Origin of the sequence: Mastigocladopsis repens PCC 10914 (genome assembly GCF_000315565.1) — a bacterium.
In the GTDB taxonomy this organism is placed as follows: domain Bacteria; phylum Cyanobacteriota; class Cyanobacteriia; order Cyanobacteriales; family Nostocaceae; genus Mastigocladopsis; species Mastigocladopsis repens.
The window spans coordinates 403,700-461,370 of the sequence record NZ_JH992901.1 but is presented as its reverse complement, the minus strand read 5'-3'; the positions used below and the strand labels follow the sequence as shown (position 1 = coordinate 461,370).

Here is a 57,671-nt window from a genome sequence, read left to right as displayed (position 1 = left end):
TTTGATTCCCCTATGTCATCCTTTACCGTTGCAAAAAATCGAAGTGCAGGTGAGAGCTGATGCGGAATTACCAGGCTATCAAATTGAAGCGACAGTCAAAACCAAAGCTGAAACTGGGGTGGAAATGGAAGCTTTAACCGCCGTTTCTGTAGCAGCCCTGACCTTGTACGACATGGCGAAAGCCTTGGAAAAGTCGATTCAAATTGAATCGATTAGATTGGTGAGTAAGACTGGCGGGAAATCCGGAGATTATTCCCAGCCAGGTTGAGGTATTATCCTACTCAATGTCGCCTACCGCTGCGCTGACATCAGTTGGAGTTTCGTACTCCTGATCTGGGATTTGTTGCAATACTGAAATGGCATTATCGTCAGCGCCTTGCTTTTGAGCGTGCTGAATCAATTGTTCCTTACTAGCCGGATAGTCAACACCTTTTAAGTGTTTTTGCAGTTGGATTGGATTAACTTTAGACATTTTCATCCACCTCTCAAGAACATTTCCATCTTTACAAGTGGATACTTATGCTACCTCTATCAAAAGAATCAGTGTAATTTCCCTTAATTGGACGAGGGTGAATCCTAAATCAAATATCTACTTCTACTTAATAATTACTATTTCTTAAAAACCAAGAAGCAATAAATGACTAAGAAAACGTGTAATTCCATATACATTCAACTTGAAACAAAAACTCATCCAGTTGGTTGATGAGCCTACTTTTTGCTTTTGATAAGTTGAGGTGGAAGTAAGAGGATTATAACTCTTGCGTTTGATACATATCGGAGGTTAGAAATATGGCAATAGTGCGTTTCGACCCTTTCCGGGGAATGGATCGTTTCGACCCTTTGCGCGAAATTTCTCTATTGCAACGCGAGATGAATCGCATGTTTGATCGCATGATGACTACTGGCGATAGTGAGACTGAAATTGCCGGTTATTCTTTTATGCCTGCAGCAGAAATTCACGAAACACCCGAAGAAATTAAGCTCAGAATCGAAGTTCCTGGCATTGAAGCCAAAGACTTAGACGTGAAAGTTACCGCCGAAGCGGTTGCTATCACTGGTGAACGCAAATCTGAAATTAAGCAAGAAGACAAAGGTATGAGACGTTCGGAATTTCGCTATGGCAGATTCCAACGCGTCATTCCTTTACCAACTAGGGTTCAAAATGATAAGGTTCAAGCTGAATTTCAGAATGGTGTACTGTGCTTGACGATGCCTAAAGCTGAGGAAGAAAGGAACAGAGTTGTCTCAATTAATTTGGGTGAACAAAGCAATCAAGCTATTAGCGGGCAACAAAACGGACAAACTGATCAAAATCAAGCACAAACTACACCTCAAGCAAGTTAACTTTAGTTAACTTTCTTGTTTCTCTCATAGCTTCAGCTTGATACTTTTTCAAGCCATAGTTTAATACATGGCTTAACGTGATAGAAAGCAAAACAATAATCTTAGCAAAAATCCCCCAAGACCTAAATTGTGCAAGGAAATGGGGGATTTGTAGTATGTCTATATCTCTACCCAGGGAGGTTATCAGGTTAAGAAGAACGCAGATCACACTTAGGTATGCTCATAACCTGAGTTCGACGTAAGCGGGTTAGATGATAGCTAGCGCTAAAGGCTCATTAGGGCAAAAATATGCCTCTCTATGTCAATGAGATTTGTCGGACGGACACCAATCACACCTGCAAAAATCTTAAAATTAATGAGAAACTTATCTTATAAAAGTCTGTAATAAATATTTATGCCGCCTCGTTGGTCTCGTAAACCCGATCGCAAAGACCCTGCTTACCGTAAATTAGATGACCGAATGAATTTTGCCGTTCATGTGGCGATATTTGCGCTATGTAATTCTGGTTTGTGGTTTTTCCATCAACTGAATTTGGCTACTTGGGAGTGGCTACCTTGGTTGACAGCAGCTTGGATAGTAGTACTCTTGGTACATTTGATTTATATTTCTGCAATCGCCAACTACTCACAAACACCGCCCACATCCACCTGAAGATGGACACCAGAGACTAGGGCGATTGTAACTTGTGGTGGTATCAGCCTAGATATTTGAGCGATACTATCTTAGTAGGATGAGAGTTTGCGCTCATTATATAGGGTTATTGTTATGGCTAAGACTAACACCACAGAACTACTAGAAGCCCTAGCAGCAGAAATTGGCGAAAACGTTTACATAGATATTGCCAAGTGGCATCTTTACTTATCGGATGCCAAGATGCATACTGTAGTAGCGGAACAGATGTATCCCTTAATTACTGCCAATAAATCTGTGAAGGAGGAAGAAGTTATAAAAGTCCTAGAATCTATTCCAGTTAAGATTGGCGGTGGGAAGAAAGAACTAGCTCTCAGTGATTTATTACCGCTACAATGCCAGGTCAACCTAGTAGATATTTTAGAAAAATATCAGCAGGAGATATAATTTTACTGCTCTGATTCTCTCGTAATTTGCTTTTAATAAATCCTTTTTTAGGAAGAGACAGTTATGACAGAGTATCAGTTTCACGATGAACAGACTCTAGCAGAAGCAGCAGAAAAACTTGGCAAAAAAGCTTTGGAGTTAGGACTGATACCCAGTTTTGTTGTGCGTTATTTTCCCGACAGCAGGCAATACTACATTTCTAACGAAAAAGAATCTGAACCGCTCACACCAGAAGAGGCTTATATGCGGTTTAAGAAATTAGTTGAACAGGCTGGTAAGTAAACATTTACTTATACAAGTTTAGATTTTCAGCCCAAATGGACGTAAAAAACGCAGATATTTGTCTGTTATATCGGCGTATATCCGCGTACACCTCAGGAAGTTGCCCAGAGGGCGTCTACATCGTCTACATCAGCGCTTACACTGTTAGACTTGGGATTGCTCAAAAAGCGATTAATCGCTTTTTGAGCACTAGGAAGTTTCAGCAATCAATCGCCGTATATGCTAAACGGGGATGATTTATGTCGAAACTCGCATTCACTTGTCATGTAAACTTATGGAGGCTATTTCTATGCTTTTACAACTTAAAGATTCCGGCGAATTGGTGAAAGTTCTTGATGTTCAAGAATTGATAGACCCTAATCATGATGTTGTTCGCGCACAAGAACAAGAAGGTCAGGAAGAGCAACAAGCTGATTCCTATAAAAAAGAGAATCTAACTTTTCCTTCTGGTGAAAGTCTACCGCGTTGCTGGATGGATGCCAACTACAGAAACGCCAAGTGATTGTGATAATTTGACGTATTTTTGAATAGTTAGTAACTGGGGAACCTGGACTGTCTTTATAGTAAGATTTGGCGACTATTGGACAGTCCTATGGGTGTTCTTACACATTGTATTTCATACTTTAGAGGACGCTGTTTTTTCTTCGACCCCGACGACTTCGCCATCAGCACCCAGGAAAAATTTCTTTGTTATCCAGTAAGTAAAAATGTGAGAAAGTAATCCTAAAGGACCAGCAAACAAGCTCAGTGCTAACGAGTGAATCGTCCAAACGCCTGTTTTCTGTCCTTCTAAATAAATGTAGCGCCCAACAAACAAATCCATGACCAAGAAATGAATCCAACCAGTTGCAGCCGCTTTCTCATCTGCAAAAAATCTAGCAATATCTGCTAATTGGGGATTGGATAAAGCTTGGGCATTTTCTGGGGTAATACTGGTAACAAACAAATATAAGTATGCTGCTGCTAAGGGCACAAAGGGAAGATAAGATTCCATGACTCTTTGTGTCACCTTCCATTTAGGTAGAAAAATCATTAATGCCCAAAAGGGTAAAACGAAAAGATTAGCAACGTTGAAAATTTGAACGATAGACATAAACAAATCAAAATGCAAAATTAGACCGCTAGAATAATATTTTATTATTTTAAACCACAGATAAACACAGATGGACACAGATGAATTATCTGTGGTTAGATTTCAAAATCTAATTTGGTAAACTTACAAGTTGCGACTCGATTTCAACAGAGTTCAAATCACGACCAATGAAAACTAAGCGGGTTTGCCTTGCTTCTTGTGGTTTCCAAGGGCGATCATAAAATTGATCAAAACGGGTTCCCACGCCTTGCATGACCAAACGCATAGATTTATTCGGCACTGCAACAAAGCCCTTAATGCGGTAAATTTCTTGCTGTTGTGCCACTGTTTGCAACTGATGCCGCAGTTTTTCTGGGTCAAAGGCACGGTCTAAAATGAGGTGAGTTGAGATAATCTCATCATCATGGTCGTGTTCTTCTTCAGAGTCGTGGTGACTGGGACGGGTGTCTAGGTTGTCTTCAACTGCGGCTTGGAATCCTAATAGTACAGATGGGTCGAGTTGACCTTCATAACTCTCTACAATCTTCACCACTCTGGGCAACTCTTGTTTAATGAACTCCTCAACTCTTGCCTTTGTCTCCCCATCAACCAAATCAGTTTTATTCAACACCACCAAGTCTGCACAAGCAAGTTGGTCTTCAAACAGTTCTTGCAAGGGTGTCTCGTGTTCTAGACTATCATCCGCTTGCCGCTGCGCTTCCACAGCCTCTAAATCGCTGGCAAATGTCCCTGCGGCTACCGCTTCACAATCTACCACGGTAATCACCGCATCTACTGTGGCAGCATTGCGAATTTCATGCCAGCGAAAAGCCTTCACCAAAGGTTTTGGCAAGGCTAAACCAGAGGTTTCAATGACAATGCAGTCAATGCTGTCTCGCCGCTTGATAAGCTGTTGCATGGTAGGCAAAAACTCTTCCTGCACAGTGCAGCACAAGCAACCATTGGTTAATTCAAAGATGTTATCACTGCCATCCCCATCTTCTGGGCAAATTTGACATGATTTCAACAATTCGCCATCAATACCAAGTTCGCCAAATTCGTTGACTAAAACAGCAATGCGGCGTTCTTGGTTGTTCTGTAGCAGGTGACGAATGAGGGTCGTTTTACCACTCCCTAAAAATCCGGTGATGATGGTGACGGGAATTTTTGCTGCCATTTTTGAATTAGAGTTTTCTAACTGAACGAGTAGGGGCAACTTCCCGGTGACTCCCTCTTCTACAAGGGTAATCCCAGGGACGCTGCCCCTACAATGAATGAAAAGCTTTTATGAATCGCATTTACTCAGCAGTTGCCAGTTCGGTGCTACCGCGTGTGCGACGCCGTGTGATGCTATTGTACAGCATTTGCCCAATGGCTTTAACGAGATTGCCTTCCAATTCTTGGAACATCTTCATGTTCATGCCAAAGGCAGCATTTGCTTCATTGACAATGCAATCGCCTGTAGCATCATCTATTGGCAGTTCATCCAACGCCTGACGATACTTAGCTTTGAATCCCTTCTCATCAGCAATGTCATCAAATTCATAGAAGGCGAGACCTTGTCCATCGCAAAGGTTCATTGCAGTTTGGGCAATACCTTTGAGAATTTGTCCACCGGATAAGTCTCCGAGGTATCGGGTGTAAGAGTGGGCAATTAACAGTTCGGGTTCTTTTTCAGATATTTCCCGGATGCGCTGCACGTAAGCTTCACCAGCTGGAGATAGTTGGATTTGCTCCCGCCAGTTTCCACCGTAGTAGTAGCTCAAGTCTTCCTCTAGACTATGCTTACGGTGAAGTTGAGGAAAATTTATTTTTGAAACAATCGGATGATTGCGGTGCTTCTCCATCTCCTCTTCCATTGCAGAGTAGATGAAGTAGAAGTTAGCCACCAGCTTCCGATAGGAGTTTTTTTCTACCACTCCTTTTAAAAAACACTTGACAAAACCAACATTTTCTGCCATTGTGTGGGCTTTTTTCGTGCCTACACGCAATTTTGTTGCTAAATTGCTGCTCATGCTAAATTGCTCAACTTTAAAACGTCAACTGCTGGAGTTTTAATTTATGAACGGCTACAAAAGCCACTAAAACGTTACAGTAGAACTATTTGATGAGAATTTCTATTAAAATTTTTTAAGTTGCTCTGACCAAAACAGTTCTGAGTGCCGAGTCTCCAAGGCTGAGGCTTAATTTACACTAAGTTAAATAGAAATACTAAATTTACATAATCTTTACAAAGAGAAGAAAATACTTATAAGTAGTTTTGCTGAAAAAATGGAAGAATCAGAATAAATTTGTAGCAACAAAAAATAGTAAAATGTCCTGATTAAAAGGTATCCAGCAGGAATTGTTGAATAAAGTTCAAAGTGCTATTCTCCAGTTTGACTGTGTGGAGTTTTTCTACTTATGGTTTCGTACATAACTCGGACTCAAGGTGGCATCTCTGGGAGTTCTGCTTCCGAAGTTGATGAATCGGAAAAGAAAGTTAATGAAAGCGGTTTCGGGCTTCACTTAATATCACTTCCAGCAACACCCCTATTTGGTACAGATGGTATTCGGGGAAGAGTGGGAGAATTGCTGAGTGCGCCCTTGGCATTGCAAGTGGGCTTTTGGGCAGGTACTGTTTTACGTAGCCATGCTTCAAACCCAGGACCGATTATCCTCGGACAGGACTCCAGAAACTCCAGCGATATGCTGGCAATGTCCTTGAGTGCAGGGTTGACAGCAGCGGGGTTAGAAGTTTGGCATTTAGGACTATGTCCTACTCCCTGCGTTGCATATCTCACCAGCGTCACCGATGCCATAGGCGGACTCATGATTTCTGCTAGCCACAACCCGCCAGAAGACAACGGCATTAAAATTTTTGGCGCGGATGGTATGAAGCTATCCCAAGGGTTGCAAACAGAAATAGAGGCAGGAGTGCGGGGTATGGCTTCTGCTCATTGTAGTCATTACGGACGGCATTACTCGCGCTTAGACTTAGTAGGAAATTATGTCGAGGCGTTGAAAAAACCGCTGCGTGGTGCCATAAATTTTCAGGGCATGAAAATTGTTTTAGATTTGGCATGGGGAGCAGTCGTTGGTCTAGCACCATCTGTATTTGAGGAGATGGGGGCAGAGGTGATTTGCTTGCATAACCAACCAGATGGCGATCGCATTAATGTCAACTGCGGTTCCACTCACCTAGAAATTCTGCAAGCTGCCGTAAAAGAACACAATGCTGACTTGGGCTTTGCCTTTGATGGCGATGCTGACCGGGTTTTGGCTGTAGACAATACCGGAAGGCAAGTCAATGGCGATTACATCCTCTACCTGTGGGGACGTTGCTTACAGCAAAAGCAAGAACTGCCCCATAACCTGATTGTTTCCACTGTCATGGCAAACTTAGGTTTTGAGAGGGCATGGAACCAAGCTGGAGGTCAGTTCATTCGCACAGCAGTAGGCGACCAGTACGTCCAGGCGGAAATGCTGCGGACTGGAGGAATGCTTGGGGGCGAACAATCCGGTCACATCCTTTGCCGTCACTATGGCATGACTGGAGATGGTTTGTTAACAGCTTTACACTTAGCAGCTTTGGTACAACAAGCTGGCGTTCCCCTATCAGAAATGGTGGATCAAAGCTTTCAAACCTATCCGCAACTGTTGCGGAATGTACGAGTCGAAGACAGATCCAAGCGTTTGGGGTGGAAAGAGAACCAACCTCTGCAACAGGCGATCGCCCGCGCCGAAGCCGCAATGGGTGATTCTGGTAGAGTTTTAGTCCGTGCCTCTGGTACAGAGCCACTCATCCGAGTTATGGTAGAAGCCGAAGCCGCCGAACTTGTTAATTACTGGACAAATGAATTAGTGACACAGGTTCAACAACACATTGCAGTCTAAAAATAATCTTGCTTTAGATATATTTAACTAGTTAATTTTTGCCTGGAGCAAACAAACTCTGCAAGACAATGACTCCAACAAGCCCGCACAGGCGGGCTTTGTTCGTGTTATCGCACACTTGTTCCTATCTAAAAGCGCAAATTTTGCAAGATTTATATAAATATTGTCTAATTTAATTTAAAGCTTTAAGGATAAAATTATACTACTATGCTCATCTCCATTGTACAAACGAGGTATCCACGTCTGTACCTATTTTCAGGTTTTAGAAAACTCTGATATCACTCATCCGCTCCAAAAGTTGTTTATTAGCGTAGCGTTTTGATGCTTGTTTTTGTCATACCACTCAAAAGTCCGCAAGCTTCCAAATCCTGGGAACTTGTAACGAAGTTATTTGAAAGATGCATTAAATCAATTTGCAATCAGACTTCATTAGAATATAGGGTGATTGTTGTTTGCCATGAGCAACCAAGGCTTGAATTTCACCATCCCCACATTACATATATTGAAGTTGATTTTCCACCACCAAACGAGCCTGATGCCTTCTCTGTAGGACATACCGACAAAGGGCGAAAAATTTTGAAGGGATTAATTCATGCTCAAGAATTTTCCCCATCACATACTATGGCTGTTGATGCTGACGATTGTGTCAGTAAGTACTTAGCCGAGTTTGTCAATCAAAATCATAATTGTCATGGTTGGTTTATAAATAAAGGTTATAAATATCAAAACAGCAGTGATTATGTATATATCAAAAGAAGAAATTTTTATAAAATTTGTGGCACTTGCAATATCTTAAGGTACGACCTGAATCAGCTACCTGAAAAACCAGAATATAATCGTGGTTATGGTTACTACAAGTTTTATGTAGACCATGAAAAAGTGAGAGATAATTTAGCTGAAAAAGGGACTCCCATCAAGCCATTGCCATTTCCTGGTGCCGTTTATATTGTCTCCACTGGAGAAAATCTTTATTATGGAACAACTAAATTAACATTTAGCATCTTCAATCGTAAAGCTTTAAATAAATCAATTCGCGAAGAATTTAGTTTGTACCCATTAAGTAAAAATCCAGTTATAACAGAAGCACTATATTCAAGATAAGCAAAACAACCCTAACTACTGAGTTAACGGGCATATTTACAGCACCATCATGCTGACATCAAAATTCAAATCCAATAAATACAAAAAATCAAAAAAGCAGCAGAGTCCGGAAACTCCAACTCTTAGCCTTAAAGAACGTTTAGCCCAAAAGCGCAAAGCTGCACAGACACGAAAAGAATTCACTAGTTTTTTGACCCCCGTCGTTTTTACCAGTATCTTCTTTGGTATTCTTCTAGCTTTTGTAGGTGGAATTAAGGCAGCAGTTCCTGGTGTATTGGGAATCATGACTCTAGCTTTGTCCTACAAATATCCCCGCCAAGCCCTTTTTGCCTTCCTTATTTACGTACCATTCGGGGGTACTATCACTTACTACATTGGTAATAGTCCAGTCCTCCAATTAGCAAAAGACTCCTTCTACATTCCAGCCCTGATTGCACTGTGGCAGATGTGCCGTAAGCAGAGGCTACCCCTAATTATTCCCCAAGCTATTAAAACTCCACTGTTGATTTTGCTGGGCATATGTCTATTAGTATTTTTGTTTGTCAACGGTTTGCAGCAACTTAACCCGCCTTCCGTGGGTCTGTTGGAAAACCCATCTAATGAAAAACCTGTTTTGATGGGAATTTTGGGTTTGAAAGTATTTTTAGGCTATGTACCCCTGATCAGTTGTGCTTACTATCTCATTCGTAACAAGCGGGATTTTCTATTTTTGTCGCGCTTACAAGTTGTCGTCATACTTACTTGCTGTGCGCTGGGATTTATTCAATATTTATTACTAGTAAAGGGGATATGTCAAGGCACTAGAAATTTAGAAGGAGCCGCCTTATTCAAAGCATCAATTGAAGCTCGGTGTTACTTTGGTGGTTCTCTTATTTATAGCCCCGAACAAGGGGTGATTCGTCTACCAGGAACCTTTGTTGCTCCCTGGCAATGGGCATGGTTCTTGATTTCCAGCACCTTTTTTGCCTTTGCCTCTGGCTTTAGTGACCCCTCTCGCATCTGGCGGGTTCTCAGTTTAGGTTCTATGGCAGCAGTCTTTATCAATGCAGTGATCTCTGGGCAGAGAATAGCCCTAGCATTGGTACCTGTGTGCTTCGTAGCTTTGCTATTGTTGACAGGTCAAATTCGCAACCTCAAACGGTTTATCCCCGTAGGAGTTGGACTCGTCATTATTTTAGGAATTGCAATGGTGACTAATCCCGCCGTTGTGGAAGAGAGGACAGCAAGTCTAACTAGTCGCTGGGAAGCTTCACCTCCACAAGAGTTTATCATGCAGCAATTTGAGGACGTTTGGAAGAATTTAGATGGTCCGTTAGGAAGTGGGTTAGGTCGCGCCACTAATTCTGCCCGTGCGCTAGGTGAAACAAAACTGCTAGAAACTTACTATCCTAAAGTACTTTATGAAGTTGGACCTTTGGGACTACTGGCGTTTATAGCTTTAGTCACAAGTTTAACAATCGCTTGCTTCCATACTTATCGTTCAATAAAGAACCGTAATTTCCGCATTTACGCAGCTGCTTTATGGGTGTTTATATTGTTTATTAGCTACAACACCTACTACTATCCTCTGGATGTCGATCCAGTAGCTGTCTATTACTGGTTTTTTGCTGGAGTTTTGTTGAAATTGCCAGAAATAGACAAGCAAGAAAGACTACAAGAGGCACAAGCAAAAGGGGTGCAGGGGAACAAGAGTAGGGGAAGTAGGGGAAGATGAGGGAGTAGTTAGTGAGAATTTTGACTATTGATTGATATGAATTTTCCGTTAATTTCTGTAATTATCCCAACCTACTGTCGTGAGGAACCACTGCGCGATAGCCTCGAAGATGTGCTCAAACAGGACTACCCAAATTATGAAGTTTTGGTTGTAGATCAAACTCCGAAACATCAGCCAGAAATGGAAGCTTATTTAGAGGAATTAGCCGCAGCAAGCAAAATCAGGTGGTTCCGCTTGAATTGGGCAAGTTTGCCAGGAGCGCGTAATTATGCAGTGCGGCGTTCAGCGGGTGAAATCATTTTATTTATTGATGATGATGTGCAGTTAACCCCAGGATTTTTAGCAGCTCATGCAAAAAACTATTTGGAAAAACCAGAGGTGGGATCTGTCGCTGGACGGGTATTTGACAGAATGAAATTAGGTGACTCTGGGGGAAAATTGCAGATTGAATATCTTCCTCCCCAGGCGATGGACCCAGGAATTGCTTGGTATCATATAGATTTAGTGCATACAATTAAACCCCAAGAAGTTCTGACAGCAAGGGGTTGTAATATGTCCTTTCGCCGCGAAATTTTTACCAAATACAGACTGAGATTTGATGAGAGATTTCGCGGTAGTGCGGTGCGAGAAGAATCTGATTTTTGTTTAAGGGTGCGGCAGACCGGATATAAGATTTGGTACGACCCAGAGGCATACTTGGTGCATTTAGGGGAAGAGACGGGCGGTTGCCATGATATTAGTATGCGCTCTCTCCAGTATCAACTCACTTTCTACCACAACCATTTCTTAATGGGGCTGAAAAACCTCACAGCCAACCAAGCTTTACGCCTCTACGCGCGTTTATTTGACTGTCATGTCCTCGGACGCCCCCCTTGTCACAAAAGCGGTTCCCCCATCAAAATTGTGACTCGCGGCATTTTCTACTCTTTAGGTTTTTTGAAAGCTTTAGGTACTGTCATTCAATCAACTTGGAATGATGGTCAAGTTTACACTCGCATGGATGAACAAGTTAAAAGTATTTAAACCACAGATAAACACGAGATTTACACAGATAAATTCCTCATGTATTATCTGTGTGCATCTGGAGGACACTGCGTTGCGGGGGTTCCCCCCGTTGTAGCAAGTGTCCGTTGTGCATCTGTGGTTCTCTACTCCAAATTACCTATCATCAATATCAATGAAAATCTTAGTAGCAAGCCACACTTATATTGTAGACCTAAACTGTGAAAAATTACGCATTTTATCTCAACTAGAACCTAGAATTGAAGTCACAGTTGTCGTTCCAAAAAAGTGGAAACCTGGTGGAGTTCAAAATAAAATTATTGAAACTCAATACCGTGAGGAAGGCAAATTTCGCATAGTCCCGGTTTCTAACTTTAGTCAAAATCATCAAGGGCTTCTGACCTTTGGCGCTGATTTAATATCTTTATTGCGGAAATTTCGCCCCCACATTATCCAGGTAGAACAAGGCTCTAGGGGACTGGCTTATGCTGAGATGATTACCTTAAATCAGCTATTAGGACTCAAGGCAAAAAACTTATTTTTTACCTGGTGGAATCTACCTTATGAACTGAAATTTCCAGTTTCTTTGTTAGAAAAATATAACTTAACCCACAGCCACGGCATCATTTCAGGAAATCAAGATGGTGCAGAAATTTTACGACAACGTGGATATAAAGGTTCAATCAAAGTTATGCCTCAACTGGGTGTAGATGAAACTCTGTTTACTCCCACGCCACAACCAGAGTTAGCAACTCAGTTGGGAATTAAACCCGGTGATTTTGTTGTGGGATTTGTCGGACGTTTTGTTCAAGAAAAGGGTTTACTGACTCTTTTAAATGCCCTAGTTACTCTGAAAGATAAATCTTGGAAGTTTTTGCTTTTAGGGCGTGGTCCGTTGCAGTCAGAATTCATGAACAAAGCAGCAGAAAATAATATTCAAGACAGAATCATTTTGGTAGAAAGTGTCCCACATAATGAAGTACCAAAGTACATTAATTTAATGAGTACTTTAGTCCTACCATCAGAAACAAACGACAAGCTGAAAAATCTAACTTCTGTTGGCTGGAAAGAACAATTTGGTCATGTACTCATTGAAGCAATGGCTTGCAAAGTAGCTGTCATTGGTTCTAATTCCGGTGAAATTCCCTATGTTATTGGTGATGCTGGATTAATATTTCCTGAAGGGGATGTCCAATCGCTATCTCATTGCATAGTTCAACTTATGGAAAAACCAGAATTTGCTAAAAATTTAGGCGAAATGGGTTATCAAAAAGCAATGACTCAGTACACCAATAAAGCCTTGGCAAAAAAGCAATTGGAGTTTTATCAAGAACTTGTTAGTCAGTAGTGGGTAGTGGATAGTGGGTAGTAGGTAGTGGATAGTGGGTAGTGGGTAGTAGACTGCTTGCATTCATTTTAAAAAAAAGAATAATTAACCACAGATGGACACAGATGGACACAGATGGAATCAAACAGATGCAAGAGGTCTAGTGGATAGTGGGTAGTGGGTAGTGGATAGTGGAGAGCAGTAAACAACTACCAACTACCAACTAACAACTACCAACTAAACAAATTATGCGAGTTCTACAAATTGTCCCCTCAATTTCCCTAATTTACGGTGGTCCTAGTCAAATGGTACTAGGACTAGCTCCCGCATTGGCAAGGCAAGGAGTAGAAGTTACAGTTCTGACAACCGATAGTAATGGTGATACTGGTCAAAAACCGTTGGATGTTCCCTTAAATTGCCCAGTCGAGCAAGATGGCTATCAAATAATTTACTTCCGTTGCTCTCCCTTTCGGCGCTACAAATTCTCTATAGACTTACTTAGGTGGTTAAATCTTCACGCCCATGAGTTTGACTTAGCCCATATTCATGCTCTATTTTCCCCTGTTAGCAGTTTTGCTGCAACTGTGTGTCGCAGGCAAAAGCTACCATACATTTTGCGTCCTTTGGGAACTCTAGATCCCGCTGATTTACGTAAAAAAAGGCAACTAAAACAGCTTTATGCTGCAATTTTAGAACGTACAAATTTAGCTGGTGCAGCCGCCATTCACTTTACCAGTGTTCAGGAAGCCAAAGTATCAGAAAGATTTGGGGTATCGACACGAGATTTGGTGATTCCTTTAGGTGTGAACCCCATTCAGACAGGGGGAGAAGAGGTTTGTAGTAAGTTGGGAATACCAGAGGATGCACCTTTGGTACTGTTTATGTCTCGTATTGACCCGAAAAAGGGGTTGAATCTGCTGCTTCCAGCCTTAGAGGTGCTTTTAGCTGAAGGCTTAAATTTTCACTTCGTCCTAGCTGGAACTAATCCCCAAGACCCGAATTACGAAGAAAAGATTAAATCGCAGATCGAAACTTCAGCACTGCGATCGCACACTACTATCACTGGCTTTGTCACAGGTGAATTGAAATCTGCGCTTCTGCAAGCTGCTGATGTATTCGTTTTGCCGTCGTATTATGAAAATTTCGGTATTGCTGTAGCTGAAGCAATGGCGGCAGGAATTTCAGTTATAATATCAGACCAAGTGCATATTTGTCAAGAAGTGCGTGATAGTGAGTCGGGATGGGTAGGTACAACAGATGTATCAGACCTCAGCGAATTACTTCGTATAGCTTTACAAAATCCCTCAGAACGCCAACGGCGGGGGTTACATGCCAAAGAGTATGCATTGAAAAATTACAGTTGGGATGCGATCGCTCGTCAGACCATTGAGGCGTATAATCAAATCTTGTCCCACTTAGACGTACAATAATAAATCTATTTGTGCGAGTTTGGACAACCTCAAATTTTGTTTCATGGCGCTAAACCCCAATCGGCAAACCGGGGTTTTATGTCATGATGGCAAGATAGAATACATATGCCTTTCTGAACTACAGGGAATCTCACATGGCTCTCCATCTAGGCGACACAGTACCAAACTTTACCCAAGCCTCCTCACATGGCGAAGTAGACTTTTACCAATGGGCTGGCGACAGCTGGGTTGTGCTTTTCTCTCACCCCGCAGACTACACACCTGTTTGCACAACAGAGTTAGGGCAAGTTGCTAAACTCAAGCCAGAATTTGACAAGCGCAACGTCAAAGTCATAGCCCTCAGCGTTGACGATGTTGAATCCCACAAAGGATGGATTGGGGACATTGAGGAAACTCAAAACGCCACCCTCAACTATCCTATTTTGGCTGACGCGGATCGTAAGGTTTCTGACCTTTACGACATGATTCACCCGAACGCCAATGCATTGTTGACTGTGCGTACTGTCTTCATTATCGACCCCAACAAGAAACTGCGTCTGAGCTTAACCTATCCCCCTAGCACCGGACGCAACTTTGATGAAATTCTGCGGGTGATTGATTCGCTACAGTTGACTGACAACTACAGCGTAGCAACACCAGCCGATTGGAAAGACGGCGATGACTGCGTCATTGTTCCTTCACTCAAAGATCCAGAAGTGCTGAAGCAGAAATTCCCCAAAGGGTATGAAGAAGTTAAGCCTTACTTGCGGATGACTCCTCAACCTAATAAGTAAATCCTGAAATGACATAAGAAAAGGGCAGGTTTAAAACCTGCCCGGATGCTGAACCAGAAAACTTAAAATTTTTTAAACCAGAACCTTCGCTAAAATCGGTTCAACACCAGCGGCGATTTCTGGAACGTAAACCTGCGACACGTAGTCCGCAATCATCCTATCTGTGTTGAACAGGGGTGCATTCGTCTTAATTGATGCCTTCATCATCTGCACCCAACGGTGAGGAGTGCCGTTAGCATCTTGGTCATAGTACAGAGGAACTATTTGCTCTTCCAAAAGTTTATAAAGTGATTCCGAATCTATACTATCTTGCAAATCCTGATCACTGGTGTGAGCGTCCTCACCAATTGCCCAACCATTTATCCCTTGACCATTGGCATCTGTTCTGTATCCTTCGCACCACCAGCCATCCAGCACGCTGCAATTAATGCCGCCATTAAAGCAAACTTTTTGCCCGCTCGTCCCAGACGCCTCTAAGGGGCGACGAGGATTGTTCAACCAGACATCGACGCCCTGCACCAGTTTTTGACCAACGTAAATATCGTAGTCTTCAATAAATGCGACCCGATGCTGGATTGCTTGATGGCGACACCACTCCATCAAACGTTGAATAATTCGTTTACCTTCTTCATCCGCCGGGTGAGCTTTACCTGCAAAGATAATTTGTACCGGACGTTCCGCATTGCCAAAAATTCTCAGTGCCCGTTCTGCATCACGCAACAGCAGATGACCCCGCTTGTATGGGCTGAAGCGTCTGGCAAATCCAATAGTTAGCACTTTGGGATCAAGCAGCGTTTCTGTTGCCTGAATTCTTTCGTACTCTTCACCGCGCTGTTCTCGTGCTTTCTTAATTCTATAGCGGGTGTGAGCAATGAGTCGCTCTTTGAGAACTTGATGCCGCCACCACAGTTCCTCATCTGGAATTTCGTCAACCTTCTCCCACATCTTCGGGTCAGCGAGATGAGTTTTCCAGTCTGCGCCTAAGTATTGAGCGTATAAGTCTGCCATCAAGGGAGCAGTCCAAGTGGGCGCATGGACACCATTGGTAATATAACCGATAGGGACTTTGTCTTCAGAGCGTTGTGGATACAAAATCGTCCACATTTTACGCGAAACTTGACCGTGCAATTCACTCACGCCATTGGCAGCACGACACATCCGCAGTGCTAAAACCGTCATGCCAAAAGGTTCCCAAGGGTCGCCCAGTCGTCGTGCGCCCAATGCCAAGAATTGCTCGCGGGAAAGGCGTAGCTGAGTCCAGTAGTGGGCAAAGAAGGAGTCCATCAAATCGGGCGAAAAGACATCGTGACCTGCGGGAACGGGTGTATGGGTGGTGAACACGCAACGATTTCGCACATCGGCTTCGATGTCGTAGAAGGATTTGCCAGTGCGCTCAATTTCTTCCCTGGCAATTTCTAGGGTACAGAATGCCGCATGACCTTCGTTGAGGTGATGGACAGAAGGTTGAATTCCCAAGGCAGTCAGCGCCTTCACACCGCCAATTCCCAAGACGACTTCTTGGGCAATGCGAGTTTCCTGGTTCCCGCCGTAGAGGTGTCCCGTGAGCCAGCGGTCTATGGGATCATTGTCATGGCGATCGCTATCCAATAAATAAAGACTCACTCGCCCTACTTGCACTCGCCAAATTTGCACTTTCACGAGTCGTTGACGAACTTCTATCTCTATCGTGAGTGGTTCCCCTTGCTCATTTTTTATTAACTCCAAAGGCATCCGGTGGAAGGGGTTGTCAACGTAGTAATCTTCTTGCCAACCGCTGCGGTTCAACCGCTGTCGGAAGTAACCTTGGCGATACAGCAAGCCCAAACCGACCATTGGGACTCCCAAATCTGATGCTGACTTCAGGTGATCCCCTGCGAGAATGCCCAAACCGCCAGAGTAAACAGGGAGAGATTCATGAATACCAAATTCAGCACAAAAGTAGGCAATGGGGTGTTCTTGGGTAATTTGAGGGGCAACCCGACTCATCCAAGTCTCTTTTGTAGTCATGTATTCGTCGAACTCACGCACCAACGCCCCGATCTGCTTCAAGTAAAACGGGTCTTCAGCAAGCTGTGTTAGACGTTCGTGTGTTGCTGAATTTAAAATTTCTACTGGATTGTGCCCGCAGCGTTCCCATTCTTGGGGAGCAATCGTTTGGAACAGCGCAATGCGATCGCTCGTCCAACTACCAATAGTTATAAGCTAAATCCGCCAAGCGCTTCAGGGGAAAAGGTAATTTCTCACCCAGCACTTGCACTGCGGTGTTTGCACTGCTGATATTCATAAAATTCTAGGTTCTCTCTTAGTTTTTCTCTGTTGCCGTCAAAATCTGCTTCCTTGCCATTGCTCCTACTTGGTTCTTGCGCTTAAGTCTTCTTCTGGGAATCCTCCTCTTAAGCGTGGAGCAGTTTTTTAACGGTTTTTATTTTTCCAGACTTATTCCAAATCATCCTTCTTTTTTGGCAATTTTGACAGCTTTTCGATATCAAATTAATTCACATTATTTTAAATTAGGTTTTTTCTTGTTAAGAAACTCTTAATAATTTCTCACCATCTACCACAACTACAACGATAATCCAGGAATTTTGACTTCCTATGCTTTGCGCGTATCGTAGGCAATTGAGAAGCGCTATAGGTATCGATTGCACCTAGCGCAGTGTCCCAAGGGCAATTGCCCACCATCAATCATGGAACTAGGTAGCGGATAGTGGTGACTTCCTTATAGTTTTTTTTTTACACAGATTTTATGTTTTTCTAATTATTACTGGAATCAATTACTACATTCTTTACAGAATTCTTACTGCTTTTTTATAAGTTTTTAACAAAATTGAAACTCACTATATATTGTATTTAAATTTTTACCAGGCTTCATCATATCTAAATACAAAAAACATGAAATTATTACATTTATATCCAACATGACAAACCAAATAATATTTTTTACTAAAAAAATATTATTTTTATTATAAAAAGAGCTTTTACCTTCTTCAGAGGATTGATTTCTATATTAAAATTTCACAGATTTAATAATTAGTTACTTATAAACTTTACATTTTATCTGATATTAATAATAATCATGTGGTCAAGCAAGAATTAGTATGAGCGTTCAGTAAACAACTCTTATCCTTTTATAAGGAAAAGTAGTTAAGACACAGCCTGATGAGTGTGTTCAACACCCCTACTCGGCAAAAACCAGGGATTTACGTATCAGTGAACTCACACTTGGAGATTTGCTTGAATTAAACTGCATTGAACTAAGAATAATTGTTGCAGCCTCGTTTTCAGTCTTCTGTATAGACACAAGCTTAGAAGGAACTTTCCTATCAGAAAAGGATGCAATTTTTGTGTACTTTGTTCTGATTATCTTCATTCTGCCTAGGTTAGATTTCTACCCAAGAAAAACTTGATAATTACCCTCTAACAATGTAAGCTCAATGCTACTCTATACACCTATTGAGATTGACCAGATCCAAAAAGACCTTCCCTACTTAATCGAGATTCAGCAATGGGTTCACAGTTTTTTGGCAAAACCTCATCATGATTTGGGTAGATCTGGTCCTGTTTGCCCTTTTGTACCTCACTCACTAAAATCAAACAACATCCAGATGGGAGTTATTCATGCTAAAAACTTGGAGCCCCAGCAAGTTGAAGAGATTGTTTTGCGCTACCGAGATATCTTCCTTGAAATAGAACCACGAGACAGAGAAATCGGCATAAATAAAGCCATATTACTTATCTTTCCTGAGCTTGATATAGAAGAGACTTCCAAACTCATTGATGGTGTTCAACAAAAACTCAAGCTTTTCTTTGTTGATGTAGGACTCATGCTAGGGGAATTTCACAAGCGTAATGAAACCCCTGGTCTACACAACCCAAACTTTCGTCCACTGCGTAGCCCCATTCCCCTCTTAGCTATCCGCTTTATGGTTGAATCCGATCTGCCTTTTCTGATAAATGCAGATGATCCTGCCTTACGTATTAAGTATCTCGAAGCTTATTTACAGCGTTTTGGTAATGAAGTGAGAGATAACAAAAATTTAAACAATGCTCGTCAGGCATTGGCGTTAGCACAAGAGCAAATTAAACAAGAAAAGCTATTGCATTCATGTTGTGAATATGCAGTAGCAAAGTAGTTCTTCTAAGAAGGAGAGCAAGAGAAACGTAGCTTGCTTATTGAGCCATTCAATTTTTTTTGCTGAGTTCAACCATAATGTGCATTTCCAGCAATCACCTATGCATCTAAAAAGATTTTAGTAATTTTATTTACACTATGTCCAAGCGCTTAACAGAGCAAAATTTATACCTTCAGCCAGATATTCAGATACAAAGCTTGACCGAGGTCGTAGACCTTCTACTACAAACAGATGACCCTCGGGATCTGTGCATCCATCAGATGTTTGAGGCTCAGGTAGAGAGGACACCTGACGCCGTAGCGGTGATATTTGAAAACAAGCAACTCACTTATCGACAGTTGAACCAGCGGGCAAATCAGCTGGCGCACCACCTCCGAGCCTTGGGCGTTGGTTCAGAGGTCCTGGTTGGTATTTGTGTGGAGCGCTCCCTAGAGATGGTGGTGGGAATTCTGGGGATTCTTAAAGCAGGTGGAGCATATGTACCTTTAGACCCCAAGTATCCCAAAGAGCGCTTGGCTTTCATGTTATCGGATACTCAGGTGTCGGTGCTGTTGACTCAGAAACACTTGGTCAATGAGCTTTTTGAGCAGCAGCCATGGGTGGTTTGCCTTGACACGGATGAGGAGGCTATTGCTAGAGAGAGTCAAGAAAACCCACTCACTCAGCCAGCATCGCAGCATCTTGCCTACGTGATGTATACTTCGGGATCGACTGGAAAACCCAAAGGCGTGCAAATTACTCACGCCAATGTCTCGCATTATCTTCAGTCAATCAACAAGGTGTTGCAAGTTCAGGCAGATGATGTCTATCTCCACACGGCATCTTTCTCATTTTCCTCCTCAGTCAGACAGTTGATGGTGCCTCTGTCTCAAGGAAGCCAAATTATCCTTGCCAATTATGAACAAACTAGAAATCCGCTGTCGCTTTTTGAGCTGATTCAGAAACAAGGTGTCACAGTCTTTGACACAGTGCAGTCAGTTTGGCGTCATGGACTCCAGGCTCTAGAAAATTTAGACCAAGCATCTGCAAAGGAACTTTTGAAGTCTAACTTGCGGCTGATTGTGTTTTCTGGCGGTTTACTGCCGTGTCAATTGCTTAAAAAGCTCCGCAGTCAACTAGAAAATCAACCACGCATTGTTAATGTTTATGGTCAAACAGAAACTGTTGGGGTCTGTGCTTATCCCATCCCGCCTGAATTTGACCAGGAGCAAGGATACGTACCAGTGGGATATCCCCTTGAACATACTCAGGTTTGTATACTCGACTCCAATCTTCAGCCAGTTTCAAAAGGGGAGAAAGGTGAACTGCATGTTGCTGGTGCGGGTTTAGCTCGTGGCTATCTCAATCGCGCTGATCTCACTTATGAGCAGTTTATCATCAACCCGTTCAGTCACGGCTCAACTTCCCGACTCTACAAAACAGGTGACGTGGCTCGCTACTTAAGCGATGGCACCGTCGAAATTGTAGGTCGCCTTAACGATCAAGTCAAGATTCGCGAGATGCGAGTTGAACTCGGAGAAATTGAGTGGGTGCTGGAACAACACCCCATGATCAGAGAAACTGTGGTTATCGCTACAGAGGATGTCTCCGGCGACAAGCGCCTCGTTGCTTATGTCGTTCCTGAGTTACTTTCAGATGAAACCAGTCAAACGGTTTTTACTAGGGAACTACGCAGTTTCCTCAAGCAGAAGCTGCCTGAATACATGGTACCTTCTTCCTTCGTGGTGCTCACGGCTCTTCCCCTGACGCCGAATGGCAAAATAGACCGTCGCGCCCTTCCAGCACCAAACTTAGCAAGCCAAGAGGTGGAAGCAACCTTTGTTTCTCCCCGCAATGATTTAGAATGGTCAATGACGCAGATTTGGGAAGAAATTTTAGGCATCCAACCTATTGGCGTCAGGGACAACTTCTTTGAATTGGGGGGGCATTCACTGTTAGCGACACAAGTTATATCTCGGTGTCGCCAAGCCTTAGGTGTAGAAATTCCGTTGCAGTTGCTGTTTGAGACACCGACGATCGCACAATTAGCAAGTACAATTACCACCAGTCAAAACCAAGGGACTCAGGAACACCAAAACATCTCCCGACAAACCAACCGACAATCAGCCCCTCTCTCCTTTGCACAAGCAAGACTGTGGTTTTTGGCACAACTAGGGCCAGACAGTGCAGCATATAATGTTGTTGATGCAATGCAGTTGCAAGGCAACCTGAACATAAGTGTATTGCAACAGTCATTGGATGCGATCGCTGCCCATCATGAAGTTTTGCGAACCAACTTTATTGTAGACGATGGCAACCCGGTACAGGTGATTCGTGAACTTCAGTCAGTGGAACTGAAGGTGATTGACTTGAAGGATTGTCTGCATGAACACACAACCATTGTACAACGACTGTTACAACAGGAAGCGCAACGTCCCTTCAACCTCTCATCAGATTTGATGCTGCGTGCGTGCTTGTTGCAGATATCACCACAAGAGCACATTCTGCAATTGGTCATGCACCACATCGCCACTGATGGCTGGTCAACGAGCATTTTATTTGAGCAGTTGACAACATTGTACCAAGCCTTCCTGACAGGAAGCCTCAATCCTTTGCCAGAACTGCCCATCCAGTACGCCGATTATGCTGTTTGGCAGCGCCAATGGCTTGAGGGTGAGGTGATAGAAAACCAACTCAAGTATTGGAAACAGCAGTTAGCAGGTGCAACCCCAGTTTTGGAATTGCCCACTGATAGACCACGCCCTTTAGTACAAACTCGCCAAGGTGCAAAACAATCTTTCGTACTCCCCAAAAATTTATCCTCATCATTAAATGTACTGTCACGGCAAGAGGGGGTAACGCTGTTCATGACATTGTTGGCGGCGTTCCAAACCCTGCTGTATCGCTATAGCGGACAACAAGATATCTTAGTTGGTTCTCCTACCGCCGGACGCAATCGAGAAGAGATAGAAGGGTTAATTGGCTTTTTTGTCAATACCTTGGTACTTCGCACAGATTTGTCAGGCAACCCCAGTTTTCGGGAACTGTTGCAAAGAGTGCGATCGCAAGCATTGTCAGCTTATGCTAACCAAGACCTGCCTTTTGAAAAGCTGGTCGAAGAACTGCAACCAGAGCGCTCCTTGAGCTATCACCCCCTGTTCCAAGTTATGTTTGTCTTGCAGAATGTACCCAGACAAACTTTGGAGTTGCCAGGACTGAGCATCTGTGATATTGAAGTGGATAATTTCGCATCGCAGTTTGATTTAACCTTGTCAATCGAAGAAACAGAACAAGGACTGCGAGGATTGTGGGAATACAGCACTGACTTGTTTGATGCTTGCACTATACGCCGAATGAGCGGGCATTTTCAGACACTTCTAGAAGAGGTTGCGGCTAACCCACAGCAGCACATTAGCGAATTACCACTGCTAACGGTAACTGAGAGACAACAGTTACTCGTAGAGTGGAACGATACCCAAGCAGATTATCAACAGCAGTGTATTCATCAGTTGTTTGAGCAGCAGGTGGAAAAGACGCCTAACGCCGTGGCGGTGGTGTTTGAAGATGTAGAGACGCGCCATGGCGCGTCTCTACATATGACCTACCAACAACTGAACACTCGCGCTAACCAATTGGCACATTACCTAAAAACTCTGGGTGTCGGTCCGGATGTCCTAGTGGGCATTTGCCTGGAACGTTCCTTAGAGATGGTGGTAGGACTACTGGGAATTCTCAAAGCAGGTGGGGCTTATGTACCCATAGACCCAGCGTATCCAAAAGAACGTTTAGCGTTCATTTTGGAAGACACCCAAACACCAGTGATCCTAACTCAAGAGAAATTGGTCAACAACTTACATCTTGGGTCGCAAGTGATATGTTTAGATTCTGACTGGAAACTAATTGCCCAGCACAGCCAAGAAAACCCTGTGTGTGAGGCAACAGTTGATAACCTAGTTTACGTCATCTATACCTCTGGTTCTACAGGCAAACCTAAAGGTGTGATGGTTCCGCACCGGGGAATTTGCAATCAGCTCCACTGGCGACAAGCAACGTTTAAATTAACTGAACAAGACAAAGTCTTGCAGACCATTTCTTTAAGCTTTGACCCCTCAGTATGGCAAATATTCTGGACGTTGTTATTTGGGGGACAATTGATTATGGCTCGCCCAGGTGGACATCAAGACCCTGCTTACCTGGTTAAGGTCATGACCGAACAGCAGATTACTGTAGCTGCCTTTGTACCATCCCTGATCCGCGTTTTACTTGAGGAAAAGGGAATTGAGAATTGTACTAGCCTGAGACACGTCACGAGTGGTGGTGAAGCTTTAGGGGTTGAACTTATAGAGCGGTTCGTTGAGCGTTTAAATTTGCACAATGTTCTGATTAATTGCTATGGTCCCACAGAAGCTTCGATTGATACCACCTACTGGATTTGCCAGCGTGGGACTGATCACACCATTGCTCCTATTGGTCGGGCGATCGCCAATGTACAAGTTTATATATTAGATGAAAATTTACAGCCTGTGCCTGTTGGTCAATCGGGTGAGCTGCACATTGGTGGGACTGGTTTAGCGCGAGGCTATCTCAACCGTCCCGAACTCACACAAGAAAAGTTTATTCCCAACCCCTTCAGTCACGAACCAGGCGCACGTCTCTACAAAACTGGCGACTTGGCGCGTTACTTGAGCGACGGTAACATAGAGTTCCTCGGTCGTATTGACTACCAAGTTAAGCTGCGTGGCTTCCGCATTGAGTTGGGAGAAATTGAAGCCACCATAGGTGAACATCCTGCCGTGCAACAAATTTTAGTTATGGTAAAAGAGGACGTTCCCGGTAATAAGCGGCTCGTGGCATATGTCGTAGTCCACCCGGAACAAATTCCCCCTAGCCCAAGTGAATTGCGCGACTTTTTGCAAGGTCAGCTACCCGAGTACATGGTGCCAAAAGCCTTTGTCTTCTTGGACGTGATGCCATTAAATCCCAATGGTAAGGTAGACCGGCGCGCCTTGGATGCGCTTGACTTAACTTTGCAAGAACCAGAAGCCACCTTTGTTGCCCCCCGCAATAAGTTAGAACAAGATCTGACACAGATTTGGGAAGACATTTTAGGTGTACAATCCATTGGTATCAGAAATAATTTCTTTGACTTGGGCGGACATTCCTTGCTAGCAGTGAAGTTATTCGCGCAAATTGAAAAGAAATTCGGCTTCAAGCTGCCTCTGGCAACTCTGTTCTCTGCAAATACAATAGAATCTCTTGCCAAGATAATCTGCCATCAACAAGAAAAAGCAGTTGGTCATCAAGTTTTGAGCACGGCACATAAGGAAGGTCATTCTACTACTCCTTGGTCATGCTTGGTACCAATTCAACCCAAAGGTTCCAAGCCACCTTTCTTCTGCATCCATCCTTTAGGTGGAGAAATTTTGTGTTACCGACCTTTGGCACTGCATCTGGGACAGGATCAACCATTTTATGGCATACAACCACAAGGACTAGATGGAATGCCTCCCTTGACCCGGATTGAAGATATGGCAGCGCTTTATATTAAAGAAATTAAGATCATTCAACCCACTGGTCCTTATTTTCTTGGCGGCTACTCCTTGGGTGGTATGATAGCTTACGAAATGGCTCGGCAACTTGACACTCAAGGGGAAAAAGTAGGTATTCTAGCGATGCTTGATACCTGTCGTCCGGGTTCTAGCAAGCGATCGCCATTCCTTAAACGAATACAAGTACATTTTGATAATCTGTTACAACAAGGACCTTCCTACCTTAGTAAAAAGCTGATGGGCTGGAGAGAGTGGGGCACGCACAATCTCAAACACAAATATATGCATATGTTGGGAATTTCCGAGCCTTTACCTGAGGATGACAAGCACATAGAAATCATGGGTGCTAACTTGCAGGCTCTCAACACATATATCTACCAACCTTACCACGGTCGAATGACCCTTTTGCGAACTGACGATAAAAGTCGGACTGACGCCGTAGGCATACAATACGATCCCCAATTCGGTTGGGGCGATATAGTCACAGGCGGAGTAGATATCCATCACCTTCCCGGCTCTCACCTGACCTTTCTCGACGAACCCAATGTACGGGTGCTAGCAGAGAAATTGAAGCTTTCCTTGGAGAAGGCTTATAGCATTATGCACTCAATCCATTGACAGCGCATGGTGGCGGATGTGATCCTCAATAAAACTGGCTATGAAATAATAACTATGGTCATAGCCTTCCTGGTAACGCAAATTTAGCGGCTGATTCACTGCCGCGCAAGCTTGCTCAAACACCTCAGGTAACAACTGCTCTTGGAGAAATTTATCAGCTGTACCTTGGTCGATAAGAATGGAACTGTGGTATCCTACTTGCTTGACCAATTCACTAGCATCGTAGGCACGCCAACTTTCTTTATCCTTACCAAGGTAGCGGCTAAACGCCTTTTGACCCCAAGGACAGCGCATAGGTGCGGCGATGGGTGCAAAAGCTGAGACTGATTTGTATTGCTGAGGATTTCTCATCGCGCAAACAAGCGCACCATGTCCCCCCATTGAATGACCGAAAATACCTTGTTTATCCGGTTGTACAGGAAAATGCTCGGCAATCAACGCAGGCAATTCTTGAACAACATAGCTGTACATTTTGTAGTGAGATGCCCAAGGTTCAGCGATCGCATCCACAAAAAAGCCAGCACCCGTGCCAAAGTCCCAGTCATCATCCTCACCAGGAATGCCAGTATTGCGGGGACTAGTATCCGGTGCTACGAGTATTAAACCATATTTTGCTGCAAAATATTGTGCTCCGGATTTTACCATAAAGTTCTCTTGCGTGCAAGTCAAACCGGAGAGGAAATAGAGAACTGGCACAGGTTTCTCAAGCGCTTGCGGTGGCTGGTAAACGGCAAAGCGCATTTCCCCGTTACAAGTGGAGGAGGGATGAGAGTAAAAGCCGAGTTTGCCACCGAAGGATTTGTATTCTGATGTGAGGTTGAGATGAGTCATTATAGCGGTTTGCAATTGGGTAAGGTACACAAAGAAATAATGAACCGCAGATAGACGCAGATGCACACAGATAAATTATCTGCGTCTATCTGCGTCCATCTGCGGTTCCTTAACTAATCAAACGTCACCACACTCCGAATTGACTCACCCTTGTGCATCAAATCAAAAGCATCGTTGATTTGCTCAATAGGCATCACATGGGTAATCAAATCATCAATATTAATCTTCCCCTGCATATACCAATCAACAATTTTCGGAACATCGGTACGTCCTCTAGCCCCACCGAACGCCGAACCTTTCCAAACGCGTCCAGTCACAAGTTGGAAAGGACGGGTACGAATCTCTTCGCCAGCACCAGCAACACCGATAATTACGCTGACTCCCCAACCTTTGTGACAGCACTCTAAAGCTTGGCGCATAATATTCACATTGCCGATGCATTCAAAACTGTAATCAGCACCGCCTTTGGTTAAGTCAACCAAATAAGCAACCAAATCTCCTTGAACTTCCTTGGGGTTGACGAAGTGAGTCATGCCAAATTTTTCTGCCAAAGCTTTCTTATTGGGATTGATATCTACCCCCACAATCATATTAGCTCCCACCATCCGCGCTCCTTGGATGACATTCAAGCCAATACCGCCCAAACCAAAAACCACCACATTTGCTCCCGGTTCGACTTTGGCTGTGTTGATGACTGCACCAATGCCTGTTGTCACACCGCAGCCAATGTAACAAACTTTGTCAAACGGTGCATCCTCCCGAATTTTTGCCACGGCTATTTCCGGCAATACGGTATAGTTTGAAAAGGTGGATGTCCCCATGTAATGATGGATCATCTGCCCATCAACGGAGAACCGACTGCTGCCATCGGGCATGACACCGCGCCCTTGAGTAGCGCGAATTGCCTGACAGAGATTGGTTTTGAAGCTTAAACAATATTCGCACTGGCGGCATTCTGGGGTGTAGAGGGGAATCACATGATCCCCAGGCTTCACACTGGTGACACCTGCCCCCACCTCGACAACGACACCAGCACCTTCATGTCCTAAAATTGCAGGGAATAAACCTTCGGGATCAGCACCAGAAAGAGTGTAAGCATCAGTATGACAAACTCCGCTGGCTTTTATCTCGACCATCACTTCCCCAGTACGTGGTCCCTCAAGTTGAACTGTTTCAATACTTAACGGTTGACCGGAACCATAAGCTACTGCTGCTTTTACTTTCAAGCTCAGTCCTCCTCTCTAGGTTTCGTCAATGGGCTGATTTGAGTTTACAGTGGAGTGCCGTTGAACCAATTTTTTTTAATAATTCCTCAATTGTTATTGAGGTATGAATTAATACGATAAACCTCTTGCAAAAGTCAATTTTATAAAAAAAACCACAGATGGACACAGATGGACACAGAGAATTTATCTGCGTTTATCTGCACGGCAGTTGCTAACTCCTAGGTCGCCGCTACGCGTAAGTCCTGCGGACAGGCTGCGCCAACACGTTCGCGTAGCGTGCGCCTTTGGCGCTCAGTGCGCCCGTAAGCGCAAGCGCACACTACGTGAACGCGCAGCGTGTCCGTAAGGACTCAGGGCTTACAAGTCGGGCATTGCCGACGACAGTCGCTTCAAGTCGGGAAACCCGCCCACAGCGCTGTCTCCCCAACGCACGCAAGAGTCCATCTGCGGTTCCTAAATATCCATTAATCATACTTTTGTAATGAAGTCTAATAAATTCTGGATCATAGTTAGCCCTAGTACTCGAATAACCCAATATTGCTGGTTAGGCAAAGTTGGGTAAGCAGCGAAAGCACAGAGCAGCAGAGAAAACTTTTTATCGTTCACTTTTGCAACGCTGAGGGCAGAGGAGCCAGCACTGTTGGCGCAGCCTGCCCGTAGGGCATAGCAGGGCAGCCCTTTCAACGCGAACAAATGAACTAATGAGTCATTTGAATGACACAAGTTGCAGATAACCAGGAATAGAGGTATTTTCGAGCGATTTTAGCGTGTGTTAAGTCTGGCAGTTGTGAGTGGAGTTGAGAGTAAAAATCGGCGATCGCCATCGACAGTAAAAACTCCGCTTAGCGGTGATCAAAAGTGTGATGAGCGAGCAACCGGAAATGCTTGAGTTGTCTCCAAGAGGCACGAGGGGGGCTGCGCCCTCCCTCAGGACTCCCCCCGTTGCCTATCGCTGAGTGACCGCCAGTATCAAAATAGCGAGTGAAGCGGCATCGGCGGTCGCAGCGGTCACTCACCGCTTCGCTGCGACAGGCTCAAAAAAGAGTCACAAAGAGGTAATTATTTAAAAATAGGTATTCTTCTAGCGGTTCGGGAGTAATACCAATTCTCTATAAACTTGCACTTAATAAATATTTCTCTGTTCTTGGCGTTGTTGGCTTCTTGGCGGTAGCCTGCGGCACGCCGCTGCGCGTCTACGTTTTCTAATATTAAGTGCATCTTCATGGGGAATCGGTATAAGTAACTCTGAGGGTTACTTATCTCAATAGGTAAGTAGAAAGGCACAAATAAACCGAAGTATGTAACAAAAAGTAAAGTTAGCTAAAACCCTCTTCCTTTGTGCCTTGCCTCAACGATAAATATTCACGGCGACCTACTTATCTAAAAGGCGTGCAGTCGAAACATGACGATGTTTATGATCAACAATTAAAGGTTCGCGTTTTTTCTTCGGACTTCTTATGGCTTTGAGAAAACGTTTGAGATTCACGCTAGTCGCCAGCTGTTGTAAAAGTTGTCCCATTTGGTCTAAAGAATATGTCCTGAATATTTCCCACTGCTGAGATGGAATAGCAATCATCATCCCGCGATATGTGCCTTGAATTTCATCAACTAAGTAGAAATCAGACAAACCTGCATCAATTTTGCCGATGCCATGTATACTTCCTAAGGCGGCTTTTAGAGTGGCGAGAATGTTGTATGTTACTAACGCCATCGAAAACGAGAACAGGGCTGCTTTAGGATAGGCTAACGTTTGAATTTCTCCGTTAAAATTTTCAGTTACGGTTTGAAAAAGGGTTTCTAGACTCCAACGATTACGGTATAACTCGGCTATTTTTGCCGCGTCAGCCTGGCTAGGGGGTAAGTTTGTCAAAATCGCTATTTCCCATTGTTTGTCTCGTGTTGGCACAAACAACTTCAGCACAACTCGTCGGCATTTTAGACGATTTCCCTCGTAACAAATTTCGACGCACTGCTCAAAAAGATTTCCTGTATCGGTTTGACCCAAAGTCTTTAATTCGCTCAGTTGTGTCCAACCTAAAGACCCATGTTGCCGAATCACAAAGAAAGCTTTTTGCTGTGCAATCGTCCACAGAAACTTGGCTGTGCAAAAATTCCGGTCTCCAGTCCAAACATCGTTTGCTTGTACACCAGACAGCACATGATCAAATAAACTCCGCTCCTGAGCATGACCATCTTGACAAAGAATAATATCTATTACCAGTTTTGATAGTGGGTCTAATACAACTATTGCTTTACCTGGCAGAGCTTTAGCTGCAAATAAACGAATTGCATCTAATCGATGGTCTGTAGCAGCCAAACAAGTCCCATCTACAATTTTATGCTGATATCCTGGTAGTGGATTTGGCTGTTCTCCACCCATGATTTCAATTAGCACTCGCAAATCGCTCGCTGTTTCTCTTACCAATGCTTGACTCACACTCAGTTCTACACCGCAGAGCTTTTTATATAGTGCTGTGGTGCTCACAATCAGGTTTGTTGCTCTAGCTTTATAGGCGGCATGAACCGATTTTTGAATTCCACACACCACCAAACTCATCAAATCTACTTGGCTGGAAAATAGTAATTCTTGCGCTTTGCTGTACTTTCGCGTGAGTTTCAAATAATTTATCCATCCGTTCCCGGGCAAATACACGCTCCATTAATCCTCGTGCCATTACACTTACTGGACTTTCTTGGACAAATTGTTCAAAAATGGAGCATAGCATCTTGACACCCAAACTCGCCCTTATATCTTGAGGATACATCGAAGTTGTATCTCACATTCCTAACTGGCACAGCGTTTCAGATTTCAAAATCCTAGTTCATTTGTTCGCGTTGAAAGGGCTGGGCATAGCAGGGTTAGCCTGCTCTCGGGCGTGACTGGCGTTCCCAGAAGGTAAGAAGCCTTATACAGTAAGCTTTTTTTCTATTTTGAATACGTTACGTACTAGTGAAGATCCGCGCTTGCAAAGAAGCCCTACTTGAACAGCACATTCTTACTCAGCCAGTCAGAAATGCTTGGTATCACGAGATGGCTAAAGTCTCCCTCAACTCTAGTATCATTGGGGACTGGCTCGTAAAAATTGTTTCGTTCATCTTCAGACTTTGGCTCCGAAGAGCGCTGGAGCCGGAAGCCGATCAGTAGCAACAAGGAATCCACCAGTTCGGGCGAAAGCCGCTGCAGCGCATCTAGCGCCCTAGCCGCATCCCCAACAAGGAAGTCACGAGTTGGATGTTCAGCAACGTAGAGGATCGCATCAGCTACTAGCTTAGGGTCATAGTAGGGCGGTATCCCTGCTGGCTTCACGCCTAACTTGGTGCGAGCATTGTTCCAAAAAGGTGTGTTGATGACCGCTGGCTTCACACTCGTCACACTGATGGGTACTTTCTCATGTTGCAACTCGACACGCAGCGCTTCGACAAAGCCTTCTATGCCGTGCTTCGCTGCTGAGTACGCACTCTGATATGGGAAACTTCGCCTACCCTCAATTGAAGATATGTGGATCAGTGCCCCCCGCCCCTCACGCTTGAGATGGGGTAGCGCCGCCATCGCACCGTATACCTGCCCCATCAAGTTAATATTAACGACGCGCTGAAACTCTTCTGGTGTGGTGTTGTCGAATGTGGCAAAGACGGCGATCGCCGGGCAATGCACCCACGTATCGAGTCGCCCGTACACTTCGACGGTACGGTCTGCGATCGCCTTGACCTGATCAAATGCCTCTACATCAGCGACGATAGCAGTTGCTTCACCACCAGACGCTCGAATCTCGTCCACCAACGAATTTAACTTCGGCTCACTGCGAGCAGAGACAACCACCTTTGCCCCACGCCGTGCAAACTGGAGCGCTGTCTCACGCCCGATACCACTCGATGCTCCTACGACCGAAACAACCTGCTGATTTATTGGCTTTAGCTGCATTAATGCTACTCCTTAAAGTTCTTACTAAAAATCAACGCCCGCCAGAAACTGGCTCAACGCCTCCGTAAACTGTTCGGGACGCTCAATGTGGGGTATGTGACCGCAGTCAGGTATCAAGGCGAGTTGTCCTTTCTGTAAACGGCTGACTGCATCTTGAGCCTGTTCTTTTGGGAAAATTAAGTCTTCAGTACCCCACACAACAAGGGTTGGCATCTGCAACTGCCCTAAAGAGTCAAGCAACACCTGGCGCTGTCCAAACAAATCCAGCTGGTCACGCAGCGAGGACAGGGTGGCTTCAAGAAAGTTGGGAAGAAGCGACATTCGCTCTTGCTCTGCGATCCACGCTTCCGGAACGAGTGAGGGATGAGCAAAAAACAGCGATGCCCGTGCCCAAGCTCGCAGCTTATTGTTAGGAGGCACTTTGCACATCAGTGTGGCAGCTTCTCCGTACAACGGCACGGTCAAAAGGGACAGGATTGGGTTGACCACCTGACCCAGTCCAGAACTATCTACCAGCACCAAGGCGGCAACTTTTTCTGAATGTGACAGTGCAAAGCGCAGGGCAACCAGACCACCTAGCGAGTTGCCCACGAGTATCGCCCGCTCAATTCCTAAGGCGTCGAGAAAATCACCCACGAACTGCTTAAGAAATGCCACCGAGTATTCGCGGTTGGGTTTAGCAGCATCGCCAAAACCTGGAAAGTCCAATGCCAAGACCCGATGACGATTAGCCAGCTTGGGCATCACCCAAGACCAATCAAGAGCGCTGTCAGCATCTCCATGTAGGAGCACTAACGGTGGGTCATAGTCGCCCGCCGTAAAGTAGCGAGTGGTTAAGCCATTTATATTTATTCGCTGCTCTTCAACCGCTGTTTTCACACTTTGCTCCATCATGTTTAAAGCATCAGCCATTGTCGTTACAAATCCCTCAAGTGTGATGGGCACCGTTGACTCTCAGAACCTCACCAGTGACGTAGCTGCTAGCTATGGGCGACAGCAGGAACGCCACTGCCCAGGCAACTTCCTCAGGCTTGCCAAAGCGACGGAAAGGAATTTCAGACAGAATACGCTCTTTGACTTTGTCTGGAACCGACTTGACCATATCAGTCTCAATAAATCCCGGTGCCACAGCGTTAGCTCGTACCCCGTAGCGAGCCGCCTCTAAAGCTAGGGACTTTGTTAAACCAATCACAGCCGCTTTGGATGCTGCGTAGTTGGTCTGACCGATGTTTCCTCGCTCACCAGAGATTGAGCTGATACAGACAACCGAACCTTCCCGACGCTCGTACATCTTGGGGATAACGGGCATCAGCGTGTTGTATACTCCCTTCAAATTTGTATCTATTACCTCATCCCAATCATCTACCTTAAGTTTGGGAAAAAAGTTATCTCGGGTAATTCCAGCGTTAGCCACAATTCCGTAAATCGGTCCTAGTTTCTGTTCAACCTGTTCTGCGGCTTTTTCCATTGCTGCGGAGTCGGTCACATCGGCTTGAATTGCCAAAGCTTTATTCTGACCATTCCTATCGCTGCGGTATGTGTAAGCAACCTTGGTTCCCAACTCCTCCAGCAGACTGACTATTGCCGCTCCTATCCCTCTATTACCGCCAGTTACCAAAACGACTTTATTTTCCAGTCCCAAAGAGACCATGAATCACTTCTACCCCTATTTTTATTTCACCCATGCTACCTCAACGGCAAAGCGCCAATGTTTGCAGCTTTGTTTGGCACAGATGTAGGCGTAAGCCGTGCCGTAGGCTACACAGATAATTCTGTACTTCATTCAATTGAGTTGTGCTATAGGAGAATGATTAGAACTCTTGCACTCATTCAATTTTTTTGAAATTCAACCACAGATGGACACAGATAAACACAGATAAATATCGGTGTTTATCTGTGTTCATCTGTGGTTCAAAAATTCATAAATCGTATTTTTGCAAGAAGTCTATTTTACACAATCACCTAAAAAGCCATTCTTTTGTTGCTCCCCTCAGCTTCATTCCTAATAAAGAGTCATGCTCGCTGCTTAACTGGCAATGCCTTTCCCTGTAATCAGTACAGCAAGATGCTGACTCTTATTGCATAGAAGCTGCCATTTCTTGCTGAATTTTGCTCTTGGCAGTTTTAAATTCAGTAGCCATTTGCTCTTTCTGCTCGTTGCTACAATTTTTGTCGATCGCCGGGAACATCGTAAATTCTTCTTGGCGAATGTGGTCGCCAAGCACATCCATCAGGTGTTTAACTTTTGATCTGAACTCGTCGGCTGAAGCGGGGTTAATAGACTTAATTTCATCTAGCATCCGCTTCATTTGAGATTGCTCATCGTACAGCTCTTGAGTGTTGTCATTACCGTAGAACGAGCGAACTTTTGGATACACTACTTCTTCTTCAGCTTGAGCGTGTGCTAATAAATCTTTGTAGAGCTGCCCGAAATACTCTTGGAGCTTTTGAGGATCTTTAGTAGCTCCGATTTCGGTGAAAATTGTATTCACCTTTTCGTGATCCAGGCGGATGAGGGTCTGGATGTTCATATCTTGCTTGTCAGTGTTTTGGGTAATCACACTGCCAGCTATACCGGATAATGCAGCGATCGCATCTTGCACCCGTCCCCATATTCCCTGATCGGCATCAAGACCCGTCATTTCGCGCACACCCACCTGTTCGAGCATCCCCTTGAGCTGTTCTTGGTGAGCGCGACCCTCAAAGTTGACAGTATTCAAAGGCGTAATTGCCACTTCAATGTCTGCCCCTACTTTCTGAGCAGCTTTGTGGATCATGACTCCACTCATGGCTTGACCATGCTTCATGAGTTCATGGTGAATGAGTTTCTGATAAAACGTAAACTCATTGCCTGACATCATTTGCTCAAACTGCGGAATAAATATCTTGGTTGCAGCGCTAGGTTCAGCTTGAATGCCATATTGAACGATGACAGTGTCTATGATGCCTATGTTTTTCCGGTCATCCTCAAGCATATTTTGGAGACGCTCTCGAACATCTTCATAAGGGCAGGCATCTATGAGTTTTTGGTCGTTCGAGATAATTAAATTTTGAAAGGCTTTCAGGTCTGCCAATCTTTCGCCAATAGCAAGCCGCTTTGTATCGTCTAGCGTTGTAACCACGTTTAGTTCTCCTCTATGAAAATAATCTGATTGATCCCCTTTCACCGCAGAGGTAACGTAGCTCAACACGAGTTTCCCAAACGTTACTCACGTCTGGCTTTAAGAACCTGATTGAACACAATTACCTTAGTGGTGGAAATGGGTTACGTTTTCAAGCGACAAAAACCTTGAATACCTTGATTTTGCAGGTGCTGCAGTTTGAGTCCACCTAACCTGGGTTAGATGTTTCGGTTTAGCCCACAAAAAGCTGAGTCGGATGGCTTGTCAAAGTCGTTCCAGTGCAAACGCCGTACCACCGCCAGTGCCATGACAAACTGCTGCCAGCCCTAACTGCCCATTTCTGTGCTGCAAAGCGTTGAGCAGCGTGACGATGATTCGCGCCCCCGAAGCGCCGATGGGATGCCCTAATGCGATCGCCCCTCCAAAGATATTTAGTTTCTCGTAAGGAATGCCCAGCACCCGATTAAACAGCACGTTGCTCAAAGCAAAAGCTTCGTTGTTCTCGAACAAGTCAAAATCGTAGATCCTCATCTTCAGCTTGTCTAAAAGCTTATTCACTGCCAAGATGGGAACTTCAGGGAAGCGCCAAGCTTCCCCACCGATCCACGATCCCCCAATCACCCGTGCTAGAGGTACCAGTCCGTAACGTTCCACCGCCGTTTGGCTTGCCAAGACAAGAGCTGCTGCTCCGTCTGATATCTGGCTACTGTTACCCGCAGTGAACACCCCATCCTCTGTGAACGCGGGCTTGAGTCGGGTCAGGCTCTCCAAGGTGGTTTCGGGGCGAATGCCTTCATCTTTTTCCACCAATTCCAAACCTTTCTTCCCTTTAACCTCAATCGGTACAATTTCCTTCTGAAAGGAGCCTTGCTCGGTGGCGAGTGTTGCCCGCTGCTGTGAATAGAGAGCGACTTGATCCAAGTCAGCCCGCGTCACCTGGTAAGCTGCTGCCAGCCTTTCTGCTTGCTCTCCCATCGCTTCAGCGGTCGTGGGATCGGTCAGACCGTCGTAAAGTAAAATATCTGTGAGTTGCTCTGGCGAACCCAGCAGGAATTTGTACCCCCATCTCGCTCGGTGTGATAGAAAAAATCCGGTCTGGGACATCGATTCCATTCCGCCAGCAAGTACGATGTCGGCTTCACCAGCGCGGATCGCAGTGGCGGCGTTCATCACACTCATCATTCCCGAGGAACACACCATGTCCACGGCATACCCGTTCACGGTTTCTGGAATTCCAGCCTTGAAAGCCGCTTGACGGGGCAATGACTGTCCGTGACCGGCTCTCAGGACATTGCCAAAAATGTAAAGGTCTAATGCTTCCCCGGATATTCCTGCCCGTTCCAACGCAGCGCGCATGGCGATCGCACCTAAATCCACTGGCGAAAAACCCGCCAGAACACCTCCGAACCGACCGAGTGGCGTGCGTACTGCTGAGACAATATAAGCTTCTTCCATACTGATTACCATTTTTACAATGTCAGATTAAGTCTGAAGTGAAGGCAAAAAAATCATTTTTTATCCTTCATTTTTTTGTTGAGTCAGGCAGTTTCTTATCTCCTTAAATTCATATTTTACTTATCAATATGAATTTAAAAATCTCTTTAGTATGATATTTTTAAAACATTTTTTAAACATCTACCCTGAAAGCTAATTATCAACTATTATTTAATAAAGCACAAAACAATCAGCATTCTATAACAAAGTAAAAGGAGCAACAATAATGGATGCCTTCAATAATTTTGAGCAGTACTTAAGGCAGTTAAGCGAAATGCAGAGAGGGCTTTTTAATAGCTGGACATCTATGATGCCGAATATGCAAAAGTTTACTACGCCAAATTTCCGTGAGAATTTCGATAGAACTCTGAGCTTTCAGGAAACCGTAGTAACAAGTTCTCTAGAATTACAAGCTCTGTTAGCTCGTATGTCACTCGAAACACAGAAGCAATTTTGGGAGAGCTATTTCAATCTGCTCCGGAAGTCCTGAATAAAAAAGCTGAGTGAGTAGATCTGCATTCGGTTCACATACAAAAAATAGTGATTTCTGATTTTTTAGAGTGTGTTTGTAAATGAATTATGAAATACTTTTTCTGACAAACACACTTTAACTATTAATAAATCCCCCAATAAATTTATTGGGGGAGACTTTTTCTGGTGAAACAGTTTGTGTTAGGGGAAGCCTTTTTTAGTCGTTCTCTTCATCAAAACTTGTACTTCAGTAACAAAGCCATTGGCTAAAATTTAACCCTGCTACTTTGTTTAATCGTCTATCTAGAGAAAGGGCATAATGTTAAGCCAGTTTGTACGGCTGAATACAAAAGCCAAGAAATCCGTGCTGGATTTTGGGCAATTTTGTCCTAATTCCAAAACAGAAAGAAAACCTAAGTGGAAATTATGTCCAGCCAAAGACAAGTAGCGAGTGTAAACTGGGCGATTACTCCACTAGAATGATGCTAAAGAAGGTTTTGCAATCTACTCCTGAGCGCGCCTGAGCCACAATGAATTTTAGTCAATTGCTTGTTGATAATATAGACACAATCACAAAAAACTGGGTTGAAGCAGTTCGCTTTGATAGGCAGATTTCAAGTGCCGATGATTTACCAGGCTCAGCTATACAGGATCATCTTCCCGATGTTCTCATGGCGATGGCAACCGTGCTTTCCCAATCCCACGACAGGGATATTCAGTCGATAGTGCAGAATAGTTTGGAACATGGAGTTCTGCGTGCTGCACAAGGTTTCGCTCCAACAGAAATTGCACGAGAATATCGTCTACTGCGTCAGGTCATCTTTTCTACTTTAGAGGCAGATTTAGTAGAGGGTACCGTTCGGGAAGTGATGCGAGTTTATGGTGTGATTGACGCGACAATTGACGAAGCGATCGCTCAGTGCTTCAAAAGTTATGTGGAGGAGCGATTCCAGGAAATACAGCAGCTACGCTCGTCAGCAGAGCTAACCAATCAGGAACTGACTCGCTTGCTAAAAGCGAATCAGGAGAATGTCTCTCAACTCGCCCACGAACTGAAAACCCCTCTGAATTCGATTATTGGCTACTCGGAGCTAATTTTGCGATCTTCACGCAAGAACCCTGAAGTTAAAGACACCGTTCCCCATTTGGAACATATTGAGCGAGTGGTACGCAATGGCAGACAGTTACTCCGCCTGATCAACGATGCACTGGAAATCTCTCGGTATGAGGCAGGGAAGATGAAACTGCACCCAGTGCCAACAGATGTGCGATCGCTAATCGACGATGTGTTTCAAATGTTGCACCCTTTAGCTGCTGTGAAAGAGCTACAAATGGTGGTTGATTGCGAACGTGCCCCCGAAAAAGTGCTGACAGACCCTTTGCGATTGCAGCAAATTGTCACTAACCTTGTGAGCAATGCGATTCGCTACACAGAGTCAGGAAGCGTCAAATTAACGTGCCAGATGCTATTTGATAACCAGTGGTCTATTGCAGCCAGTGACACAGGAATCGGGATTGCACCAGAAGACCAATTGCGTGTCTTTGACCCTTTCTTTCGAGCTGACAATAGCGGCACTCGCGTACCCGATAGTACTGGGTTAGGATTGGCAATTGTCTCGCAGCTAGTAAAACTCATGCAAGGCAAAATAGAGGTGGTATCGCTCCTAGGAGTAGGCTCCACCTTCACTGTTACCTTGCCGCTAGAAGTCAAAACACCCGCTTCATAGAGTTGAAGTAGCTGACGAATTATGAAGGGGAATTCATGGTGTCTTTCAATCGCAAAAATGCTTTAATTCTTGCCATTAATTCATCAAAATCAATCGGCTTACGGATGAAGTCATTAGCTCCTAACTCTAATCCTTGAGGTAAATCAGCTTCTACATAAGCCGTGATCATAAGAATCGGAATAAAAGGGAGTTTTTTATTTTCCCGAATACGCCGAGTGACTTCATAGCCATTCATTCCTGGCATCATGGCATCGAGCAACACGAGATCGGGTGGCGATGCTTCTATCTTGGCTAACGCTAATTTGCCATTTTTGGCAACATCAACCTCAAATCCTTCTTCCATCAAAATTGCCTCTAGTAAAGACAAATTATCTTGTGTATCATCTACAACTAGGATGCGTTTAGCTTGAGATTTAGCTTGAGAAGAAAACATAAAATCAAGTCTCCGTTTAAGTAAAGAGGCTGATCTCAATCTTGCACTTGCTAACTTGCAGTCTCATGGGTGTGGTGCAAGATATCATTGATCATAATTCTTGAATTTTGCAAATTTATAATAGCTATTTGTTGGCTTACAAGAAACTGACGGGAGTATGAAAGCTCTGTGGCTTGAGCCACGAGATGAAAGATGACACGCTTCTGTTAAAACCTGCCTTGAAAACGAGAGAAACGGTGGACATTTGTCTAATTTTTTCGTTAATATAGACGAATTAGCGGTAATTCGCACATAAAAAGCCAAGTAAGTCACGCGGACAATTCCTGATCCGGAACTCTGGGGGCTAACCCAAAATGTTGTACAACTGGGAATCAAAGAACGAGTTTTTTTGTTAAAACTGCGCTTCTTTAAACGCTGTAGGACATACAGTGTACGCTTGTGGAGGGTAAAGTCATAGGACTCCCCGTGAAACAAGAATCTCTTCGGCTTTAGCCAAGAGAGTGTCAATAACCTCCTACCTTAGGCAAGTCGCATCTTCAGCCAGTTGACAATGGTTGGAGGAAGGTTCTGCTGCACCTTACTGCTTACGTATATCCCAATATGTCCGACAGGAAAAGAGCAAACTGTGTAGTCCGGGCTTCCAATGTATTTCTCAAGAGCCAAGGAAGATGCAGGAGGAACCAGATGATCTTGCGTTGCGTAAATGTTTAAAATCGGGATGCGGATATTCCCCAGATCGACTCGCTTCCCTCCAATCTCGATTTGACCTTTGATGAGTTTGTTTCCCTGGTAGAAGTCCTTCATGAATTGTCGATAAGCCTCTCCAGCTTGATCGGGACTGTCGAAAATCCATTTTTCCATCCGCAGAAAGTTGACAAGCTTCTCTTCATTGTCAATGATCTCCAGAAGGTCAATATACTTCTTGACCCCTAACTGAAAGGGCTTGAGCATTATGAAGGTGAAGTTTAGGAAGTCGCCGGGGATATTGCCGAAAGTATCCACCATGAGATCCACGTCCATAGCTTGTGACGCCTGAGTGCATCCACTCCAAACATTGAAGAGTCCCTCTTTGATGTGGAAATCGACCGGAGTGACCATAGTAATGAGGTTTTTCACCTTCTCTGGGTAAAGGGAACTGTAGCAAAGGCTGAAGGTTCCCCCTTGACAAATGCCCAACAGGTTGATCCGCTCCAAGTTGTGCCGCTTGCGTATCACGTCCACACAGTTATTGATATAACCATTAATGTAGTCGTCAAGAGTGAGCCAGCGATCGCCTCGGCTCGGATAGCCCCAGTCAATGAGGTAGACATCCAAACCCAGTTTGAGCAAATTAGCAACGAGCGATCGCCCCTCCTGTAAATCGACCATATAGGGACGGTTGACTAAGGCGTAAACGATGAGGATAGGGATGTTCCGCGAATGCTCCACCTTTGAGTTGAAACGGTACAGCACCACTTTATCTTCTCGGTAGACCTCTTCGGTGGGTGTTACTCCGATTTGAATGTCCTCTTCGCGCAGACGGCTTGAGATATCAATGCCCTTAACCAGTTTTTGGAATAGCTCAGTAAACTCGTGCATCGCCTGCTTACAATACCTCGTTACTTAGGGATTCTGCCAAAGTTTTTTTTAGGTTTTTAACTTCCTTTCGCAACTCGTAGAGGCTACGGTAAATCTCGTCTAATTCGCTACGAGTTGGTAGGTCATTCATCTTGAGAAACACTTGCATGAGCTGTTGCTGGTGCAGCCGCCAAGCCATAGCTGCGTTCATGAATTTTCCGTGGATCTCAAGGGCATCCTCCGAATGGAACCTCTGTGCGAATACTCGGTCAAATATACTACTCCAGACCTGCAGAAACTGCCGCACGTTCTCAACTGTTTCACCCTTTTGTTGGGAAGATATTAACTCCCCCATGAGTTCTTCAAACGCCTTCAGCCAGACATCAAGCAGCAGTAAGAGATACTCAAAGCTCGCCTGAGTGAAGTTTATCCAAGCATTAAAAGTCTCAAGCAGTTTATTAAACTCACTGGTGTACTGCTGGTGTGCAACCATCAGGGTCTACTCCATGAAATTGCCATTCTTCTTGTGATAGCAAATTTTCAAGCAAAAAAATTCCACACTATAGGGGATGGGAGTACCAAAAGAACTCGGCAATTTAACTGCACTCATTATGCTGTACTATTCGTTTTCTCCTGAAGCTGTATCTTTTTTCTCTGAATAAGAACCGCTATAAATATAGTATTGCTGTACAAATAGTGCCATTCTCTAGTTACATTGGATAAAAGCGGTAGTAGCTCTTTTGGCAACAGCAGTCTGTCAACATAACTTGTCCACCACTATATTACGCTTATTTTTTCATCGCTTATGAACCCTGCCCTGACTCAATTCGGCGTCCATATGTCCCACCTGACAGGCGTCAGAGCTATTATGAAGGATATTATTGAAACTTTAAAAGCTGGTGCGGGGCAGCAATTAATTAATTTGAGTGCTGGCAATCCCTTGATTTTACCAGAGGTAGAACAATTATGGCGCGATTGTACTGCACAATTGCTGGCAAGCCCAGACTATGGTGAAGTCGTTTGTCGCTACGGGTCAAGTCAAGGGTATACACCATTCATTGAAGTCATTGCTAAGGATTTTAATGAACGATATGGCTTAAATTTGAACGAGCGCAATATCCTTGTGACTCCAGGAAGTCAAAGTCTCTACTTTTACGCTGCTAATGCTTTTGGCGGATACACCACCAGCGGTGAACTCAAGCAAATCGTTCTGCCCCTCAGTCCTGACTACACTGGTTATGGTGGCGTCACTTTAGTGCCAGAAGCCTTGATTGCCTACAAACCTACGCTAGATATTGATGCAGCGGCACACAAGTTTAAATATCGCCCCGACTTCAGCAAACTCTCGATTACAGAAAAAACTGGTTGCGTTATCTTCTCTCGCCCCTGTAATCCCACTGGTAATGTCCTCACCGATGATGAGGTGAAAAAAATTGCCGCCCTTGCTGCGTCTTATGATGTGCCGGTGTTAATTGATTCGGCATATGGTCTTCCATTCCCGGCGCTGAACTTTACTGAAATGACGCCAATATTCGGCAATAACATCCTGCACTGTATGACTTTATCCAAAGCTGGCTTACCAGGAGAACGCATTGGGATTGCGATAGGCGATGAACGGGTGATTCAAGTTCTGGAATGTTTCCAAACGAATGCCTGTCTCCATGCTTCACGTTACGGACAAGCGATCGCAGCACTTGCTATTAGCTCTGGTGCGCTTGCAGAAATTTGTACGCAAGTCATTCGCCCATTTTATCAGAATAAGTTTACCATTTTGGAAAGCACGTTAAACGAAGCAATGCCCAAGGATTTACCTTGGTTCCTCCATCGCGGTGAAGGGGCAATTTTTGCCTGGTTGTGGTTCCAGGATTTGCCAATGACAGACTGGGAGTTGTATCAAGAACTCAAGCAGGTGGGCGTTATCGTTGTGCCTGGGAGTTCGTTCTTTCCTGGCTTGGCGGAAGAGTGGGAACACAAGCAGCAGTGTGTCCGTATTAGCCTCACTGCAAGTGATGAGGAAATTGCAACAGGTATGCAGCGTTTGGCAAAAGTTGTACAACAAGTTTATCAGCGTGCGACTGTGAGTGCTTAAACAAACCGCACCAGGACTCAGAGTACGCAGAGGAAAAGATGAGGGACAAGGAGACAAGGCAACAAGGCGACAAGGCGACAAAGAGAGTGGCGGGAGAAAAAGCTTCCCCATCTTCCCCATCTCTCAACAAGTCCCGACTCCCTACTCCAACACCAGAAGGTTGGTTGGAAATTGGTAAGATTGTGGCACCACAAGGCTTGCGTGGGGAGATGCGGGTTTATCCTGACACGGACTTCCCCGAACGCTTTGAGGTCCCTGGAAAACGGTGGTTGTTGCGTCCAGGCGAGACGGAACCGGAACCTGTCGAATTGCTGTCGGGACGTTACGTTGAAGGCAAGAAGTTATGCATCATCAAACTTGCTGGGGTGGAAAATTGCGACCAAGCTGAGGAGTTGCGCGGTTGCAAGTTGATGGTGAAAGATTGCGATCGCCTCCCATTGGGAGAAGATGAATATCATGTCGCAGATTTGATTGGCTTGCAAGTTTTTATGCAGGAATCTGGCGAACTCGTTGGTACAGTGGTAGATGTGATTCCTGCTGGTCATGATTTGTTGGAAGTGCAGCGACACGCTTGTAATGACAAAAAAACAAAAAAAGTTTTGATTCCGTTTGTAAAAGCGATCACGCCAGTTGTAGATATAGCAGCAAGGCGCATTGAAATTACGCCACCAGATGGGTTACTTGAAATCAATGATTAGGGAATATTGCGCCTATAAACCAGTGAACAGTGAACAGTGACCAGTGACCAGGCGTATGGTAGGGGATTTAAACCCGCCACCAACTCTGTACAGTGACAGATTAGTGCCGTTGTAAAAAATAGTTGTCATCAAAAAGCTGAGTGTGGTTGAAAGCTAGGGGAGATGATCCTAGCTGCTATTTCTCATGTGTCTCAAGGGCATTGAGCCGAGAACTTGCATAAAAAGGATAGAGGCTCTTAAAGCTAGCTTATCCTATTATAGATTTCAGCTTTTTACTTCTCTATTTTAATAAAACAGGGGAAGATATATCCCCCTACTTGCACATCCTCATATCCGCGTTGATTCGGCAACTTGTGCCTGGAAACAGCAGGCTCACTTTTTTCCGTTTTACCAACTTTCAGTGATTGGGGATCGGGTAAGGTATGAGCGTGCAGATATATGGCAAAGTTCGACGCAACAAAGGTTAGCATTACCGCTAGTATGCCTGATTCTTATCGTTTTGGTAGAGTCGATGGGGACTATTACGTCCCGCATCTCTGTGTTAGATCTGGACGTGCCATTTTCACGGCATCCAGCTCCCGATGTTCTAGGGTTTCCCCTTGCCCATGTGGATGTAATCGTGACAGCTTTCATGAACTGCCAGAAGATTCTTTGTTTTCCAGTTTTGGTGATTTCCATCTATATGATGTAGGTGTACTTTCTCCTCACTGAACATTTTCAATCCACAGTATCCACATGCATGGTTTTGCCGTTTTAAAGCTTTAGAGGTTTCACCGTCATAGAGCTTGTTGTTGCGCTCGCTCCAGTAGGGAATGTCTCCATCAAATGGTGATTTCTCACCCTGGACGTTGACAAATTTGTTTTCGGAGTAGGGAACTGCTGGGAATGCTTTCTTAATCAGGCTTGTGCTTGATTCTCGGTCATTCTTAGTTTCCCTATTGAATACCTTGAATGTTCTGTGTTTGATGTGCCAGAGTGAAAATCGTGACCCATCCATCTTGCAGAAACGGTGGTAATTCCTCCATCCTCTAACCAAGGGAGCTAATTTCTCAGCTTTTACCTTGGAACCATAGTTGGAACAGTTGATGACAGCTTTTACTTTCTGACGGAATGCTTTGAAGTTATCCACTGAAGGGACACATCTAAACTTTCCGTTACTTTGCACTTTTGTTGTGCCAGCCTAGGAAATCAAAACCATCTGTCGATGCAGTTATCTTGGTTTTCTTTTCACTGATATTCATTCCTCGGTCTGCAAGGAACTGGTTTATCTTCTCAAGTATCTTGGTTGCGTTGTCTTTGGGTTTTAGGAAGAATACCATGTCATCGGCATATCTTACCGACGGGTGTAAGTCTTCTATTCCGTTGAGTGCAATGTTAGCTAAAAGTGGGCTTACCACACCACCTTGGGGGGTTCCTTGTTCGGGAAAGTCGGGATGTATTCCTGCTTTTAAGCATCGGAAGATGCCGATTTTCAACCCTTTCGGTGCCATCACTTTATCCATGATAGTTGTGTGGTTTATCCTGTCAAAAGTGGGTAGCTAGCTAGCGAGGTTTCCAAAGATTTGGCTCCTTTTCTAACTAGCCCCCGCCGAACCGTGCTTACGAGATTTCCAGGTACACGGCTCTCCAGTATTCTATGCATCACGAGACTCGTTTATATCTTGGTTTACCGGCGTGTATTGCATCATGGCATTGCGGGCAGACCATGAGAGTTTTCCTTCTACGTGCGGACATAACTTGCATCCATTGCGGTTTTTCCTTCCTGCCCTTGGTTTTAAGGTCTTTAAGGGCGCGAATATGGTGAACTTCAATGTTACCTTTTGCTCCACAAATCTCGCATTCATCCGCAAGAAGCCGTTTGATTAGTTCATTTCTGAACGCGGGCTTTCTCTTTGTCGGCAGGTCTTGTATGGTTGCTTTTAGGTTGCGTTTTAATTGTATGCCGCCGAAGCGAGCCACCAAAGGTTTCTTACCTTCTACTGGGACGGTTATTTCAACGCACTTTCTTAGACCTTGTGGAAGTTTTACCGTCTTATAGTACTTGGCGCAGAGTTTAGCCACGCTAGTTTTGTGTTTACAGGCAAGGGTTTTCATCAGTGAACTCGACATAACCCATTGAAGTTTTCTCAGCCATGCAATGTTTTGAGCAAGGCTATAGAATTGTACGTATCCTCTAAATTCTGACTGGTAAATGTTGACAATAGTAAAATCGTCATCATTTATTAATTCAGGGCGATGAATGGGTTTACCATTCCTCATGTATAGAGCGCACTTTTCTTCTATAAAGCTTGCTGGAGTTCTTAGTGCAATAATTCCATTGATTGAGCGTTTACCATTGGTATGCTTAGTGTCGGAATATTGAACTAAAATTTCGTAACCTAAAAACTTTGCTGCTTCATTTCTGGCATTAGTAATTAAGGTCTTTTCTGGTGACAGTTCCAACTGAAGATTTTCAGCCAAAAATGTCTTTAATTTTTCCTTGATTTCCTTTGCCTCTTGAAACGAGCCAATAAAACCAAGCAGAAAATCATCTGCATAGCGGACGTAGTTTAACCTCCTGTATCCAGGGTCACGGACATCTTTAGAAGGCATTTTCTGGTATTGTATTTCCAGTTGACGCGCTTTTTCAAATTGTCCATTTTTCCTGTAGTACCAGGCGAGTTTTACGAGTTTTGAATACTCCGGATTTTCTGTCCGACATTTACCACGCGTATATTCTGGAATGAGTGTCTCTTCGATAAATTTATCGAATTTGTCAAGATATATATTTGCGAGTATGGGTGATATTATCGAGCCTTGCGGCGTTCCGCTAACGGTAGAGTAATATTTCCATTGCTCACAGTAACCTGCTTTTAGCAAGTTTTCAATCAATCTCAAGAAGCGATTATCTAGGATTTTCTCGCGTAAAATTGACATTAAGATTTTATGGTCTATGTTGTCAAAACATCCACGAATATCTCCTTCGATAAACCATTTGGTTCCTTGCCAAGTACGGTCTATTATTGTTAGTGCCGTATGACATCCACGATTGGGTCTAAAACCATGACTGCTGTTAGAAAATTGGGGTTCGTAGTACGCTTCTAATATCAAACGTATTACTTCCTGAACCAATTTATCGTTCCAAGTGGGAATTCCTAGGGGTCGAGTTTTCCCATTTTTCTTGGGAACATTAATTCGCCGCACTGGTGTCCACCGAAAACGTTCATAGCGAATATTTTCTATGAGGTTTTCAATCTTTTTAATGGACATCCCATCAGCAGTGTCAGTTGTGACTCCTGGTGTCATTGCCCCATCATTTTTGTAGATGCGACTGTACGCCAGTAGGTACAGCTTGGGATTGAAAAGTTGCCTGTAGACATCATCCAGGGGTAAGTCACGATAACCTCTGTCTCGGATTACACTTAAAACCGTTTCGGCGTTTCGCATCTCGCGTACCTCTCGATGTAAGTGTGAAGAATACCTGTTCTCCTTCGCCATGTGGGCGGCTTTCCCGTCCTCGGACTACTATGAGAACTCTGTAACCATAGGGGTCGCCCCCTGTAAGTCATCCCGCGCTTTATTAACTCGGTACGTAACAGTGTGATTTAGGTGTCCCATTCATTCGTTAAGCCATCTCATCGCTGGCTGACTTCGTTTGAAGGAGTTGTATGGTTTAAATGTTTAAAACCACACACAAACGATTATTCCTTTTAGGCGTTGTAGGAATAGGCAATCGCGTATACCGTCAGAATTGGGCTTCAGGTAGTTTAACTTTCACCATGTCACACAGGTCTTGCCGAACAATAGTTTTCACGCCTTTTCTCTATTCCCAGCTTTACCAACATGCTGTTGTCCCTTTTGTCTTTCGACTCCAGGTTAGTTGGTTGACCTAGAGACTTTCTCCTTATTCTCTCCCAACTTGGTTGGGGATACCGCATTAACTGTCGCGGCGCACGCATTTTTCGATATCGAGTTCTATAACTCGCTTTTCTATTCCATTGCAGAAAGAGCGTAGATTGAGGAACAGGATTTTCTGGGCGTCATGTGCCGAGCGCCCTGCTCGAAATCCGTAGCTGTTTGCGTGGAAAGTTGCTTCATGTGCTGGTTCTAGTGCATATTTTGCAAGGCATTGCCATGCTCTATCTGTAATAGTGGGGACTTTTAGAATTCTGGTTTTACCGTCTTTGTTGGGTATTGGGATTTCTCTTAATTTGCTATGGTGCCAATTAAGGTATTGTTTCTTGAGGAGTTCCTCAAGTTGGAAGCGTTCTTCATAATTGAGGGACGCTTTCCCATCTATACCCGCAGTCTTTTTACCAGCATTTAGCTGTGTTACTTGACGAATTGCCAGTAGCCGCGCCGCCCTAGATTTCAGAATCAGCTTCTGGAGTGACCGCGCTTTACGCATGTCGCCTGCTTTAACTGCTTTGAACAATCGAACTTGTAAGCGAAGCAAGTTGCGTCGGAATTTCTTCCAAGGTAATTTGCTCCAAGATTCACTAGTGTTATCACTGTGTCCAATCATGCTTTACTCTATCCTGATTGTTTTGTGAACACCTCAGACCAATTACGGTCTGTCCTACCCGAATTAAAGGAATTCAGCCGCTCGTCTGGCTTACCTGGGTTTCGACCCAACGGGAGAGCAGTCGCCTACGGAGGGAAACCCTCCTCATGCGCGCTGTCTCACCGTTCCCAAGACCTTTAACTCGTTTTTATTCGTTCCCCGGATGGGATTATTATGTGCCGTTAGGTGGAACCAATTCAACCGCTAGAATCCCTTACTCATGCCGCTTGTCCTGGTATCATCGGCGGGATTTTGTCTCTAACGAAGTCAGGGGTTTTGTGTTATGCCCTGCGTCCGAATAGGTTGCTTTTCCAGGTTCTGCTTTCACCTTGTGCACTCCCCATTAGCGCCAGTGTCAGCCCATAACAGCCGTCTGGTTGCGCCCTGTTCCCAGCTTCAGTCTCCAACATTCCGAGTTTGGTCGCTGTGGGCAGATAAGGAGTCACCCCTGAGTTTGGGGGGGAGGGTTTTCACCTCCATCTCTTCCGGAGTTCATCTGTTGTCAGATGGTTAGCTTATTTACGGATTGATTACCGAGATTCAGCTAACAACGAATCGCACACCAGCTTTCGGTTAAAAGTTGGGATGTGCGTTTAAATATTCTCTCAATTTCATCTTTATCACTTAAGACCATAAAGTTTTTAGTTTTTTGTCATTTTCAAATATTGTCAATTGATATCTTTTGACTAAAAATATATTATGCCGAACAAAACAAACTGTTATTTTGATACGAAAAATTTTAAATACAAATGATGAAACAGCCTATTTTCCTGAAGCAAGCCGCCTATCAGGTTGTTTTATGCTAAATGGCGGCTCATTGCACAGACTCTCCTTCTAGTCCATTATTTGGGGCAAAATATTTTTAAACCCACTTAATCAGATATTATTCAAATACTTACTTATAATTTGTTCTAGTTCTGACTGCTTCATAAGCTCTGACTCTTTACCAATTAATGGTAAAAGATTATTTATATCTACAGAGTATTCCGAACACACAAAAAACTCTCGGCTACATTTTGCGATGGCTTCGTTAATTGCCTTTAAATTAATTTGAGAGATTTCCGAGTTAGTTCCAATCAAGAGTAAATTTGATGCTATCGGTAAAAAAACATTTTTAATTTTATCTTCTTTATCATGGAAAGATTTGAATCTTCTAGAACCAGAAATCTCAAATAAACATCCAGTATCACCAAGAATTAAAGGAATATTGGATTTATATACAAACCATTGCAATTCTCTATAAATATTTGCTCTTATTTCTGGAGCCGGATTCTCTGCTAAAGCTTGGTTATGAGTTTCTCTAACTACTTTCGGCAGTTCATTGTTAATAATTAAAATTAAAGATTCAAATATTGTTTTAAGCTCTAACTCTCGCTCATCTAAAAAATTAGGACCTTTAGACAATAATAATTGAAGTAATGTATTTGGTTTTTCTAGTTTTAATTTATTCAGAATAACTTTTTTTATGTTGTTAAAATTGGAAAAGCATTTGTGAAATTCAAGTAATAAATTATCTGTTGATTCATAGAGAGATTCTCTAAGATGTTTTGTTCGGATAACTAGATGAGCAATAAAATCAGCTATTCGTGATTCGTTTACTTCAACTACTTCACCCTGATGACTTCTCTGCCTTAATCCATCTATGAGAACTGAATATTTTACCTCTAATTTTGTAATTTCCGGATCTGCATTAGCTTCTCCTTCGCTTCCATAAAAATGTTTCACAACACTAACATTTATTATGTTTATTTCAAATGGCTTTTCTTCCTTACGATATTGCCAAGTAAATACTTGTTCTCTCTTACTTCGACTAGCAAATCCTTTAAGTAAAAATCTTGGAAGTATGTGATGTCTTACACCTGACATATACTGCTCTTTAAATCATTCAAATTGTTTCTAGACACTAATTTTCTCCGTATAATTATAAAAAAACTACACGATATCAAGTATTGGGTTACGGCGAAATAACCCTCGAACGATCGTATTATCGAAGTTCTCGTCAGCCAGAAACTTCAACATGCTTCCTGCTCGGTTTTACGGGCAAGTAGGCGATCGCGTAAGCCTTGTGGGTCAAACTTAGCTTGATTCATTGTGCGGATCTCTTGCGATTGCTGCCTTCGCTGTTGCAAGTAGGCTTCTACCTCAGACTGGTGCTTGAGATAGAAGGCAATCGTGGCATAAACATCGGCTAGACTCAGTGACGGATACCGATAAGCGAGTTCCTCTGCTGTTGCGCCCTGATTAAAGACAGCAACCACAGTATCTAAGGTTACACGGGTCTTGCCGACTAAAATTACACCGTCTTCATTTGCCTGTAGAGGAGCAGTTTCTGCCACGATTGCTAACGACATAAACACTTCCAAATTCAATACATTAATGGTAGTAGATTGCCGTCTGCTTCAAAACCTGTATTAGACCGAATACGTTTCACTTGGGGTCTAAATCCCCTGCGTGTTACCTGGTCACTGTTTTCATCAGTAGTGTAGGGTGTGCCGTGCCTATCGTATCCTGTCTACTATATCCGGATTCTGGTAGGCACGGCACACCTTACGTGTATTTCAAAAATCAAATATTAGTCCTATACTACTTTCAAATTTCTCACTGACTACTGAAAAGATTGGTCATGAGTAAGATGATCATCATGCCCAAGACAATTAAACTTCCAGGTGGTTTCGTCTACATCTTTTTGTAAGGGAGTTGAATATGACTTTAGCAAGTCCTCCACAAACAAAGCCTTTAACAGAAGAAGAACTGCGGAAGATGAACGCCTACTGGCGTGCAGCTAATTATCTTTCAGTTGGGCAAATATATTTACTCGACAATCCGCTGCTAAAAGAACCGCTAAAACTGGAACACATTAAACCCAGGCTTTTGGGTCACTGGGGTACAACTCCGGGTCTTAACTTCCTCTACGTTCACCTCAACCGGATCATCAAAAAATATGACCAGAATATGATCTACATTGCTGGTCCTGGTCACGGTGGTCCCGGAATAGTTGCAAACGTTTACCTAGAAGGCACTTACAGCCAGTACTACCCCAACATCTCCCAAGATGCTGAGGGGATGAAGAAACTCTTCGTACAGTTCTCTTTCCCCGGCGGCGTTGGTAGCCATTGTACCCCTGAACTTCCTGGTTCCATCCACGAAGGCGGTGAACTTGGTTATTCGCTTTTCCATGCATACGGTGCAGCTTTTGACAACCCCGACCTTATCGTTGCTTGCGTTGTTGGCGATGGCGAAGCAGAAACTGGACCTCTAGCGACAAGCTGGCACTCCAACAAGTTTCTCAACCCCGTGTATGACGGTGCTGTACTCCCGATCCTCCATTTGAATGGGTACAAGATTGCCAACCCGACGGTCCTGTCACGCATCAGCCATAAGGAGTTAGAAAGCTTATTTGTAGGCTATGGTTACAAGCCCTACTTTGTGGAAGGTTCCGACCCGGAAACCATGCACCAGCTGATGGCGGCGACGCTGGAAACTGTGATTAACGAAATCAAAGAAATTCAGGAAGACGCCCGTACCAATGGTTTCAGTCAGCGTCCGCAATGGCCGATGATTGTTCTTAGAAGCCCCAAAGGGTGGACGGGACCCAAGGAAGTCGATGGCGACAAGGTAGAAGATTATTGGCGATCGCACCAAGTTCCTTTTGGGGAGTTGGCAAGCAAGCCAGAACACATCAAACTCCTAGAAGAGTGGATGAAGAGTTACAAGAGCGAAGAACTCTTCGATGAGAACGGCAAGTTCATTCCAGAACTTGCAGAACTGGCTCCCAAAGGAAAGCGACGCATGGGTGACAACCCCCACGCCAACGGCGGTCTTCTGCTGCGCGACTTGAGGATGCCTGAGTTTGAAAATTATGCCGTCGATGTTTCCGAACCAGGTAGGGTGATTTCGGAAGCAACTAAGGTGAGTGGAAAATTCTTACGGGATGTGATGAAACTCAACCTAGAGTCCCGCAACTTCCGCATCTTCGGTCCCGACGAAACAAAATCAAATCGCTTAGATGCTGTGTTTGAGACAACAGACCGCACTTGGGCGGCCCAGAGACTTCCTGAAGACGCTAACTTGTCTGCCGAAGGTCGGGTGATGGAAATTCTTAGCGAAAATGCCTGTCAAGGGTGGTTAGAAGGATACCTCCTCACAGGTCGCCACGGCTTCTTCTCCTGCTACGAGGCGTTCATCCACATCGTAGACTCCCAGTTCAACCAGCACGCCAAGTGGCTTGACACTACCCTGGATATTCCCTGGCGCAGACCAATTGCTTCGCTCAACTATCTCCTCACCTCCCACGTTTGGCGCCAAGACCACAACGGCTTTTCTCACCAAGACCCCGGTTTTATCGACCTTGTAGTCAACAAGAAAGCAAAAGTGATTCGGGTGTATTTGCCCCCCGATGCCAATTGTTTGCTATCGGTGACAGACCACTGTCTACGCAGCCACAACTATGTCAACGTCATCGTTGCTGGGAAGCAACCCGCTTTGCAATACTTGGATATGGATGCAGCAATTAAACACTGCACCAAAGGTCTCGGTATTTGGGAATGGGCAAGCAATGACAGAGGTAGTGAGCCAGATGTGGTAATGGCATGCGCTGGAGACATTCCCACGATGGAAGCCTTGGCGGCGGTGGACATTCTGCGCCAAAACTTCCCGGATCTGAAGGTACGGGTGGTGAACGTGGTTGACTTGATGAAACTTCAGCCTGAGTCGGAACATCCCCACGGACTCAGCGATAAAGACTTCGATAGTATTTTCACCACCGACAAGCCAATTATCTTTGCCTTCCACGGTTATCCTTGGCTGATTCACCGTCTAGCATATCGCCGGACAAACCATGCAAACCTTCATGTGCGGGGTTACAAGGAAGAGGGAACGACCACCACGCCTTTTGATATGACCGTAGTTAACGATGTAGATCGCTTCCACCTAGCTATGGACGTTATTAACCGCGTACCACATCTAGGGTATAAGGCGGCTTATGTCAAGCAGATGCTGCAAGATAAGCTGATTGAACACAAGCACTACATTAACAAGTACGGTGAGGATATGCCGGAAATCCAGAACTGGAAGTGGCCGTACTAGGAGTTCTCCGACCCAAAAATGACGGGTAAGCATTTGTAGTAAGCGCTTTAGCGCTAAAGCGCTTACTACAAAATTTTCAATCTTTGACAAACCTTAAAAGATGCCAATCAAATCCGCCTTCTGTTGAACTGACTGTCAGTATTGGGTCAAGAAGATATTGGAAAGTTGGGAGTGGTTAATAGTTAGCGAAGCAACCAACAATTAACAACCAACAACCAACAACTAACGACTCACAAACCCACAATAGGAGGCTTCATATTGACTAGGCTGAAAGTTGGTATCAATGGATTTGGTCGGATCGGGCGGTTGATGTTTCGTGCTGGTATCGACAACCCTAACATCGAGTTTGTCGGTATTAACGACTTAGTACCAGCAGATAACCTTGCATACTTATTAAAGTACGATTCAACCCACGGAACCTTTAAGGGCAACGTTGAAGCAAAGGATGATGGCATCGTTGTCAATGGACACTTCATTCCTTGCATATCAATTCGGAATCCAGCAGAATTGCCTTGGGGTAAATTGGGTGCAGATTATGTCGTTGAATCTACAGGGCTCTTCACTAACCATGAAGGAGCGGCAAATCATCTGCAAGCAGGAGCAAAGCGGGTGATCATTTCCGCTCCTACTAAAGATCCAGACAGGGTTCCTACTCTATTGGTAGGTGTCAATCATCACCTGTTTGACCCAGCAAAAGACACCATCGTCTCTAATGCTAGCTGTACCACAAACTGTTTGGCTCCTGTCGCGAAGGTCATCAACGATAACTTTGGATTAACCGAAGGGCTGATGACCACAGTACACGCTATGACCGCCACTCAACCTACTGTAGACGGTCCCAGCAAAAAGGACTGGCGCGGTGGACGTGGCGCAGCGCAGAACATTATTCCCTCTTCTACAGGCGCAGCAAAAGCTGTGGCACTCGTTTTGCCAGAGTTAAAAGGCAAGTTGACCGGCATGGCACTCCGGGTTCCCACTCCCGATGTTTCAGTCGTTGATTTAACCTTTAAAACTGCCAAAGCTACCAGCTACAAAGAAATTTGTGCAGCCATGAAAGCGGCTTCCGAAGGGGAGCTAAAAGGTATTTTGGGTTACACAGAAGACGAGGTTGTTTCCACAGATTTTCAGGGTGATACTCGTTCTAGCATCTTTGATGCTGGTGCTGGTATGGAGTTGAACTCTAACTTCTTCAAAGTTGTTGCTTGGTACGACAACGAGTGGGGTTACTCGAACCGCGTCATTGACCTCATGTTGTCTATGGCACAGAAGGAAGGTTTGTTGGAGCGTGTACCTGCTGGTGTAGCTTAACAGTTATCAGTTGTTACTGATATCTACTTGAAGGGGATTTAAAACCGCAGATGCACGCAGATAAACACAGATAAATTATCTGTGTGCATCTGTGTTTATCTGTAGTTTTTTATTCTTTACCGTACGTACACCCGCTGAACTTTATATCTGTTGTATCGCCTTATAGGTCGATAAACTGGTCGAACTCGGTATCGCCTCATAGGTCGATAAACTGGTCGAACTCGGTATCGCCTCATAGGTCGATAAACTGGTCGAACTCGGTATCGCCTCATAGGTCGATGGACTGGTCGAACTCGGTATCGCCTGTGGTATCTTCTAGCCAAAACTAACGGTTGAGTTTCATTGTCAACTGGGTTCACCTCTGGCTTTGAACTCTGCTGCCCAAAAGCATTATTGAAATAGTTATCATTTAACTGACCTGCTTGAGCAAATGAAGACGGATAAACTATAGCAAACACTAACATCGCTGTGGCGAATAACTTGTGTATGCCTTTTGAGTGGGATATCGCGATTCTTAGTTGACAAAAATTATTATTAGTCATAGCAAATCTCCTTTTCATAAAAGTCATTTGTGACTTAGGAGTGCTGATTGATTGTGTTGAGCGTGCTGATCACTTCTTACTTCTATATAAATAGGACAATTGAGGAGCTATGCGCTTTGTTTACAGAACAAAACATAATTAGGTAAGATACCAACCTCAAACATAGTGCTAAATGGAATTCAAGCTCTATGAGATTTAAGCTAAGGAAGGAAAATAGAACTCAACAAGAGGTTGTTGCGACAACATCGTGCTTAAGTAGTGTTAGGACTATCAAGCAATTTCTGTTCTGAACTCTGCCTCAAATATCGCGATGGTTAGCAAAACTATACACACCCAACCGTTTACCGACCAGAAACCAGGTACTTCTGGACTGAGAAAGAAGGTTTCTGTCTTCCAGCAGCCTCATTATTTGGAAAACTTTGTGCAGTCCATCTTTGACAGTCTGCAAGGGTATCAAGGTCAAACTCTAGTTTTGGGAGGCGATGGTCGCTACTACAATCGTCAGGCAATTCAAACTATCCTCAAAATGGCAGCCGCCAATGGCTTTGGTCAAGTGCTGGTCGGCAATGGTGGTATTCTTTCTACCCCAGCGACCTCTGCCATTATTCGCAAATATGCGACTTTTGGTGGTATAATCCTCTCTGCCAGTCACAATCCTGGTGGTCCAGAAGGTGACTTTGGTATAAAATATAATATTAGTAATGGTGGACCAGCGCCGGAAAAAGTGACGGAAGCCATTTATGCTCGTAGCAAAGAGATTGATAGCTACAAAATTTTGGATGTTCCTGATGTCAATCTTGATACCTTAGGAGAGGTCAAGATAGGCGATATGGCGGTGAAGGTGATTGATGCCGTCACAGACTACGCAGAGTTAATGCAGTCGCTATTTGACTTTGACCGTATCCGGGAACTGGTGACGAACGGGCAGTTCCGGATGTGCATCGACTCCATGCACGCTGTGACCGGACCTTATGCTCACAAGATTTTTGAGGAGCGTTTGGGCGCAGCACAAGGTACTGTGATGAATGGCACTCCCCTAGAGGACTTTGGTGGAGGACATCCCGATCCCAACCTAGTTTATGCTCATGATCTGGTGGATATTCTGTTCGGAGAGAATGCTCCAGACTTCGGTGCTGCTTCCGATGGCGATGGCGATCGCAATATGATTCTGGGACGCCAATTCTTTGTGACTCCTAGCGATAGCCTAGCAATATTAGCAGCAAATGCCAAATTGGTTCCTGGGTATAGCTCTGGTTTGGCAGGAATTGCCCGCTCTATGCCCACCAGTCAAGCCGCAGACCGCGTGGCAAAACAACTGGGGATTGAGTGTTATGAAACTCCCACAGGTTGGAAATTCTTTGGTAATCTACTAGATGCAGGTAGAGCTACTCTGTGTGGTGAGGAGAGTTTCGGCACAGGTTCCAACCATATCCGCGAAAAAGATGGACTTTGGGCTGTGTTGTTCTGGTTGAATATCTTAGCAGTGCGACAACAGTCAGTCGAGGAGATTGTCACAGAACACTGGCAAACCTACGGACGCAATTACTACTCACGCCATGATTATGAAGAGGTAGATAGCGATCGCGCCAACACCCTAATCACAAGTCTGCGTGCTATTGCGCCAAACCTCAAAGGAAAGCGGTACGGTTCCTATGAAGTTGAGTACGGTGACGACTTCAGCTATACCGACCCAGTTGATAATAGCGTCAGTCAAAAGCAAGGGGTTCGCATTGGCTTCACCGATGGTTCGCGGATTGTCTTCCGGCTATCGGGTACGGGTACACAAGGCGCGACTTTAAGGGTCTATTTGGAAAGCTACGAACCTGACCCTGCAAAGCAGAATCTTGACCCACAACAAGCACTCTCCAACCTCATCACCATCGCAGATGAGATTGCCCAAATTCACGCTTTGACTGGCATGGACAAGCCAACTGTTATTACCTGATATTGAGGGGTGGGCATTTAGCTATAGCTCATGCCCCCTCATGTGTGACTTTCCATCACTAAGCCCTTTTTGACACTCCTCAGCCTAAAGGCATGAGGATTCTTGCTTCAACCGTCCGGACTAGATACCGAAATGCAAGCATTCAAATATCCCCGGTGCGGATACGTCCACAAGCGTACACGGACTGCCCGACCGCGTTTGAAAAGGTTTATTTAATTTCTTATTTTTACTCCCACATTTGTGAGCCACTGCGGTGGACGGGTTCCCCGGCATAAAGCAAGTGGCGGTACAAGATTTTGGGTTTATTGCCCCCAGGGTTCTGGATCAGGAGTTGTCCACTTGACCTACTTGGCTTTTTTTATGTGCGCTTTACCGCTGTATTCTATTGTCGTACAACGTGGTGTCTTTGTTCCCGAATTTAAAAGTCGTCCTAGAAGGACGAGGCTTTAAACCCAATTTTTCGGTAAAACTCAAGAGTAATGAAAATAAAACCACAGATTAACACAGATAAATTATCTGTGTTAATCTGGAGGACACTGCTGTGGTGAGCACCTCGTGAGGGAGGGTTTCCCGACCCAGGCGACTGGCGTGCATAGTTCCCCGACTTGAGGCAAGTGTCCGTTGTGCATCTGTGGTTCTAAATTATCGTTAACCACTCTAAAAATCAGGTTCTGCTGACCCATGAAAATACTAGTACTGAATGCCGGATCGAGCAGTCAAAAGAGTTGTGTGTACGAAATTACGGGTGACACTCTCCCTGAAGAACCTCTCAAACCCCTATGGGAAGCAAAAATAGACTGGACTCACCATCAAGGCTTTGCAGAGATTGAGGTCAAAACAGATACTGGCAAACAGCTGCAAGAGGAAATCCCAGCAGACTCGCGACCTCAAGTCATCGCTCATATGCTTGATACGCTGTGGAGTGGTTCCACCCAGATCATCAGTCAGCCATCAGAAATTGATGTGGTGGGGCATCGCGTGGTACATGGTGGACAAGAATACCGGAAGAGTGTGGTAATTACTGAAGATGTGAAAAAGGCGATCGCCCGTCTTGCCACCCTCGCTCCTGCCCATAATCCGGCTAATTTGGAAGGCATAGAGGCGATTTCGCAACATTTGGGATCTGTCACTCAAGTAGCAGCATTTGATACTGCATTTCATTCTCATCTACCTGATGCAGCAGCCATCTATCCTGGTCCATACGAGTGGGTAGAGCAAGGTATCCGTCGCTACGGTTTTCATGGCATCAGTCATCAGTACTGCGCTGCGCGTGCTGCTCGCATCCTGGGTCAAGATTTAGCATCTCTGCGGTTAATGACCTGTCATTTGGGCAACGGTTGCTCTTTGGCAGCAATTAAAAATGGTCGCAGTATTGATACAACTATGGGATTCACTCCACT

The 57,671-nt window shown here is 44.4% G+C and carries 42 protein-coding genes and 4 pseudogenes (2 of these 46 running past the window's edge); 23 read left to right on the top strand and 23 right to left on the bottom strand.

Annotated elements, in window-relative coordinates; genetic code table 11:
• A protein-coding gene (moaC, locus tag MAS10914_RS0104140; protein ID WP_026082326.1) for a cyclic pyranopterin monophosphate synthase MoaC crosses the window boundary here: on the top strand, positions 1-268 show its 3' portion. 236 nt of this gene lie to the left of the window's left edge; the window shows 268 of its 504 coding nt (coding positions 237-504); its start codon lies off the left edge, out of view; it ends in the stop codon at positions 266-268.
• 9 nt (positions 269-277) lie between these two features.
• Here moaC and MAS10914_RS0104135 read toward each other — a convergent pair whose 3' ends face one another.
• On the bottom strand, positions 278-472 hold the full coding sequence (locus MAS10914_RS0104135) for a DUF2795 domain-containing protein (protein WP_017314639.1): 195 nt from the start codon (positions 470-472) through the stop codon (positions 278-280).
• 317 nt (positions 473-789) lie between these two features.
• On the opposite strand from MAS10914_RS0104135, the gene MAS10914_RS0104130 reads away from it, so the two are divergent.
• The 5 genes from MAS10914_RS0104130 (at position 790) to MAS10914_RS0104110 (ending at position 3,206) form a co-directional block, all read left to right on the top strand.
• Complete coding sequence (locus MAS10914_RS0104130; RefSeq protein WP_017314638.1) at positions 790-1,344, top strand: Hsp20/alpha crystallin family protein; 555 nt, start codon at positions 790-792, stop codon at positions 1,342-1,344.
• Between the two features lie 394 nt (positions 1,345-1,738).
• Positions 1,739-1,996, top strand: coding sequence for a 2TM domain-containing protein (locus MAS10914_RS0104125; RefSeq protein ID WP_017314637.1), 258 nt, complete (start codon positions 1,739-1,741; stop codon positions 1,994-1,996).
• 114 nt (positions 1,997-2,110) lie between these two features.
• Positions 2,111-2,422: a DUF3181 family protein gene (locus MAS10914_RS0104120; RefSeq protein WP_017314636.1), complete on the top strand. Its 312-nt coding sequence runs from the start codon at positions 2,111-2,113 to the stop codon at positions 2,420-2,422.
• 63 nt (positions 2,423-2,485) lie between these two features.
• Complete coding sequence (locus MAS10914_RS0104115; RefSeq protein WP_017314635.1) at positions 2,486-2,704, top strand: hypothetical protein; 219 nt, start codon at positions 2,486-2,488, stop codon at positions 2,702-2,704.
• A 289-nt stretch (positions 2,705-2,993) separates the two neighbouring features.
• Positions 2,994-3,206 (top strand): hypothetical protein, encoded by a 213-nt coding sequence (locus tag MAS10914_RS0104110; protein WP_017314634.1) that lies wholly within the window; start codon positions 2,994-2,996, stop codon positions 3,204-3,206.
• A gap of 114 nt (positions 3,207-3,320) precedes the next feature.
• Here MAS10914_RS0104110 and MAS10914_RS0104105 read toward each other — a convergent pair whose 3' ends face one another.
• The 3 genes from MAS10914_RS0104105 to MAS10914_RS0104095 form a co-directional block, all read right to left on the bottom strand.
• Positions 3,321-3,797, bottom strand: a complete 477-nt coding sequence (locus MAS10914_RS0104105) for an ABA4-like family protein (RefSeq protein WP_017314633.1) — start codon at positions 3,795-3,797, stop codon at positions 3,321-3,323.
• A 109-nt stretch (positions 3,798-3,906) separates the two neighbouring features.
• Positions 3,907-4,953 carry a cobalamin biosynthesis protein CobW gene (gene cobW, locus MAS10914_RS0104100; protein WP_017314632.1) on the bottom strand — a complete coding sequence of 349 codons (1,047 nt, stop codon included), beginning with the start codon at positions 4,951-4,953 and terminating at the stop codon, positions 3,907-3,909.
• A 121-nt stretch (positions 4,954-5,074) separates the two neighbouring features.
• Positions 5,075-5,791, bottom strand: a complete 717-nt coding sequence (locus MAS10914_RS0104095) for a biliverdin-producing heme oxygenase (RefSeq protein ID WP_017314631.1) — start codon at positions 5,789-5,791, stop codon at positions 5,075-5,077.
• 388 nt (positions 5,792-6,179) lie between these two features.
• Here MAS10914_RS0104095 and glmM point away from each other — a divergent pair, with 388 nt between their 5' ends.
• The 7 genes from glmM to MAS10914_RS0104060 all read left to right on the top strand — a co-directional run bounded on the left by glmM (position 6,180) and on the right by MAS10914_RS0104060 (position 14,999).
• Positions 6,180-7,652, top strand: a complete 1,473-nt coding sequence (gene glmM / locus MAS10914_RS0104090) for a phosphoglucosamine mutase (protein WP_017314630.1) — start codon at positions 6,180-6,182, stop codon at positions 7,650-7,652.
• 321 nt (positions 7,653-7,973) lie between these two features.
• Complete coding sequence (locus MAS10914_RS0104085) at positions 7,974-8,753, top strand: hypothetical protein (protein ID WP_017314629.1); 780 nt, start codon at positions 7,974-7,976, stop codon at positions 8,751-8,753.
• Positions 8,754-8,802: 49 nt separating this feature from the next.
• Positions 8,803-10,467, top strand: coding sequence for a hormogonium polysaccharide biosynthesis protein HpsL (gene hpsL / locus MAS10914_RS0104080; protein WP_017314628.1), 1,665 nt, complete (start codon positions 8,803-8,805; stop codon positions 10,465-10,467).
• A gap of 36 nt (positions 10,468-10,503) precedes the next feature.
• A complete protein-coding gene (gene hpsN / locus MAS10914_RS0104075; RefSeq protein ID WP_017314627.1) occupies positions 10,504-11,490 on the top strand; it encodes a hormogonium polysaccharide biosynthesis glycosyltransferase HpsN in 987 nt (328 codons plus the stop codon).
• A 154-nt stretch (positions 11,491-11,644) separates the two neighbouring features.
• Positions 11,645-12,817 carry a hormogonium polysaccharide biosynthesis glycosyltransferase HpsO gene (hpsO, locus tag MAS10914_RS0104070; RefSeq protein WP_017314626.1) on the top strand — a complete coding sequence of 391 codons (1,173 nt, stop codon included), beginning with the start codon at positions 11,645-11,647 and terminating at the stop codon, positions 12,815-12,817.
• Positions 12,818-13,044: 227 nt separating this feature from the next.
• Positions 13,045-14,226, top strand: coding sequence for a hormogonium polysaccharide biosynthesis glycosyltransferase HpsP (hpsP, locus tag MAS10914_RS0104065; protein WP_017314625.1), 1,182 nt, complete (start codon positions 13,045-13,047; stop codon positions 14,224-14,226).
• 134 nt (positions 14,227-14,360) lie between these two features.
• Positions 14,361-14,999 (top strand): peroxiredoxin, encoded by a 639-nt coding sequence (locus MAS10914_RS0104060; protein ID WP_017314624.1) that lies wholly within the window; start codon positions 14,361-14,363, stop codon positions 14,997-14,999.
• A gap of 72 nt (positions 15,000-15,071) precedes the next feature.
• Here the strand turns inward: MAS10914_RS0104060 and glgP are convergent.
• Positions 15,072-17,283, bottom strand: a pseudogene (gene glgP, locus MAS10914_RS31440) (alpha-glucan family phosphorylase).
• Positions 17,284-18,433: 1,150 nt separating this feature from the next.
• Here glgP and MAS10914_RS0104050 point away from each other — a divergent pair.
• A complete protein-coding gene (locus MAS10914_RS0104050) occupies positions 18,434-19,132 on the top strand; it encodes a DUF6875 domain-containing protein (protein ID WP_017314621.1) in 699 nt (232 codons plus the stop codon).
• Between the two features lie 137 nt (positions 19,133-19,269).
• Positions 19,270-25,278 (top strand): annotated as a pseudogene (locus tag MAS10914_RS0104045) (amino acid adenylation domain-containing protein); the annotation flags it as partial.
• Here MAS10914_RS0104045 and fghA read toward each other — a convergent pair.
• The 9 genes from fghA to phaA all read right to left on the bottom strand — a co-directional run bounded on the left by fghA (position 25,267) and on the right by phaA (position 35,846).
• Positions 25,267-26,109, bottom strand: coding sequence for an S-formylglutathione hydrolase (gene fghA, locus MAS10914_RS0104040; RefSeq protein WP_017314619.1), 843 nt, complete (start codon positions 26,107-26,109; stop codon positions 25,267-25,269). The pseudogene MAS10914_RS0104045 and the gene fghA overlap by 12 nt on opposite strands.
• A gap of 113 nt (positions 26,110-26,222) precedes the next feature.
• Entirely contained in the window at positions 26,223-27,335 is a 1,113-nt protein-coding gene (locus tag MAS10914_RS0104035; protein ID WP_017314618.1) for an S-(hydroxymethyl)glutathione dehydrogenase/class III alcohol dehydrogenase, read from the bottom strand.
• Positions 27,336-27,654: 319 nt separating this feature from the next.
• Positions 27,655-27,807 (bottom strand): hypothetical protein, encoded by a 153-nt coding sequence (locus tag MAS10914_RS35305; RefSeq protein WP_232224103.1) that lies wholly within the window; start codon positions 27,805-27,807, stop codon positions 27,655-27,657.
• 900 nt (positions 27,808-28,707) lie between these two features.
• Positions 28,708-29,955 carry a transposase gene (locus tag MAS10914_RS0104030; RefSeq protein ID WP_017314617.1) on the bottom strand — a complete coding sequence of 416 codons (1,248 nt, stop codon included), beginning with the start codon at positions 29,953-29,955 and terminating at the stop codon, positions 28,708-28,710.
• A 357-nt stretch (positions 29,956-30,312) separates the two neighbouring features.
• Complete coding sequence (locus MAS10914_RS29565; RefSeq protein WP_017314616.1) at positions 30,313-31,257, bottom strand: SDR family oxidoreductase; 945 nt, start codon at positions 31,255-31,257, stop codon at positions 30,313-30,315.
• 24 nt (positions 31,258-31,281) lie between these two features.
• A complete protein-coding gene (locus MAS10914_RS0104020; protein WP_232224102.1) occupies positions 31,282-32,202 on the bottom strand; it encodes an alpha/beta fold hydrolase in 921 nt (306 codons plus the stop codon).
• On the bottom strand, positions 32,186-32,908 hold the full coding sequence (gene phaB, locus MAS10914_RS0104015; protein WP_017314614.1) for an acetoacetyl-CoA reductase PhaB: 723 nt from the start codon (positions 32,906-32,908) through the stop codon (positions 32,186-32,188). The genes MAS10914_RS0104020 and phaB overlap by 17 nt, the downstream gene beginning before the upstream one ends.
• Before the next feature lie 424 nt (positions 32,909-33,332).
• Positions 33,333-34,379, bottom strand: a complete 1,047-nt coding sequence (locus tag MAS10914_RS0104010; RefSeq protein ID WP_017314613.1) for a hemerythrin domain-containing protein — start codon at positions 34,377-34,379, stop codon at positions 33,333-33,335.
• Positions 34,380-34,643: 264 nt separating this feature from the next.
• Positions 34,644-35,846, bottom strand: a complete 1,203-nt coding sequence (gene phaA / locus MAS10914_RS0104005; RefSeq protein ID WP_232224101.1) for an acetyl-CoA acetyltransferase PhaA — start codon at positions 35,844-35,846, stop codon at positions 34,644-34,646.
• Positions 35,847-36,874: 1,028 nt separating this feature from the next.
• Here phaA and MAS10914_RS0103995 point away from each other — a divergent pair.
• Positions 36,875-38,071, top strand: coding sequence for a sensor histidine kinase (locus MAS10914_RS0103995; RefSeq protein WP_017314610.1), 1,197 nt, complete (start codon positions 36,875-36,877; stop codon positions 38,069-38,071).
• A 19-nt stretch (positions 38,072-38,090) separates the two neighbouring features.
• On the opposite strand, the gene MAS10914_RS0103990 is transcribed toward MAS10914_RS0103995, so the two are convergent.
• The 3 genes from MAS10914_RS0103990 to MAS10914_RS31435 form a co-directional block, all read right to left on the bottom strand.
• A complete protein-coding gene (locus MAS10914_RS0103990) occupies positions 38,091-38,504 on the bottom strand; it encodes a response regulator transcription factor (RefSeq protein ID WP_017314609.1) in 414 nt (137 codons plus the stop codon).
• A 519-nt stretch (positions 38,505-39,023) separates the two neighbouring features.
• On the bottom strand, positions 39,024-40,082 hold the full coding sequence (gene phaC, locus MAS10914_RS0103985) for a class III poly(R)-hydroxyalkanoic acid synthase subunit PhaC (protein WP_017314608.1): 1,059 nt from the start codon (positions 40,080-40,082) through the stop codon (positions 39,024-39,026).
• A gap of 7 nt (positions 40,083-40,089) precedes the next feature.
• On the bottom strand, positions 40,090-40,554 hold the full coding sequence (locus MAS10914_RS31435; RefSeq protein WP_017314607.1) for a poly(R)-hydroxyalkanoic acid synthase subunit PhaE: 465 nt from the start codon (positions 40,552-40,554) through the stop codon (positions 40,090-40,092).
• A 312-nt stretch (positions 40,555-40,866) separates the two neighbouring features.
• On the opposite strand from MAS10914_RS31435, the gene MAS10914_RS0103975 reads away from it, so the two are divergent.
• Together MAS10914_RS0103975 and rimM are read left to right on the top strand one after the other, a co-directional pair.
• Positions 40,867-42,150: a valine--pyruvate transaminase gene (locus MAS10914_RS0103975; RefSeq protein ID WP_026082324.1), complete on the top strand. Its 1,284-nt coding sequence runs from the start codon at positions 40,867-40,869 to the stop codon at positions 42,148-42,150.
• Positions 42,151-42,188: 38 nt separating this feature from the next.
• Entirely contained in the window at positions 42,189-42,848 is a 660-nt protein-coding gene (gene rimM, locus MAS10914_RS0103970; RefSeq protein WP_017314605.1) for a ribosome maturation factor RimM, read from the top strand.
• A gap of 586 nt (positions 42,849-43,434) precedes the next feature.
• Here rimM and MAS10914_RS36770 read toward each other — a convergent pair.
• The 3 genes and pseudogenes from MAS10914_RS36770 to MAS10914_RS29550 all read right to left on the bottom strand — a co-directional run.
• A pseudogene (locus MAS10914_RS36770) lies at positions 43,435-44,377 on the bottom strand (group II intron reverse transcriptase); the annotation flags it as partial.
• A gap of 112 nt (positions 44,378-44,489) precedes the next feature.
• Positions 44,490-46,274 carry a reverse transcriptase domain-containing protein gene (locus MAS10914_RS0103955; RefSeq protein ID WP_026082323.1) on the bottom strand — a complete coding sequence of 595 codons (1,785 nt, stop codon included), beginning with the start codon at positions 46,272-46,274 and terminating at the stop codon, positions 44,490-44,492.
• Between the two features lie 499 nt (positions 46,275-46,773).
• Positions 46,774-47,352, bottom strand: a pseudogene (locus tag MAS10914_RS29550) (reverse transcriptase N-terminal domain-containing protein); the annotation flags it as partial.
• Here MAS10914_RS29550 and MAS10914_RS35300 point away from each other — a divergent pair.
• The gene (locus MAS10914_RS35300; RefSeq protein WP_232224100.1) at positions 47,341-47,532 is read left to right on the top strand and encodes a hypothetical protein; all 192 of its coding nucleotides are present in this window, start codon (positions 47,341-47,343) and stop codon (positions 47,530-47,532) included. The pseudogene MAS10914_RS29550 and the gene MAS10914_RS35300 overlap by 12 nt on opposite strands.
• Before the next feature lie 735 nt (positions 47,533-48,267).
• Here MAS10914_RS35300 and MAS10914_RS0103945 read toward each other — a convergent pair.
• Both MAS10914_RS0103945 and MAS10914_RS0103940 read right to left on the bottom strand, forming a co-directional pair.
• Entirely contained in the window at positions 48,268-49,257 is a 990-nt protein-coding gene (locus tag MAS10914_RS0103945; RefSeq protein ID WP_017314601.1) for a DUF4238 domain-containing protein, read from the bottom strand.
• A 146-nt stretch (positions 49,258-49,403) separates the two neighbouring features.
• Positions 49,404-49,742, bottom strand: coding sequence for a DUF433 domain-containing protein (locus MAS10914_RS0103940; RefSeq protein ID WP_017314600.1), 339 nt, complete (start codon positions 49,740-49,742; stop codon positions 49,404-49,406).
• Between the two features lie 352 nt (positions 49,743-50,094).
• On the opposite strand from MAS10914_RS0103940, the gene MAS10914_RS0103935 reads away from it, so the two are divergent.
• Both MAS10914_RS0103935 and gap read left to right on the top strand, forming a co-directional pair.
• Positions 50,095-52,476, top strand: a complete 2,382-nt coding sequence (locus MAS10914_RS0103935) for a phosphoketolase family protein (protein WP_017314599.1) — start codon at positions 50,095-50,097, stop codon at positions 52,474-52,476.
• Between the two features lie 258 nt (positions 52,477-52,734).
• Entirely contained in the window at positions 52,735-53,784 is a 1,050-nt protein-coding gene (gap, locus tag MAS10914_RS0103930) for a type I glyceraldehyde-3-phosphate dehydrogenase (protein ID WP_017314598.1), read from the top strand.
• Between the two features lie 116 nt (positions 53,785-53,900).
• Here the strand turns inward: gap and MAS10914_RS33885 are convergent, their stop codons facing one another.
• Positions 53,901-54,326: a hypothetical protein gene (locus tag MAS10914_RS33885; RefSeq protein WP_156818085.1), complete on the bottom strand. Its 426-nt coding sequence runs from the start codon at positions 54,324-54,326 to the stop codon at positions 53,901-53,903.
• A 310-nt stretch (positions 54,327-54,636) separates the two neighbouring features.
• Between MAS10914_RS33885 and MAS10914_RS0103925 the strand changes: the two genes are divergently transcribed.
• Both MAS10914_RS0103925 and MAS10914_RS0103920 read left to right on the top strand, forming a co-directional pair.
• The gene (locus MAS10914_RS0103925; protein ID WP_017314597.1) at positions 54,637-56,271 is read left to right on the top strand and encodes an alpha-D-glucose phosphate-specific phosphoglucomutase; all 1,635 of its coding nucleotides are present in this window, start codon (positions 54,637-54,639) and stop codon (positions 56,269-56,271) included.
• A 681-nt stretch (positions 56,272-56,952) separates the two neighbouring features.
• Positions 56,953-57,671 carry the 5' portion of an acetate kinase gene (locus MAS10914_RS0103920; RefSeq protein ID WP_026082322.1) on the top strand. The gene runs 505 nt beyond the window's last position, so 719 of the gene's 1,224 nt are visible here — the first part of the coding sequence; its start codon is at positions 56,953-56,955; the stop codon falls past the right edge of the window.

Excerpts from the sequence above, each read along its gene's own strand:
- MAS10914_RS0103935 (WP_017314599.1), top strand. The coding sequence starts at position 50,095 with ATGACTTTAGCAAGTCCTCCACAAACAAAGCCTTTAACAGAAGAAGAA.
- MAS10914_RS0104130 (WP_017314638.1), top strand. The coding sequence starts at position 790 with ATGGCAATAGTGCGTTTCGACCCTTTCCGGGGAATGGATCGTTTCGAC.
- rimM (WP_017314605.1), top strand. The coding sequence starts at position 42,189 with ATGAGGGACAAGGAGACAAGGCAACAAGGCGACAAGGCGACAAAGAGA.
- MAS10914_RS0103940 (WP_017314600.1), bottom strand. The coding sequence starts at position 49,742 with ATGTCGTTAGCAATCGTGGCAGAAACTGCTCCTCTACAGGCAAATGAA.
- hpsP (WP_017314625.1), top strand. The coding sequence starts at position 13,045 with ATGCGAGTTCTACAAATTGTCCCCTCAATTTCCCTAATTTACGGTGGT.
- phaC (WP_017314608.1), bottom strand. The coding sequence starts at position 40,082 with ATGCACGAGTTTACTGAGCTATTCCAAAAACTGGTTAAGGGCATTGAT.
- MAS10914_RS0104050 (WP_017314621.1), top strand. The coding sequence starts at position 18,434 with ATGCTACTCTATACACCTATTGAGATTGACCAGATCCAAAAAGACCTT.
- MAS10914_RS33885 (WP_156818085.1), bottom strand. The coding sequence starts at position 54,326 with ATGACTAATAATAATTTTTGTCAACTAAGAATCGCGATATCCCACTCA.
- phaA (WP_232224101.1), bottom strand. The coding sequence starts at position 35,846 with ATGGTAATCAGTATGGAAGAAGCTTATATTGTCTCAGCAGTACGCACG.
- MAS10914_RS0103995 (WP_017314610.1), top strand. The coding sequence starts at position 36,875 with ATGAATTTTAGTCAATTGCTTGTTGATAATATAGACACAATCACAAAA.
- MAS10914_RS0104135 (WP_017314639.1), bottom strand. The coding sequence starts at position 472 with ATGTCTAAAGTTAATCCAATCCAACTGCAAAAACACTTAAAAGGTGTT.
- MAS10914_RS31435 (WP_017314607.1), bottom strand. The coding sequence starts at position 40,554 with ATGGTTGCACACCAGCAGTACACCAGTGAGTTTAATAAACTGCTTGAG.
- MAS10914_RS0104110 (WP_017314634.1), top strand. The coding sequence starts at position 2,994 with ATGCTTTTACAACTTAAAGATTCCGGCGAATTGGTGAAAGTTCTTGAT.
- MAS10914_RS0103945 (WP_017314601.1), bottom strand. The coding sequence starts at position 49,257 with ATGTCAGGTGTAAGACATCACATACTTCCAAGATTTTTACTTAAAGGA.
- hpsO (WP_017314626.1), top strand. The coding sequence starts at position 11,645 with ATGAAAATCTTAGTAGCAAGCCACACTTATATTGTAGACCTAAACTGT.
- hpsL (WP_017314628.1), top strand. The coding sequence starts at position 8,803 with ATGCTGACATCAAAATTCAAATCCAATAAATACAAAAAATCAAAAAAG.
- MAS10914_RS0104105 (WP_017314633.1), bottom strand. The coding sequence starts at position 3,797 with ATGTCTATCGTTCAAATTTTCAACGTTGCTAATCTTTTCGTTTTACCC.
- MAS10914_RS29565 (WP_017314616.1), bottom strand. The coding sequence starts at position 31,257 with ATGCAGCTAAAGCCAATAAATCAGCAGGTTGTTTCGGTCGTAGGAGCA.
- MAS10914_RS0103990 (WP_017314609.1), bottom strand. The coding sequence starts at position 38,504 with ATGTTTTCTTCTCAAGCTAAATCTCAAGCTAAACGCATCCTAGTTGTA.
- MAS10914_RS0104095 (WP_017314631.1), bottom strand. The coding sequence starts at position 5,791 with ATGAGCAGCAATTTAGCAACAAAATTGCGTGTAGGCACGAAAAAAGCC.
- fghA (WP_017314619.1), bottom strand. The coding sequence starts at position 26,109 with ATGACTCATCTCAACCTCACATCAGAATACAAATCCTTCGGTGGCAAA.
- MAS10914_RS0104120 (WP_017314636.1), top strand. The coding sequence starts at position 2,111 with ATGGCTAAGACTAACACCACAGAACTACTAGAAGCCCTAGCAGCAGAA.
- glmM (WP_017314630.1), top strand. The coding sequence starts at position 6,180 with ATGGTTTCGTACATAACTCGGACTCAAGGTGGCATCTCTGGGAGTTCT.
- phaB (WP_017314614.1), bottom strand. The coding sequence starts at position 32,908 with ATGGTCTCTTTGGGACTGGAAAATAAAGTCGTTTTGGTAACTGGCGGT.
- MAS10914_RS0103955 (WP_026082323.1), bottom strand. The coding sequence starts at position 46,274 with ATGCGAAACGCCGAAACGGTTTTAAGTGTAATCCGAGACAGAGGTTAT.
- cobW (WP_017314632.1), bottom strand. The coding sequence starts at position 4,953 with ATGGCAGCAAAAATTCCCGTCACCATCATCACCGGATTTTTAGGGAGT.
- MAS10914_RS0103975 (WP_026082324.1), top strand. The coding sequence starts at position 40,867 with ATGAACCCTGCCCTGACTCAATTCGGCGTCCATATGTCCCACCTGACA.
- hpsN (WP_017314627.1), top strand. The coding sequence starts at position 10,504 with ATGAATTTTCCGTTAATTTCTGTAATTATCCCAACCTACTGTCGTGAG.
- MAS10914_RS0104115 (WP_017314635.1), top strand. The coding sequence starts at position 2,486 with ATGACAGAGTATCAGTTTCACGATGAACAGACTCTAGCAGAAGCAGCA.
- MAS10914_RS0103925 (WP_017314597.1), top strand. The coding sequence starts at position 54,637 with ATGGTTAGCAAAACTATACACACCCAACCGTTTACCGACCAGAAACCA.
- MAS10914_RS35305 (WP_232224103.1), bottom strand. The coding sequence starts at position 27,807 with ATGATTAATGGATATTTAGGAACCGCAGATGGACTCTTGCGTGCGTTG.
- MAS10914_RS0104085 (WP_017314629.1), top strand. The coding sequence starts at position 7,974 with ATGCTTGTTTTTGTCATACCACTCAAAAGTCCGCAAGCTTCCAAATCC.
- MAS10914_RS0104060 (WP_017314624.1), top strand. The coding sequence starts at position 14,361 with ATGGCTCTCCATCTAGGCGACACAGTACCAAACTTTACCCAAGCCTCC.
- MAS10914_RS0104125 (WP_017314637.1), top strand. The coding sequence starts at position 1,739 with ATGCCGCCTCGTTGGTCTCGTAAACCCGATCGCAAAGACCCTGCTTAC.